The organism is Herbaspirillum camelliae (genome assembly GCF_001929405.1).
Lineage (GTDB): Bacteria > Pseudomonadota > Gammaproteobacteria > Burkholderiales > Burkholderiaceae_D > Herbaspirillum > Herbaspirillum seropedicae.
The window spans coordinates 1,910,308-1,967,750 of sequence record NZ_KV880769.1 but is presented as its reverse complement, the minus strand read 5'-3'; the positions used below and the strand labels follow the sequence as shown (position 1 = coordinate 1,967,750).

49 protein-coding genes and 1 pseudogene (1 of these 50 running past the window's edge) are annotated in these 57,443 nt (G+C 64.0%); 25 read left to right on the top strand and 25 right to left on the bottom strand.

The window, feature by feature from the left end; all coding sequences use genetic code 11:
- Positions 1–584 carry the end of an ATP-binding protein gene (locus BGK68_RS08730; protein WP_075256773.1) on the top strand. 1,954 nt of this gene lie to the left of the window's left edge, so only the last 584 of its 2,538 coding nucleotides appear in the window; the start codon falls outside the window, past its left edge; it ends in the stop codon at positions 582–584.
- Between the two features lie 30 nt (positions 585–614).
- On the opposite strand, the gene BGK68_RS08725 is transcribed toward BGK68_RS08730, so the two are convergent.
- Entirely contained in the window at positions 615–1,463 is an 849-nt protein-coding gene (locus tag BGK68_RS08725; protein WP_075256772.1) for an IclR family transcriptional regulator, read from the bottom strand.
- Positions 1,460–2,233 (bottom strand): IclR family transcriptional regulator, encoded by a 774-nt coding sequence (locus BGK68_RS08720; RefSeq protein WP_075256771.1) that lies wholly within the window; start codon positions 2,231–2,233, stop codon positions 1,460–1,462. The genes BGK68_RS08725 and BGK68_RS08720 overlap by 4 nt, the downstream gene beginning before the upstream one ends.
- 327 nt (positions 2,234–2,560) lie before the next feature.
- On the opposite strand from BGK68_RS08720, the gene BGK68_RS08715 reads away from it, so the two are divergent.
- The 4 genes from BGK68_RS08715 to BGK68_RS08700 all read left to right on the top strand — a co-directional run bounded on the left by BGK68_RS08715 (position 2,561) and on the right by BGK68_RS08700 (position 7,024).
- Positions 2,561–3,520 carry an MBL fold metallo-hydrolase gene (locus BGK68_RS08715; RefSeq protein WP_075256770.1) on the top strand — a complete coding sequence of 320 codons (960 nt, stop codon included), beginning with the start codon at positions 2,561–2,563 and terminating at the stop codon, positions 3,518–3,520.
- 28 nt (positions 3,521–3,548) lie between these two features.
- Positions 3,549–5,300, top strand: a complete 1,752-nt coding sequence (locus BGK68_RS08710) for an FAD-dependent oxidoreductase (RefSeq protein ID WP_075256769.1) — start codon at positions 3,549–3,551, stop codon at positions 5,298–5,300.
- A gap of 57 nt (positions 5,301–5,357) precedes the next feature.
- A complete protein-coding gene (locus BGK68_RS08705) occupies positions 5,358–5,573 on the top strand; it encodes a DUF2783 domain-containing protein (RefSeq protein WP_075256768.1) in 216 nt (71 codons plus the stop codon).
- 98 nt (positions 5,574–5,671) lie between these two features.
- Complete coding sequence (locus tag BGK68_RS08700; protein ID WP_075256767.1) at positions 5,672–7,024, top strand: MFS transporter; 1,353 nt, start codon at positions 5,672–5,674, stop codon at positions 7,022–7,024.
- Between the two features lie 69 nt (positions 7,025–7,093).
- Here BGK68_RS08700 and BGK68_RS08695 read toward each other — a convergent pair whose 3' ends face one another.
- A complete protein-coding gene (locus tag BGK68_RS08695; RefSeq protein WP_075256766.1) occupies positions 7,094–7,444 on the bottom strand; it encodes a type II toxin-antitoxin system ChpB family toxin in 351 nt (116 codons plus the stop codon).
- Positions 7,438–7,689, bottom strand: a complete 252-nt coding sequence (locus tag BGK68_RS08690; protein WP_075259744.1) for an AbrB/MazE/SpoVT family DNA-binding domain-containing protein — start codon at positions 7,687–7,689, stop codon at positions 7,438–7,440. Before BGK68_RS08690 ends, BGK68_RS08695 begins: the two co-directional genes overlap by 7 nt.
- A gap of 282 nt (positions 7,690–7,971) precedes the next feature.
- On the opposite strand from BGK68_RS08690, the gene BGK68_RS08685 reads away from it, so the two are divergent.
- Positions 7,972–9,717 (top strand): ABC transporter permease, encoded by a 1,746-nt coding sequence (locus BGK68_RS08685; protein WP_075256765.1) that lies wholly within the window; start codon positions 7,972–7,974, stop codon positions 9,715–9,717.
- A 14-nt stretch (positions 9,718–9,731) separates the two neighbouring features.
- Positions 9,732–11,075 carry an ABC transporter ATP-binding protein gene (locus BGK68_RS08680; protein WP_075256764.1) on the top strand — a complete coding sequence of 448 codons (1,344 nt, stop codon included), beginning with the start codon at positions 9,732–9,734 and terminating at the stop codon, positions 11,073–11,075.
- Positions 11,076–11,139: 64 nt separating this feature from the next.
- On the opposite strand, the gene BGK68_RS08675 is transcribed toward BGK68_RS08680, so the two are convergent.
- Positions 11,140–12,774: a methyl-accepting chemotaxis protein gene (locus BGK68_RS08675; protein ID WP_075256763.1), complete on the bottom strand. Its 1,635-nt coding sequence runs from the start codon at positions 12,772–12,774 to the stop codon at positions 11,140–11,142.
- Between the two features lie 323 nt (positions 12,775–13,097).
- Positions 13,098–14,552, bottom strand: coding sequence for an MFS transporter (locus BGK68_RS08670; protein ID WP_075256762.1), 1,455 nt, complete (start codon positions 14,550–14,552; stop codon positions 13,098–13,100).
- Positions 14,553–14,683: 131 nt separating this feature from the next.
- Between BGK68_RS08670 and BGK68_RS08665 the strand changes: the two genes are divergently transcribed.
- The gene (locus tag BGK68_RS08665; RefSeq protein ID WP_075256761.1) at positions 14,684–15,628 is read left to right on the top strand and encodes a LysR family transcriptional regulator; all 945 of its coding nucleotides are present in this window, start codon (positions 14,684–14,686) and stop codon (positions 15,626–15,628) included.
- Between the two features lie 21 nt (positions 15,629–15,649).
- Positions 15,650–16,045, top strand: a complete 396-nt coding sequence (gene gloA2 / locus BGK68_RS08660; RefSeq protein ID WP_075256760.1) for an SMU1112c/YaeR family gloxylase I-like metalloprotein — start codon at positions 15,650–15,652, stop codon at positions 16,043–16,045.
- 140 nt (positions 16,046–16,185) lie between these two features.
- Here the strand turns inward: gloA2 and BGK68_RS08655 are convergent, their stop codons facing one another.
- Positions 16,186–18,363, bottom strand: coding sequence for a TonB-dependent receptor (locus BGK68_RS08655; protein ID WP_075256759.1), 2,178 nt, complete (start codon positions 18,361–18,363; stop codon positions 16,186–16,188).
- 209 nt (positions 18,364–18,572) lie between these two features.
- Here BGK68_RS08655 and BGK68_RS08650 point away from each other — a divergent pair, with 209 nt between their 5' ends.
- A complete protein-coding gene (locus tag BGK68_RS08650; RefSeq protein WP_075256758.1) occupies positions 18,573–20,453 on the top strand; it encodes an AI-2E family transporter in 1,881 nt (626 codons plus the stop codon).
- Positions 20,454–20,564: 111 nt separating this feature from the next.
- On the opposite strand, the gene BGK68_RS08645 is transcribed toward BGK68_RS08650, so the two are convergent.
- From BGK68_RS08645 to BGK68_RS08615, 7 genes are all read right to left on the bottom strand, one after another.
- A complete protein-coding gene (locus BGK68_RS08645; protein ID WP_075256757.1) occupies positions 20,565–21,779 on the bottom strand; it encodes a VWA domain-containing protein in 1,215 nt (404 codons plus the stop codon).
- Between the two features lie 13 nt (positions 21,780–21,792).
- Positions 21,793–24,306: a DUF5682 family protein gene (locus tag BGK68_RS08640; RefSeq protein WP_324617598.1), complete on the bottom strand. Its 2,514-nt coding sequence runs from the start codon at positions 24,304–24,306 to the stop codon at positions 21,793–21,795.
- The gene (locus tag BGK68_RS08635) at positions 24,293–25,384 is read right to left on the bottom strand and encodes an ATP-binding protein (protein ID WP_075256756.1); all 1,092 of its coding nucleotides are present in this window, start codon (positions 25,382–25,384) and stop codon (positions 24,293–24,295) included. The genes BGK68_RS08640 and BGK68_RS08635 overlap by 14 nt, the downstream gene beginning before the upstream one ends.
- An 88-nt stretch (positions 25,385–25,472) precedes the next feature.
- Complete coding sequence (locus tag BGK68_RS08630; RefSeq protein WP_143432998.1) at positions 25,473–27,041, bottom strand: DUF5691 domain-containing protein; 1,569 nt, start codon at positions 27,039–27,041, stop codon at positions 25,473–25,475.
- 2 nt (positions 27,042–27,043) lie between these two features.
- The gene (locus tag BGK68_RS08625; protein WP_075259742.1) at positions 27,044–28,462 is read right to left on the bottom strand and encodes an SWIM zinc finger family protein; all 1,419 of its coding nucleotides are present in this window, start codon (positions 28,460–28,462) and stop codon (positions 27,044–27,046) included.
- Positions 28,463–28,802: 340 nt separating this feature from the next.
- Positions 28,803–30,665 (bottom strand): dihydroxy-acid dehydratase, encoded by a 1,863-nt coding sequence (gene ilvD, locus BGK68_RS08620; RefSeq protein ID WP_075256754.1) that lies wholly within the window; start codon positions 30,663–30,665, stop codon positions 28,803–28,805.
- 162 nt (positions 30,666–30,827) lie between these two features.
- Positions 30,828–32,273 (bottom strand): MFS transporter, encoded by a 1,446-nt coding sequence (locus tag BGK68_RS08615; protein WP_075256753.1) that lies wholly within the window; start codon positions 32,271–32,273, stop codon positions 30,828–30,830.
- A gap of 401 nt (positions 32,274–32,674) precedes the next feature.
- On the opposite strand from BGK68_RS08615, the gene BGK68_RS08610 reads away from it, so the two are divergent.
- Together BGK68_RS08610 and BGK68_RS08605 are read left to right on the top strand one after the other, a co-directional pair.
- Positions 32,675–33,628: a 2-hydroxyacid dehydrogenase gene (locus BGK68_RS08610; protein ID WP_075256752.1), complete on the top strand. Its 954-nt coding sequence runs from the start codon at positions 32,675–32,677 to the stop codon at positions 33,626–33,628.
- A gap of 70 nt (positions 33,629–33,698) precedes the next feature.
- Positions 33,699–34,619 carry a LysR family transcriptional regulator gene (locus BGK68_RS08605; protein ID WP_075256751.1) on the top strand — a complete coding sequence of 307 codons (921 nt, stop codon included), beginning with the start codon at positions 33,699–33,701 and terminating at the stop codon, positions 34,617–34,619.
- Positions 34,620–34,621: 2 nt separating this feature from the next.
- Here BGK68_RS08605 and mntP read toward each other — a convergent pair whose 3' ends face one another.
- Entirely contained in the window at positions 34,622–35,203 is a 582-nt protein-coding gene (mntP, locus tag BGK68_RS08600) for a manganese efflux pump MntP (protein ID WP_075259741.1), read from the bottom strand.
- Positions 35,204–35,468: 265 nt separating this feature from the next.
- The gene (locus BGK68_RS08595) at positions 35,469–36,392 is read right to left on the bottom strand and encodes a cation diffusion facilitator family transporter (protein ID WP_075256750.1); all 924 of its coding nucleotides are present in this window, start codon (positions 36,390–36,392) and stop codon (positions 35,469–35,471) included.
- A 251-nt stretch (positions 36,393–36,643) separates the two neighbouring features.
- On the opposite strand from BGK68_RS08595, the gene BGK68_RS08590 reads away from it, so the two are divergent.
- Both BGK68_RS08590 and BGK68_RS08585 read left to right on the top strand, forming a co-directional pair.
- On the top strand, positions 36,644–38,281 hold the full coding sequence (locus tag BGK68_RS08590; RefSeq protein ID WP_075256749.1) for a DUF342 domain-containing protein: 1,638 nt from the start codon (positions 36,644–36,646) through the stop codon (positions 38,279–38,281).
- A gap of 76 nt (positions 38,282–38,357) precedes the next feature.
- Positions 38,358–38,756, top strand: a complete 399-nt coding sequence (locus BGK68_RS08585) for a hypothetical protein (protein WP_075256748.1) — start codon at positions 38,358–38,360, stop codon at positions 38,754–38,756.
- 6 nt (positions 38,757–38,762) lie between these two features.
- On the opposite strand, the gene BGK68_RS08580 is transcribed toward BGK68_RS08585, so the two are convergent.
- A complete protein-coding gene (locus tag BGK68_RS08580) occupies positions 38,763–39,611 on the bottom strand; it encodes a LysR family transcriptional regulator (protein ID WP_075259740.1) in 849 nt (282 codons plus the stop codon).
- A 111-nt stretch (positions 39,612–39,722) separates the two neighbouring features.
- Here BGK68_RS08580 and BGK68_RS08575 point away from each other — a divergent pair, with 111 nt between their 5' ends.
- The 5 genes from BGK68_RS08575 (at position 39,723) to BGK68_RS08555 (ending at position 43,220) form a co-directional block, all read left to right on the top strand.
- On the top strand, positions 39,723–40,736 hold the full coding sequence (locus BGK68_RS08575; RefSeq protein ID WP_075256747.1) for a bile acid:sodium symporter family protein: 1,014 nt from the start codon (positions 39,723–39,725) through the stop codon (positions 40,734–40,736).
- 137 nt (positions 40,737–40,873) lie between these two features.
- On the top strand, positions 40,874–41,245 hold the full coding sequence (locus BGK68_RS08570) for a VOC family protein (protein ID WP_075256746.1): 372 nt from the start codon (positions 40,874–40,876) through the stop codon (positions 41,243–41,245).
- A 111-nt stretch (positions 41,246–41,356) separates the two neighbouring features.
- Positions 41,357–42,064 (top strand): helix-turn-helix transcriptional regulator, encoded by a 708-nt coding sequence (locus tag BGK68_RS08565; protein ID WP_075259739.1) that lies wholly within the window; start codon positions 41,357–41,359, stop codon positions 42,062–42,064.
- 79 nt (positions 42,065–42,143) lie between these two features.
- A complete protein-coding gene (locus BGK68_RS08560; protein ID WP_075256745.1) occupies positions 42,144–42,578 on the top strand; it encodes a DUF2325 domain-containing protein in 435 nt (144 codons plus the stop codon).
- Between the two features lie 132 nt (positions 42,579–42,710).
- A complete protein-coding gene (locus BGK68_RS08555) occupies positions 42,711–43,220 on the top strand; it encodes a hypothetical protein (protein ID WP_075256744.1) in 510 nt (169 codons plus the stop codon).
- 516 nt (positions 43,221–43,736) lie between these two features.
- On the opposite strand, the gene BGK68_RS08550 is transcribed toward BGK68_RS08555, so the two are convergent.
- Genes BGK68_RS08550 through parA form a run of 6 tightly spaced genes read right to left on the bottom strand, consistent with a single transcriptional unit; the run spans position 43,737 to position 47,242 of the window.
- Complete coding sequence (locus tag BGK68_RS08550) at positions 43,737–44,834, bottom strand: IS110 family RNA-guided transposase (RefSeq protein ID WP_075255857.1); 1,098 nt, start codon at positions 44,832–44,834, stop codon at positions 43,737–43,739.
- Between the two features lie 39 nt (positions 44,835–44,873).
- Entirely contained in the window at positions 44,874–45,212 is a 339-nt protein-coding gene (locus BGK68_RS08545; protein ID WP_233149266.1) for a hypothetical protein, read from the bottom strand.
- Positions 45,209–45,808 (bottom strand): S26 family signal peptidase, encoded by a 600-nt coding sequence (locus BGK68_RS08540; RefSeq protein ID WP_075256743.1) that lies wholly within the window; start codon positions 45,806–45,808, stop codon positions 45,209–45,211. Before BGK68_RS08540 ends, BGK68_RS08545 begins: the two co-directional genes overlap by 4 nt.
- Positions 45,805–46,338, bottom strand: a complete 534-nt coding sequence (locus BGK68_RS08535; protein ID WP_075256742.1) for a DUF2840 domain-containing protein — start codon at positions 46,336–46,338, stop codon at positions 45,805–45,807. Before BGK68_RS08535 ends, BGK68_RS08540 begins: the two co-directional genes overlap by 4 nt.
- Positions 46,335–46,607, bottom strand: coding sequence for a chromosome partitioning protein ParB (locus tag BGK68_RS08530; RefSeq protein WP_075259738.1), 273 nt, complete (start codon positions 46,605–46,607; stop codon positions 46,335–46,337). The genes BGK68_RS08535 and BGK68_RS08530 overlap by 4 nt, the downstream gene beginning before the upstream one ends.
- The gene (parA, locus tag BGK68_RS08525) at positions 46,604–47,242 is read right to left on the bottom strand and encodes a ParA family partition ATPase (RefSeq protein WP_075256741.1); all 639 of its coding nucleotides are present in this window, start codon (positions 47,240–47,242) and stop codon (positions 46,604–46,606) included. The genes BGK68_RS08530 and parA overlap by 4 nt, the downstream gene beginning before the upstream one ends.
- Before the next feature lie 215 nt (positions 47,243–47,457).
- Here parA and BGK68_RS08520 point away from each other — a divergent pair, with 215 nt between their 5' ends.
- The 3 genes and pseudogenes from BGK68_RS08520 to BGK68_RS08505 all read left to right on the top strand — a co-directional run bounded on the left by BGK68_RS08520 (position 47,458) and on the right by BGK68_RS08505 (position 50,994).
- A complete protein-coding gene (locus tag BGK68_RS08520) occupies positions 47,458–49,014 on the top strand; it encodes an IS1182 family transposase (RefSeq protein ID WP_075256740.1) in 1,557 nt (518 codons plus the stop codon).
- 264 nt (positions 49,015–49,278) lie between these two features.
- Entirely contained in the window at positions 49,279–49,839 is a 561-nt protein-coding gene (locus BGK68_RS08515; RefSeq protein ID WP_075256739.1) for a transposase, read from the top strand.
- A gap of 45 nt (positions 49,840–49,884) precedes the next feature.
- Positions 49,885–50,994, top strand: a pseudogene (locus BGK68_RS08505) (IS3 family transposase).
- A gap of 321 nt (positions 50,995–51,315) precedes the next feature.
- Here the strand turns inward: BGK68_RS08505 and rhaI are convergent.
- Together rhaI and BGK68_RS08495 are read right to left on the bottom strand one after the other, a co-directional pair.
- Entirely contained in the window at positions 51,316–52,611 is a 1,296-nt protein-coding gene (rhaI, locus tag BGK68_RS08500; RefSeq protein ID WP_075256737.1) for an L-rhamnose catabolism isomerase, read from the bottom strand.
- A gap of 83 nt (positions 52,612–52,694) precedes the next feature.
- Complete coding sequence (locus BGK68_RS08495; protein ID WP_075256736.1) at positions 52,695–54,821, bottom strand: bifunctional rhamnulose-1-phosphate aldolase/short-chain dehydrogenase; 2,127 nt, start codon at positions 54,819–54,821, stop codon at positions 52,695–52,697.
- A 301-nt stretch (positions 54,822–55,122) separates the two neighbouring features.
- Here BGK68_RS08495 and BGK68_RS08490 point away from each other — a divergent pair, with 301 nt between their 5' ends.
- The 3 genes from BGK68_RS08490 to BGK68_RS28245 form a co-directional block, all read left to right on the top strand.
- Positions 55,123–55,929, top strand: coding sequence for a DeoR/GlpR family DNA-binding transcription regulator (locus tag BGK68_RS08490; protein ID WP_075256735.1), 807 nt, complete (start codon positions 55,123–55,125; stop codon positions 55,927–55,929).
- Between the two features lie 57 nt (positions 55,930–55,986).
- On the top strand, positions 55,987–57,009 hold the full coding sequence (gene rhaS, locus BGK68_RS08485) for a rhamnose ABC transporter substrate-binding protein (protein ID WP_198937182.1): 1,023 nt from the start codon (positions 55,987–55,989) through the stop codon (positions 57,007–57,009).
- A 10-nt stretch (positions 57,010–57,019) separates the two neighbouring features.
- Positions 57,020–57,443, top strand: a 424-nt coding sequence (locus BGK68_RS28245) for an ATP-binding cassette domain-containing protein (protein WP_233149265.1), incomplete at its 3' end; no start/stop codon positions are given.

The following is a 57,443-nucleotide window of genomic DNA, read 5'->3' as shown; positions in this document are numbered from 1 at the left end:
CCACCAAGCCCATCGGCGCCGGCACCGGACTGGGGCTGTCGATGGTGTATGGTTTTGCGCGGCAGTCGGGCGGACAGGTGCGGCTGTATTCGGAAGTGGGACAAGGCACCACGGTATCGATCTACCTGCCGCGCCACCACCACGATGAGGCCGAACAGGACGAGGCCGACGCCTTCGATGAAACGGCTGCGGGCGACGGCAACGGCGAGGTCGTGCTGGTGGTCGATGACGAGGCCTCCATCCGCATGCTGGTGGCGGAGATCCTCAGTGACGCTGGCTATGACGTGCTGCAGGCCGAGGATGGGCCGGGCGCGCTGCGCATCCTGCAATCGAAGCAGCGTATCGATCTGCTCATCACCGACGTGGGCCTGCCGGGCGGCCTCAATGGCCGTCAGGTGGCCGACGCCGGACGCGCCGCGCGGCCCGATCTGCACGTACTCTTCATTACCGGTTACGCGGAAAACGCCGCCTTCGGCAACGGCCATCTGGAGCCGGGCATGCAACTGATGACCAAGCCCTTCAAGATGGAAGCGCTGGCGCGCCGGGTGCAGAGCATTCTGGAAAGCCGGGTCACGCCGCACTGAGCGGCGCAGGGGCAGATACCGCGCCGCTGCTCAGGCCAAGGGCGCCTGACCGTCCAGGGCTGCGCCCAGCCGCCATGACACCGCCTGCGCCGCGCTGCGCAGACGTTGCGCCACCGCGCCCTCCAGCGCGGTATCGTAGCTGCCGCTACTACCCATGACCGCCATCACCAGCGCCAGCTGTCCGGCGTGATTGAACACCGGCGCGGCCAGGGTATTGATGCCTGGCACCGGATGCCCCAGCGCCTGGTCCATGCCCTGCGCCCGGATCTTCGCCAACTGCGCGGCATAACGGACATGCAGGCTGCCATCGGCATGGCAGACCGATTCCAGCGCGGCCCCTTCCATCCTGATCCCGTCCAGCGCCAGCGCCCCGGCCAACCCATCTGCCGGCGTACAGGCCGCGCACACGCGGCCAATGGCGGTATGCACCATCGACAGCACGGTGCCGATACGCAGACTCACGTGCTGCGGCCGCGAGGATTCCTCCAGCCGTACCACGGTCGGCCCCAGGGGACCTGCCACCGCCAGCGCCACCGACAAACCCGTCTCCTGCGCCAATGCGGCCACCTCGGCCTCGGCTTCGCGCAGCGGCGACAGCCGTTGCAAGGCGGCCAGCCCCAGTTCCAGGCCGAGCGCCCCGGGCAGGAAATTGCCCTGCGCATCCCGCATGAGCAGGCCGATCTTCTGCAAGCTCACCAGGTGGGGAAAGGCCTTGGCCGCCGGCATGCCTGCCAGCCGCGCGAGGTCGCCCAGCGGCAGCGGACGGCCCGCCGCCAGCAGGGCGTCGAGCAACTGGCCGGTGTTGTCCAGCGACTGGATGCCGCGCTGGCCGCGGGCATCGCTGCCGGCTGGGGCATCGTCAGGGGGCAGGTATTTCATGCGGCTTCCTCGTTCAACTGACTGCTGATGCTGGCGATGCAGGCGCGCAACTCGCGTGCGACCGCGCCGCGCCAGCCGGTGTCGATGCTGCCGCTAGGACCGATGACGGTGAGCAGCAGCGACAAAACCTGGTCCTGCTCCAGCAAGGGCATGCACAGGCTGGAGACGCCCGGACTGGGCGCATCGATGGCGCGCTCCAGGCCACGCTGGCGGATCGCCTCCAGCTCTGCCTGGAACTGCCGGATGCGCGCGCGGCTGGCCTCCGGGTGCTGGCGCTCCCACGTTGGGAGCCACTGCTGGGGCGGCTGGAAGGCGCAGCAGGTACGGCCGGTGGCGGTATCGGCCAGCGCCATGACGCTGCCCACGTGCAGGTTCAGGTGCAAGGGCTTGCCGGCGTGGGCGTAGTGGACGATGGTCGGCCCTTCCGGCGTGGGCAGCGAGACCGCCACGCTGCAACCCGTGGCCGCGCTCAGGTGCTGCGCCTGCGCAATGGCCAGGCGATAGGCAGGCTGTTGCGACAGCCGCGCCACGCCCAGGCGCAGCGCCAGCGGACCGGCCTCATAGTGGCCCTCGGCCGGCGTGCGCTTGATCAGCCCCAGCCGCAACAGGCTCACCAGATAGGTATGGGCTTGCGCCGAGGTCAGGCCGGCAGCGGCGGCCAGCGCCACCAGCGGCATGGGCTGGCGCGCCGCCGCCAGCGCCTGGAGCAGGCGGCCGGCCACTTCCACGCTCTGGATTCCTCGTTGTGTCTTGGCAGGCGGCTGGGGCATCGGCAATTTCCGGTCGTGATCGAAAGGGATAGAAGCGAAAGTCGAAGGCTGGATTCTAATCCACCGCGCAGCTCCCTGATTCCCTCTCTGCCGGCTCGGACGATGCTTCGAGGATTCTCATCGCCCGGAATACAATTAACCAACAGCAAGCGCATTTGATATTGACTAATGCAAATCCGCTCACTAAGATGTGTTCACCCCGGCCACACCGGGCCACCCAAAAACACACCAGAACCACCACGACGTGGACGGAGACCAGCCCCCAAGGCGCCAGCCATTGCCTGCGCTCGTCCCCGCTCCAGCCCGCAACCCGATAGAGAGGTAGCCATGGCCAAGGCCTTTGCATCCCAGGCAGATCTCGAAGCCAAGAAGATCAGCTTCGTCCAACTTTCCGACAACGCCTACGCCTACACGGCAGAGGGCGACCCCAATTCCGGCGTCATCATCGGCGACGACAGCGTGATGGTGATCGACACCACCGCCACGCCGGCCATGGCCCAGGACCTCATCGCGCGCATCCGCGCCATCACCGACAAACCCATCAAGTACGTGGTGCTGTCGCACTATCACGCGGTGCGCGTGCTGGGCGCCTCGGCCTATCTGCAGGAAGGCGGCGAGCAGGTCATCGCCAGCCGCGGCACCTACGAAATGATCGTCGAGCGCGGCGAAGCCGACATGAAGTCCGAGATCGAGCGCTTCCCGCGCCTGTTCGCCGGCGTCGAGACCGTGCCCGGCCTGACCTGGCCGACCATGGTGTTCGAGAAGGAGATGACGATCTTCATGGGCAAGCTGGAAGTGAAGATCGCCCATCTCGGCGCGGGCCACACCAAGGGCGACACGGTGGTGTGGATTCCCAGCCAGAAGGTGCTGTTCTCCGGCGACCTGGTCGAATACGACGCCGCCTGCTATTGCGGCGACGCCCAGCTCGAACAATGGCCGGCCACCCTGGATGCGCTCTCGGCCCTGCAGGCCGAAGCCCTGGTGCCGGGACGCGGCCCGGCCCTGGTGGGCCGCGAACAGGTCGAGCAAGGCATCGCCTACACCCGCGATTTCGTCTCCACGCTGCTGCGCGCCGGCAAGGACGCCGTGGCCGGCAAGATGAGCCTGAAGGAAGCCATGGCGCATACGCGCAGCCTGATGGACCCCAAGTTCGGCCAGGTCTTCATCTACGAGCATTGCCTGCCCTTCGACGTGACCCGCGCCTTTGACGAAGCCTCCGGCATCAGTCATCCGCGCATCTGGACCGCCGAGCGCGACAAGGAAATGTGGAAGGCGCTGCAAGCCTGATGGCGGCAGGAAAGCGAGGAGACCAAGAATGAACGAGAACCCAGCCATCGATTACCAGCAGCAACGCTTTGCCTGGACACCCTGCGCCGAACAGCATCTGCTGGGCCATGCGCCGGTGCATCCGGTGGTCATCATCGGCGCCGGCCCGGTCGGCCTGACCTGCGCCATCGACCTGGCCCGGCAAGGCATCGCGGTGGTGCTGGTGGATGACGACGACACCCTCTCGACCGGCTCACGGGCGATCTGCTTTGCCAAGCGCACCCTGGACATCTTCGACCGCCTCGGCTGCGGCCAGCGCATGGTGAACAAGGGCGTGGGCTGGAATCGCGGCAAGGTGTTCCTGCGCGACCAGGCGGTGTACGAATTCGACCTGCTGCCCGAGAGCGGCCATGCGCGTCCGGCCTTCATCAACCTGCAGCAATACTATGTCGAAGGCTATCTGCAGGAGCAGGCGCAGCAGTGGCCCAACATCGAGATCCGCTGGAAGAACAAGGTCAGCGCCATCGCCCACCATGAGGACCATGAAGCGCTCACCGTCGACACCCCGCAGGGCAGCTACACGCTCAAGGCGCAGTACGTGGTGGCCGCCGACGGTTCGCGCAGCCCGCTGCGCAAGATGATGGGACTGGAAAGCCAGGGCCATACCTTCCGCGACCGCTTCCTCATCGCCGACGTCAAGATGGATGCGCCCTTCCCGGCCGAGCGCTGGTTCTGGTTCGATCCGCCTTTCCATCCGCAACAATCGGTGCTGCTGCACCGCCAACCCGACGACGTCTGGCGCATCGACTTCCAGCTGGGCTGGGACGCCGATCCGGTGCTGGAAAAGACGCCCGAGCGTGTCATCCCGCGGGTGCGCGCATTGCTGGGCGAGCAGGTGTCCTTCTCGCTGGAATGGGTCAGCGTCTATACCTTCTCGTGCGTACGCATGGAGCGCTTCCGCCACGGCCGGGTGCTGTTCGTGGGTGACGCCGCGCATTGCGTCTCGCCCTTTGGCGCCCGCGGGGCCAACAGCGGCATCCAGGACGCCGAGAACCTGGCCTGGAAACTGGCCCATGTGCTGCAAGGCAAGGCGCCCGACAGCCTGCTGGACAGCTATGCCAGCGAGCGCGAATATGCCGCCGACGAGAACCTGCTCAACTCCACCCGCTCCACCGATTTCATCACCCCCAAGAGCGCGGTCAGCCGCGCCTTCCGCGACGCCGTCCTGGGCCTGGCGCGCGAGCATGCCTTCGCCCGCCGATTGGTCAACAGCGGCCGCCTGTCGCTGCCGGCCACGCTGGACGACTCGCCGCTGAACACGCCGGACCAGGCCGTCGCGCCAGAGGCTGTGGCCTTCACCGGCCCGATGCGGCCCGGCGCGCCCTGCTGCGATGCGCCCCTGCTGCAGGCAGGCCAGCCGGCCTGGCTGTTGCCGCAACTGGGTGACCGCTTCGTGCTGATGATCTTTGCCGCACCGGCCCAGTTGCCCGCCGCCACGCGGCAAGCACTGACGGCGCTGGCCCAGCCTGGCGCACTGAGGCTGCTCTTTCTCAGTGCGCAGGCCGCCACGCAAGAGGATGAACGGGTGCTGCAGACGCTCGCTGGCCAAGCCCTCCAGGTGCAGGACATCGACACCCTGGCGGCCCAGCGCTATGACGCCCGCCCCGGCAGTTGCTACCTGATCCGCCCCGACCAGCACGTCAGCGCACGCTGGCGCAGCACCGACGCGGCCGATGTCGCACAGGCGCTGCTGCGCGCCACCGGACATGCCACCGGCGCGACCCAGGCGCTGGCGGCGTAAGGACAAGGTAAGCCCAGGGCAAGACCGACCAACAACATCAACACACCGGAGACCTGCATGACCCTCAACACCGAACCCAACCTGAGCCGCCCGGACGACTTCTACGAAGCCCTCATCGACATGCATCGCGGACTGGACGATGAGGCCAGCCAGGCCGTCAATGCACGTCTGATCCTGCTGCTGTGCAATCACATCGGCGGCCACGACGTGCTGCTCGACGCCATGCGCAGCGCCCGCGCCGGGGTCGCCCCGGCGCTGGCTGAAGCGGCCTGAACGGTGCGCACGGCCATGCATCAGGCCGTGCCACCAGCGAATTTCACCTCAACGATATCCACAAGAGCGCCCCAGGCGCCGACCCAACGGAGACAACCATGATGACCCCATCCCCGGGCGGCGCGACGCTGTCCGCCGCCCCCAGCCTTGCCAGCCAGGCCGAAGACGCGATCTACCACAAGGTCTGGCTGCGCATCATTCCCTTCCTCTTCATCTGCTACGTGGTCTCCTTCCTGGACCGCATCAACATCGGCTTTGCGCAACTGCAGATGAAGCAGGACCTGGGCTTCAGCGACGCCATGTATGGCCTGGGCGCAGCCGTGTTCTACGTCGGCTACGTGCTCTTCGAAGTGCCCAGCAACATGGCGCTGGCGCGTTTCGGTGCGCGCCGCACCTTCTCGCGCATCATGGTGCTGTGGGGACTGGCTTCAGTAGGCATGATGGCCGTGAGCGATGCGACGCACTTCTATGTGCTGCGCTTCCTGCTGGGCGTATTCGAGGCGGGATTCTTCCCCGGCATCGTGCTCTATCTCAGTTACTGGTTCCCGGCCCGCCGCCGTGCGGCGGTGATGGCCATCTTCTTTGCCGGCGTGGCCGTGGCGGGGGTGCTGGGGGGACTGGTCTCGGGCTGGATCATGCGTGACATGGCCGGCGTGATGGGGCTGTATGGCTGGCAATGGATGTTTGCCATCGAGGGCGCACCGGCGGTGGTGCTGGGCCTGCTGGCGATCTTCCTGCTGGCCGACGGGCCGGCCCAGGCCAAGTGGCTCAGCCCCGAAGAACGCAGCTTCCTGCAAGCCCGCCATAGCCAGGAAGCGCTGCGCACCCACCATGTCAGCGCCCATTCGCTGGCCGCGCTCAGGCAGGCGCTGTCGCATCGCACCACCTACCTGTTCGCCTTCATCTACTTCGCCCTGACCTGCGGCTCGCTGACGCTGAACTTCTGGATGCCGCTGATGATCCGCGACTTCGGCATCAAGGACGTGGTCGAGGTTTCGCTCTATAGCGTCATTCCCAACGCCATCGGTGCGGTCGGCCTGATCCTGATCGCGCGCCGTTCCGACCGCCGCAATGAGCGTCACGGCCACTTCGCGGTCTGCACCACCGGCGGCGCGCTGGCGCTGGCGGCGCTGACGCTGCATCCCTCCAGCTTTGCGGTCTCGCTGGCCCTGCTGTCGGTGGCGGCGGTGCTGATCTTCGCGGCCCTGCCCATCTTCTGGTCGCTGCCGCCGGGCCTGTTGCCCGCACAGACCATCGCCCCGGGCATCGCCTTCATTTCCAGCGTGGGCATTACCAGCGGCATCGTCAGCCCCTGGCTGATCGGGCTGGTCAAGACACGGACCGGCAACATGGATATCGCGCTCTATATCCTGGCGGGCTTGTTGTTGCTCAGTGGATTGGCGATGTGGAGCCTGATTCCGAGGAAGGCGTCTCTTCCCTCAACACAATGAAGCAAGCGCTTTGAAATAAGTGATCAGTATGAAGCGGTTTCTTGCCTGAGCATGAACCGCTTTTTTCTTCTAATCAAGGATAGCCTGTAGTCGCGCCAGAGCATCATCGATGACAAAGTCTGGAGCCGTTTCCACTCTTTTAGCACCGCGTGCCTCCAGATCCAGCATGCGAATCTGGTTGACCAGGGCTGCACCTTGAGTCTTGGTCGCAGCACCACTCAATGTGACCGCAAAGCCAGCGTGGCGGGCGAAGTCACCACCCTGGGTGATCGGCGCAACCAGCACCGTTCCCATCACATTGAAGACCGACGTTGACAGCACTAGCGCCGGTCGATGTGATCCTCTTTGTTCGCGCCCTTCGGTCGGCTCCAGATTGACCATCACGATATCGCCACGGTCGAACTTGACCCGCCTCACCATTTTTCCCGCCCGACCGGTTTCAACTCGCGCCAAGCAGCCATGTCTTCCGGCTCGGAGGCCTCAAGATCACATTGACTCACCAGGTCTTGCAGCACATAGGCGTGCCGTTTAGGCTTCAGCAGCGCGCCCTCCGGGCGGATGTCGACGGTAAGCTTGTCACCCAGCTTGACGTTGAGCAGGCTCAGAAATTCGGTGGATAGCCGAACAGCTGCACTGTTGCCCCATTTCTGGATGGATAGTTCCATGTTGACTCTCCCAAGATGTAGATACATTGTATAAACCTCCTTTTTAAAATTCAATCACCACGTATCTACAAAGTATCTACTTTGCAACGACCGATCGCGGCTCATGAGACAAATTGATCGGGCTACGGCATGCTGGTCAACAAACTGTCAGAATTTGTTGTTACAGTTGCGCCGCCAGTCCTCGGGGGACGCCTGGTCCGACCGATCAGGCCAGACCGGCCCGCAACCACCTGAACACTCCTTGCCCAGCCACCACCGCCATCCCGCCTCGCCGCCATGAAAATGAAGACCACCTCGCCGCAACTGACGGCCTATGAAGAAGTCAAGCCTGGCTTCGGCTGGATCGATGCGCTGGTGCTGGCGGTGCTGTTCGGCCTGCTGTGGAGCGCGCTGCACTTCGGCAAGGGTATGCTGGTCCACTTCGATCCATCCGACCAGTTGGAGGTGGACAGCTCGCCGGCCATGATCCCCTATTACGCCGGACGCACGCTCTTGCGCATGTGGATCGCCTTCGCGTTTTCGTTATTCTTCGCCATCGGCACCGGCTACCTGGCCGCCAAGAACCGCCGCGCGCGCGCCCTGATCCTGCCGGCCCTCGATATCCTGCAATCGGTGCCGGTGCTGGGTTTCCTCTCGGCCACCGTGGCCGGCTTCATGGCGCTGTTCCCGGGTAGCCTGATGGGCGTGGAATGCGCGGCCATCTTCGCCATCTTCACCGGCCAGGTGTGGAACATGGCCTTCGGCTTCTATCACTCCATGGTCACCATCCCGACCGACATGCAGGAAGCCGCCACCACCTATCGCCTCACCGCCTGGCAGCGCTTCCGTACGGTGGAACTGCCGGCCTCGGCGCACAGCCTGATCTGGAACTCGATGATGTCCTTCGGCGGCGGCTGGTTCTTCGTGGCGCAGAGCGAGGCCATCAGCGTCATGAACAAGGACCTGAAGCTGCCCGGCCTGGGTTCCTACATGGCCCAGGCCATCGACCAGGGCGACCATACGGCGGCGCTGTGGGCAGTCATCGCCATGCTGGCGCTGATCCTGGTGAGCGACCAGCTGGTCTGGCGGCCGCTGTTGGCCTGGGCCGACAAGTTCAAGATCGAACTGACCGAATCGACTTCGCCGCCCACTTCCTGGGTCTATGACCTGCTGCGCGGTTCCTACGTCTTCACCTGGCTCGATGAGAAATGCTGGCAGCCGCTGGGCGACTGGCTGGCGCGCCATCGTCCGAGCACCTCGGCCGCACCGACACCGGCCCGCATCACCCGCGAACGCTGGACCAAGCGCGTGATTACCGGCCTGATCTGCGGCCTGCTGATCTTCGAAGCGCTGCGCGGCCTGGTGGCGGCCATCGATGCGCTGCATGGCGCGATGAGCTGGAGCCTGTTCGGCCACATCGTCTGGCTGGGCTTCCTGACCATGCTCCGGGTGCTGGCCATGACGGTGGTGGCCACCCTGATCTGGACCCCGGTGGGCGTGTGGATCGGCTCCAAGCCGAACATCGCCCGCTTCGCCCAGCCGCTGGCGCAGATCGGCGCATCCTTCCCGGTCAACATGACCTTCCCGCTGGTGGTGGGCTGGTTCGTGGCCGGCAACGTGAGCATGAACTGGGGCAGCATCCTGTTGATCGCCATGGGCACGCAGTGGTACATCCTCTTCAACGTGATTGCCGGGGCCATGGCCATTCCCAATGACCTCAAGGAAGCCGCCCGCATGTACGGCCTGTCGCGCTGGAACCTGTGGAAGACGCTGATCCTGCCGGCCATCTTCCCGTTCTGGGTGACCGGTGCGTGTACCGCCGCTGGCGGCGCCTGGAATGCCTCCATCGTGGCCGAACTGGCCAGTTGGGGCGATGTCTCGCTCAAGGCCGATGGCCTGGGCGCCTATATCTCGGCGGTCACCAAGTCCGGTGATACGCCTCTCATCATCGCCAGTATCGGCGTGATGTCCATGTTCGTCGTGCTGATGAACAAGTTTGTCTGGCGTCGCCTGTATGCCTTCGCCGAACGCCGTTTCCGTCTCGATTGACCTTGAGCCACGCCATGACCATGACTTCTCCGCAACAACGCCCCGCCGTCGCTGAACTGTGCGCCGTCAGCAAATCCTATAACACTGCCGGCGGCCACGAGCTCAAGGTGCTGGACAACATCGACCTGGCCGTCCACGAAGGTGAACTGCTGGCCCTCTTGGGCCAGTCCGGCTCGGGCAAGTCCACCATCCTGCGCTGCCTGACCGGCCTGGTGGAACCGAGCTCGGGCCACACCATGGCTGCCGGCAAACCGCTCTATGGCGTCAATCGCGATGCCTCGGTGGTGTTCCAGACCTTCGCGCTCTACCCGTGGCTGACGGTGGAACAGAATGTGGCCGTGGGTCTGATGTCGCACAATCCGACCCGCGAAGAACGCGATGCGGCGGTGGACCGCGCCATCGAACTGATCGGCCTGGGCAACTACCACAGCGCCTATCCACGCGAGCTCTCGGGCGGCATGCGCCAGCGCGTGGGCATTGCGCGTGCGCTGGTGTCCAAGCCCAAGCTCCTGTGCCTGGACGAAGCCTTCAGCGCCCTGGACGTGCTGACCGCGGAAAACCTGCGCCAGGAACTGATCAGCCTGTGGCGCGCGCCGGACAGCGGCCTGACCTCGATCTTCATGGTTACCCACAACATCGAAGAGGCGGTGGAAATGGCCACGCGCATCGTCGTGGTGTTCCCGCGTCCGGGCCGCCTGGGCCTGGTGCTGGACAATCCGCTGCCCTATCCGCGCGATACCAAGAGCCCGGAATTCCAGCGCCTGGTCAACATCATCCACGAAGCCATCACCACCCTCACGCTGCCCGACCTGCCGCCGGAAGTGCATGTGCCGGGCGAACCTATCTCGCGCGGACGCAAGCGCATGGAGTCGATCCCGCTGATCCCGGTGGGCCAGATCCTGGGCCTGATGAGCCTGTTGCACGACGAACCGGAACTCAACAACATCTACGACATTTCCGACGAGATCGGCAAGGAATTCGGCGAGACCATCGCTACCGTGAAGGCGGCGGAAATCCTGGAACTGGTGGATACGCCCAAGCAGGAGGTCTACCTGACCGACCTGGGCCGCCGCTTCGTGGCGGCCGACCGCCAGGGCCAGCGCGCCATCTTTGCCGAGCAGGTCTACAAGCTGCGCATCTTCCACATCATCCTGGCCTTGCTGGGCGAGGCCGAGGAAATCGAGGCCGAGCGCGTGTTGAAGGACATCGGCAGCGCCCTGCCCTACGACAATCCCGAAAAGACCTTCGAGACCATGATCGCCTGGGGCCGCTATGCCGGTCTGATGGACTACAACGCCAAGACCGGCATGGTCTTCGTGCCCAAGGATGAGGATGACGAAGACGGCGCTTCCAGCTGATCCGAACTGAGCTGATCTGTGCGGATCCGGCCTGAGCGGATCTGCACAGCGAAGAATGTTCTCTTCAACGCAGCGCCGGCATCCCCGGCGTGCGCGCCAGCGGCGCCTGTTCCAGCGGCGCGGCCAACGATCGGTCCTGGCGGATCTTGAACACCGAGACCACCTTCAGCAAACTGCTGGCCTGCTGCGACAGTGATTGCGCGGCGGCGCTGGCCTCTTCCACCAGGGCGGCGTTCTGCTGGGTCACCTGGTCCATCTGCACCATGGCCGTATTGATCTGCTCGATGCCGCTGCCCTGTTCCTGGGTGGCGGTGGCGATGTTGTTCATGATCTCGCCGAACCGTTGCACCGAGGCCACGATCTGGGCCATCTGCTGGCCAGCATCGCTGACCAGCTGCGAGCCGGCCCCGACGTGCGACATCGATTCGCCGATCAGCTCCTTGATTTCCTTGGCCGCCACCGCGCTGCGCTGCGCCAGCGAGCGCACTTCCGACGCCACCACCGCAAAGCCGCGTCCCTGCTCACCTGCACGGGCGGCTTCCACCGCCGCATTCAACGCCAGGATATTGGTCTGGAAGGCAATGCCTTCGATGACGCTGATGATGTCGGACATCTTGCTGCTGCTGGCGGTGATCCGGTCCATGGTCTGCACCACGCGGTCGAAGGCCTGGTTGCCCGCAGCGGCAGTCTCGGAAGCGCCGCCCGACAGGCGTAGCGCCTCGCCGGCATGCTGGGTGTTCTGGCGCACGGTGGTGGTCAGCTCTTCCATGCTGGCGGCGGTCTCTTCGAGAGACGCAGCCTGCTCTTCGGTGCGCTGCGACAGGTCGAAGTTGCCCTGGGCGATCTGGCCGCTGGCCACCGAGATGGTCTCGGCGGCGGACTTGATGCCGTGCGCGATCACGTTCAACTGGTAACGCATCTGTTCGATCGAGGCCATGAGGCTAGAGCTGTCGCCCTCGCGCACGCGCACCGTGGCGGTCAGGTCGCCGCTGGCGATGTCACGCGCGACGGCTTGCGCCTCGGAGGGTTCAGCGCCGAGCTGGCGCAGGATGCTGCGGGCGATCAGCGCCGAGGCCGCCACACCGACCAGCAGCGCGGCCAGCGCCGCCGCCAGCGTCACCATGCGCAGCCATGCATAGGTGCTGCGCGCGCTGGCGGCAGCTTCATCGTTGAGCTGGTCCTCGAACTCCGCCAGCTCAGTGAGCGACTTGATCCAGGCCTGCTGCTTGGGGCGCACCTGGGTGATGAGCACCTTGCCCGCCTCGGCCGCCTTGTTGTCCAGGCCCAGCTGCACGGCCTTGGCCATCAGCGGCAAGGTCGCGGCCTCATCGTTCTTGATCTGCACCAGCAACTGCCGCTCGCGCTCAGTGGTGGCGGCTTCGGTGGTGAACATCTTGTCCAATGCGGCATACGCATCGGCATACAATTTTTCCTGGCGCGCCAGGGTCTGCGCTTCCACCTGCATGTCGGCCTGCTCATCGAGCAAGGCAATGTTGCGGATAGCCAATGCGCGCTGACTCAGCGCATTGCGCAAGGCAGTGACCAGCTTGATCTCGGCATTGTTGACGTTGGTGATGTCGGTGAGCGCATCATTGACGCGCGCCATGCCATATAGACCCAGTGCGGAAATGCTCAGCAGAAATATCAGGATGAGGCCAAAGCCCAATGCCAGCCTGGTGACGACTTTCAAATTGCCCATAATGTGCCCCCTGTAGGATATCCTCCGGCCGATCCCATGATGAGGCCGGAGAGAGTTTGACGGAGCTTGTCGGGAGACGGACTGCAAAACCTGCCTGCTTGAGACTGGCGTCGGGGAGGTTTGCGTTGTGATGGTTATTGTTGCAAATGTGGCAGAAAGAACGCCGACAAGCAGGAGCCAGTCTATGCCCCTGCCGGTTACGCCAAAGCGATGATTAGCGAGGCTTTACGGGTTCTCTAAAATCTAGATTTTACGTACATTTCAGTTTTGTCCATACATTCGGCGGCGCTGACGTTTTCTGCACCATCGCCCGAAAAAGCTCATCAGGCGGGCGATTCAGCCTTGCGACGCAGACGGCTGGCGCTCACTGCCGTGGCCAGCGCCGTGGCCGCTGCGGCGAGCCATAATGCGATACGGATCGCCTCGCCATCTTGGATGGGATTCATCTGCAACTCGCCCTGCGCCACGGCTGCCGCAGTATGCACGGCCAGGATCACGCCCAGCAGCGCCGCCCCCAGGCATTGCCCGAAGGTACGCATGATGCCCAGCACGCCGGAGGCATTGCCGCTGCGCTCGCGCGACACATTGCCGAGCATCTCGCGGTTGTTGGGGCTCTGGAAGAATCCGAAGCCCATGCCGCAGACCAGCGCGCGCCAGCCGATATCCCAAGGCTGGGCCTGATCGGGCAGCAAGGCCAGCAGCACCAGCCCCAGCGCAAAGAGCGCCAGCCCCAGGCTCGACAGCAGCGCCGGCGAATGGCGGTCGGCCAGGCGGCCGGCATGGGGCGCGACCAGCACGATGCCCAGCGGCCAGGGCGTGAACAAGGCGGCCGACTCGAAGGCCGTGTAGCCATAGGCGTTCTGGAACAGGAAAGGCAGGGCCACGAAGGCAATGCCCTGTCCCACGAAGGAAGCCAGCGAGGTCAGCGCGGCCAGCGAGAAACGCGGGTTGGCAAAGATGTCCAGCGGCAACAATGGATCAGCGGCACGACGCTGGCCGCGCACGAAGGCCAGGCCAGCCAGCAACGCCGTGATCGCATAGGCCGCAGCGGTGAAGGCGGCCTCGCTGCCCTGGCCGGGTTCGGCGAAACGCGCGCAGGTGTCGGCGGCCATGATCAGCGCCCCCATCGCCAGCGCCGACCAGAGTGCGCCGGCCAGGTCGAAGGCGGCCTGGGCCGGCTTGCGCGTATCCGGCACGGCGTTCCAGGCCAGCCACACCGCCAGCACGCCCAGCGGCACATTGATGGCGAAGATCCATTCCCAGCCCAGCGTGGCCAGCAAGGTGCCGCCCAGCACCGGCCCCACTGCCGTGCTGGCAGCGACCAGCACGGCATTGAGACCGAGAATGCGGCCCAGCAAACGATTGGGGAAGATGGTGCGATGGATCGCCGGCGCAATGCTGAGCATGGCCGCGCCGCCCAGTCCCTGCAGGATGCGCATGAGGATCAGCAAGGTCACCGAGCCCGACAGCGCACAGCCCAGCGAGGCCAGCGTGAACACTGCCAGCCCGGCGCGGAACTGGACGCGAAAGCCGATGCGCGAGGACAGCGCCGCGAACGCCGCCAGCGTCATGGCCGTGGCCAGCAGATAGGCATTGGCCACCCAGATCGACACGGCTGCCGAGGTCTGCAGGGCCTGGCTGATCTGGGGCAGCGCGACGTTGATGATGGTGCCGTCGAAGACCGCCATGGTGGTGGCGGTCATGACGGCCAGCATGGCGCGGCGGCGTTGCTTGCCGGGCAAGCCTTCATCGTTGGGGTGGTCGGAGAACAGTTCCATGGCGGGGATCGGCAAAAAGCGGGACAGGCCTTCACTATAGCCATGTGGCAGACCAGGCGGAAGACGCATGGCTTGCAATGGATCATTGCATGCGACGCCATGTCTGGCGTGATCGTGCTAGCATCCCCGTCATGACCGGAACCGACCTGAACCTGCTCATCGCCCTCGATGCCCTCATCGCCGAAGCCAGCGTGGCCGGCGCAGCGCGTCGGCTCGGCCTGAGCGCCTCGGCCATGAGCCGCACCCTCACGCGGCTGCGCGAAGCCACCGGCGACCACCTGCTGGTGCGTGCCGGACGCCAGATGGTGCTCACCCCCTGCGCCGAAGCGCTGCGCGAACGCGTGCGCAATGTGGTCCACGAGGCGCGTTCGGTGCTGCGGCCTTCGGTGCCGGAGCTGGACCTGAGCCGGCTGGAGCGCGACTTCAGCATCCGCGCCAACGATGGTTTCATCGAAGCCCTGGGCGCCCAGCTGATCGAGTCCGTGACCGCAGAGGCGCCGCTGGTACGGCTGCGCTTCGTGCCCAAGGTGGAGCGCGGGCCGGTGCCGCTGCGTGAAGGCAGCGCCGACCTGGAGATTGGCGTGGCCAGCGAGATGGGACCGGAGGTGCGCCTGCAGACGCTGTTCCGTGATCGCTACGTGGGAGCGGTGCGCGCCGGCCATCCGCTGGCGGCGCTGCGCCGGGTGAGCGCCGAACGCTATTGCGCCTTCGAACACGTCAGCGCTTCGCCGCGCGGCATCGCCACCGGCCCGTTGGACGAGGCCCTGGCCGAGCAAGGATGGGCAAGAAAGATCGTGGCGGTGGTGCCGAGCTTTCCCGGTGCGCTGGCCGTGGCGCGCACCTCGGACCTGGTGACGATGGTGCCGGGAACGTTCATCACCAATGGTGGCGCAGCCCGCAAGGATGGCAGCGCCGCCGGCATCCATGTATTCGAACTGCCACTGCCGCTGCCGCCCATTGTCATTTCGCTGATGTGGCATCCACGGGTGGAGCTGGACCCGGCGCATCGCTGGCTGCGCGACAAAGTACGCGCCATCTGCGCACCGCTGGCGCAACGCCGGCCCGGCAAACCCTAAATTTTGTATCAGGAAACGCCCATGCAACTGCAAGCCATCCATCACGTCGCCCTGATCTGTTCCGACTACGCCGCTTCGCGCGCCTTCTACGTCGACCTGCTGGGCCTGCGGGTCGTGGCCGAGCATTACCGCGAGGCGCGCCAATCCTGGAAGCTGGACCTGGCCCTGCCCGCCGGCGGGCAACTGGAACTGTTCTCCTTTCCCGCGCCACCGGCGCGGCCTTCGCGGCCCGAGGCCTGCGGCCTGCGCCATCTCTGCTTTGCCGTGCAAGACGTGGCCGCCGCCAAGGCCTGGCTGGAATCACAGGGCGTGGCGGTGGAAGAGATACGCGTCGATGAATACACGCACAAGCGCTTCACCTTCTTCGCCGATCCCAATGGCTTGCCGCTGGAGCTGTATGAGCAGCCGGTAGCGTGATGGTGCAGAAAACGCCAACATAAATAACGCCGCGTGAGAAGCTCACGCGGCGTCGTTTTTTCTCTCCAGCACGGACCGCCGCGCCAGCAATGGGGAAGAGGCCTCAAACCATCCTCCCGCGCCAGCGCGGCGCGATCACATCAGAAGTCCACCTGTGCCGATAACACCAGCGTACGACCTGCGCCGTAGCCGGCATAGCTGTTCTGCATGATCCAGTAATGCTTGTCGAACAGGTTTTCCAGGTTGGCGCGATAGGTGATGGTCTGGCCGCCCAGCCGGCTGGTGTAGCGCGCGCCCAGGTCCATGCGGGTCCAGCCTGGCACCTTGACGGTGTTGGCGTCGCTGTACCAGCTCGCGCCGGTGTTGATGATGCGCGTATTGAGCGCCAGGCCCTGCAGCCACGGGGTATCCCAGTCTGCCCCGAGGTTGAAGTTGTGCTTGGGCACGGCGCCGATCTCCTTGCCGTCATTGGTTCCACCCACGGTATGCGACTGGCGCGTCTCGAAGAAGGTCCCGCTGGCCAGGAGACGCAAGCCGCGCTGCACTTCGCCATAGGCTGACAGCTCCAGCCCGCGCACGCGCGCGCGGCCATCCTGGGTGGCGAAGGTCTGCGAACCGAGCACGGCCGTGGAGCTGTTGGCGCGTTCGATCTGGAACACCGCTGCGGTAGTGGTGACACGCCCCCAGTCGAGCTTCACGCCGCTCTCGTACTGCTTGGTCTTGTAGGGCGCAAAGGCCTGGCCGGCATTGGCGTACTGCGCGCCGGCAAAGCCGCCCGCCGACAGGCCGGCGGTGTAGTTGGCATACAGCGAGAGGTTGTCCAGCGGCTTGACCACCACGCCCAGCACCGGCGAATAGCCGATCTTGTTGCTGCTGGAGCTGGTACTGAAGCTGTTGCTGTAGACCTGCTGGCGGCGCAGGCCACCGGTGAGCAGCAGGCGACCATCGGCGATGGACACGGTGTCGGTCAAGGCCAGGCCGCTCAGGCGCGTCTGGCTCTGCGGCAGAGGTTCGCCACGGGCGGCGGTGACCGGGGCCAGCGGCGCGGGGTGATAGAGATTGGAGGCCACGCCGGTGGCGTTGACGAAGTAGAAGTAGCTGGTCTGCTGGTCCAGCGTATTGGCCGCCACGCTCAAGGTATGCTGCACCGGCCCGGTGGCAAAGCGCGCGCGCAGACCGACATCGGCCGAGGTGCTGACGACCTTCTGGTCGTAGTAGCCATTGCGCACCGAGGTCGCGCCATCCAGGCCGGTGATGGTGGCGCTGGGGAAGCTCTGCGCCGTCGCGCCTTCGTGATAGCCGATTGCCCCATAGGCAGTCAGTTGCTCGGTGAGATCGTATTCCAGCCGCGTGGCCACGACCTTGTCGTCGATCTGCAGGGTGTTGCCGGGATAGAGGTTGCTGTCGCCCGCCGGGGCCGACGGCATGCTGCTGGTGCCGATGCTGAACTGCGGACGGAAGTTGCGGGTGTCTTCGTGCTGGGTGTAGGCGTCCAGGGTCCAGCGCAGCTTGCGCCCGGTGTAGTCCAGCGCCAGCGAGCCCATGCTCTGCTGCTGGCGGTTGTCGGCCACGCTGGTGCGCCCATCGGCATAGAGCGCATTGACGCGGATGCCCCACTCCTTGTCCTGGCCGAAACGCCGGCCGATGTCGCCCTGCAGGCCCAGCTGGGCGCTGCCCACATAGGTCGCGGTGAGGCTGGAGACCGGCTCCTCGCCAGCGCGCTTGCTGACCAGGTTGATCGCGCCACCCACGCCGCCGGCCGGCCCCATGCCATACATCAGGGTGCCGGGTCCCTTGAGCACTTCCACCCGCTCCAGCATGGCAGTGAACATGCGGCTCAACGAGACCAGTCCATAGAGGCCATTGAAGCCGGTGTCATTGACCGACACCGGCAGGCCACGGATCTGGTAGCTGTCGCCGAAGCCGCCATCGCCGTTGGTATTGCGCACCGAGGCTTCGCTGGTGATGACATCGCCCACGGTACGGGCTTGCAGGTTCTTGATGCCTTCGGCGGTGTAGTTCAGGGTCGAGAAAGGGGTATCGAGCACATCCTGCGTACCCAGCACGCCCAGGCCGCCGCCGCGCGCCACCTGGCCGCCGGCATAGGCTGCGGGCAGGCCGTTGTCACTGCTGCCGGTGACGGTCACGGTGGGCAGGCTGGCGTCCTGGGGCGCGCCGCTATCCTGGGCGAATGCGGCCGGCGCGGCCAGCAATGTCCCCACGACCAGCAGGCGCGCGGCTTGCGCGACGGCGGTGGGACGGGTGCAAAGAGGGGAAGAAAACTCGCTGGACTGCCAGTGGCGCTGTGCCTGCCGCATGGTGCTTACCTTTCGGATCGATGAATGATGGACAAGATGGGGATACACTTCCGGATGCAAAAAAGAAGCGTTCTCATCTACCTTGACCCTCGACTTCCGAAAACGGATCAGCCCGTTGCAAAAAATCTTCTGTCGGCGCCGCCACGCCAGCCCCGCGGGCATTGCTATACTCGCGCTGCCCCTGCCCCTCAGGCCAAGCTCATCACTCCATGACCATCCAGACCAAAGCTTCCGCGCTCTCCCGCTTCAATTCCACCACCCTGCTGGGCGCTGCTGTCGCGCTGGGCATGCTCTATTTCGGCCGCGAGATCCTGGCGCCGCTGGCGGTGGCCGGCATTGCCAGCCTGATCATCCTGCCACTGGTGCGCAAGCTCGATGCGCTCGGCCTGAACCGCGCGGGGGCGGCCATCGTCTCGGTGCTGCTGGTGGGCTCCTGCCTGGTGGCGCTGGCGGTGGTGCTGGCCTTCCAGCTGGTCAGCGTCACCAGTGACCTGCCGCAGTACCGCGAAGCCATCCAGGACAAGGTGGAAAGCGTGCGCGCCATGACCGAGCGCCCCTTCGCGCGGCTGGAAGCCGAACTGAGCGCGGTGATTCCGCAGCCGGTGCCGGAAACCACGCGCAGCGGCAAGAAGGCCAGCCACGCCGCCGCCGTTGCGCTGGCGCCTGTGGCCGAAGCCGATACCCGCATGTCGGTGCGAGGGGCGATCAAGCGCCTCTTTGCGCTGGCCTGGGGACCGATTGGCCAGGCCGGTATCGTGCTGGTGCTGCTGGTGTTCATCCTGCTGGAGCAGGAATCGCTGCGCGAGCGCTTGATCCGCCTGGCCGGCCTCACCGAAATGAGCCGCACCATGCAGGCGCTGGGCGATGCGGCCGAGGGGGTGTCGCGCTTCTTCTTCTCGCAGTTCCTGGTCAACCTGGGATTCGGCCTGATCATGGGCGCGGTGCTGGCTGCGGGCGGCGTGCCGCATGCGGTGCTGTGGGGCACGCTGGCCGGCGTGCTGCGCTTCGTGCCTTACCTGGGCGCGCTGGCCTCGGGGGTAATGATCGCCATCTTCATTGCGGCCATCGATCCGGGCTGGTGGCTGGCCTTGTCCTTCCTGGCCTTCTATGGCTGCCTGGAAGTGATCGTGGCCAACTTCATCGAGCCGCGCATCTATGGCCATAGTTCGGGACTGTCGCCATTGGCGGTGATCGTCTCGGCGCTGTTCTGGGGCACGCTGTGGGGACCCATTGGCCTGCTGCTCTCCACCCCGTTGACGCTGTGCCTGGTGGTGGCGGGACGCCACGTCGCCGCGCTGGAACCCATCAGCATCCTCCTGGGCGAAGCGCCCGACATGAGCCATGCCGAACGCTTCTACCAGCGCGCCCTGGCCGGCGAATCCGACGCCATCATCCGCGATGCGCGCGGCCATCTGCAAAAGCAGAGCTTCGCCAAGTATTGCGACCAGATCCTGCTGCCGGGCCTGGCCTTGGCTGCACTGGACCTGCGCCATGGCCGTATCGAAGGCACGCAGCAAGAACGGCTGCTGCGCTCGGTCTCGCAGCTCACCGAAGTGCTCACGCAAAGCCCAGGCGCGCCACGCAGCCTGCGTCGCCGGCGCGAAGTGCCTTTGCTCAACAGCGGCGTGGGCGCGCATCTGCGCGAACTGCGCCAGGCGCGCCTGGGCCGCTGGCAGGGTTCGCTGGATGTACCGCAGGGGTCGGTGGTGCTGTGCGGCGGCTTGCGCGGTGAGCGCGATGACCTGCTTTCCGAACTGCTGGTGCATGCGCTGCGCGTGACCGGCATCGATGCCCGCAGCATCACGCTGGACCAGCCGGAGCAAGAACAGCCGGATACCAGCAAGGCGGAACTGGTGTCCATCGTGTTCCTGGTCTATCCGGTGCGCGAGAAGCTGGAGGCGTGGATGGCGGTGGTGCATGACCTGAGGGAGAACCTGCCGCATGCGCTGCTGGTCACCATACGCCCCTCATTCTTCAACGAAGAGGTAGAGGCCACGACCGTGAAAGAACAGGTGGACATGGTGCTGTCGTCCTTCGAAGAGGGGCTTGCGTTTGCGTCTACGCATATGCGGCCCGCCATCAAGGCCTGATGCGCTTGTCGCTGCGACCTGACGGCACCGGGACAGCAAGGAGAGAGCCGGTACGCAGCCGCTGGTGGTCAGTTGCGCAGCATCAGCTGACCGCCAGCATGCAGTAAGTCCTCAAGCTGCACGGCTGGTTTTGATGCCTTGCCCTGCAGCCCAGGCGTTCACATCGTCGCGCCGGATCGCCGCAGCCATCAAGCCAGGAAAAGCATCGGGAGTGCACGCAAAACTGGGCACACCCAGGCTGGCCAGTTTGGAGGCCAGCTCCTTGTCGTAGGCAGGAGCGCCTTCATCACTGAGGGCCAGCAGCGCGATGAACTGCACCCCTGACTCGACCAACTCCTGCGCACGGCGGAGCAAGCCGGCTTCCACCCCGCCCTCGTACAGATCGGAAATCAACACGAGGATGGTGTTGCGTGGCTCCTTGATGAGAGTCTGACAGTAGCCAACGGCACCGTTGATGTCGGTACCGCCGCCCAACTGCACGCCAAAGAGAAGATCAACCGGATCCTGCAATTGCTCGGTCATGTCGACCACCTGGGTATCGAACACGACCAGTTTGGTGGCTACCGAGGGCAGGCTGGCCATGACCGCGCCGAAGATGCTGGAATACACCACGGACGCCGCCATGGAGCCGCTCTGGTCTATGCACAGGACCACCTCGCGCTGCGGGCGACGCGCCTTGCGACCGTATCCGATGAGTGTCTGGGGCACGATGGTCCGGTAGTCCGGTTGCCAATGGCGCAGATTGGCGCGCAGGGTGCGGTTCCAGTCGATCTCGGCATGGCGCGGGCGGCGATTGCGCTGGCTCCTGTCCAATGCGCCGGTGATGGCACTGCGCATGGGCTCGTCCAGCAACTTCAGGAGCGCATCCACCACACGTCGCACTACCATGCGCGCTGTCTCGCGCGTCTCGGCAGGAATGACGCTGTTGAGCGAGACCAGGCTCGCCACCAGGTGGACATCCGGTTGTGCCGATTCCAGCATTTCCGGCTGCAGCAGCATCTCGCGCATGTTCAATCTGTCGAGTGCGTCGCGCTGCATGACTTGCACGATAGAACTGGGAAAGTAGTTGCGTATGTCGCCCAACCAACGGGCCACGCTGGGAGCCGAACTACCCCGACCGCCCTTGCGTTGCAGCCCCTGGCCGCCCTGGGGGTCGTACAAGGCATTGAGTGCCTGGTCGATACCGCTCAGGCTATCCGACAGGCAGCCGCAGCTTTTCTCGGCTTGCGTACCAAGTACCAGACGCCAGCGTTGCAGGCGGTCGGTGGGCGGTGCCTCGGGGGAGGCTACGGAGGCCGTAGCGGGATTGGGAACGTGGCTTGTCATGGGAATTCCTCAGTCATTCACTCTTGCCTGGACGGTCAGCCGGCTCGGCCGTCAGGCCCAGTAACAGACGCAGTGTGGGGAGGGCCATAGCGGCACGCTCTGCACTCCAGCTCCCGGCACTGACTTGTGGGGCTGCGGCACCGGCGGCACCGTGGGAAGCGCGTACGCCCAGGTCATGCCGTTCACTTTGGGAAAAGCGGGCAAAGCTGCGTCGCACCAGTGGAACGATCTGCACGAAATGCTCGTCGCTCAGGTTGGCCAGCCAGTGATCGACCAGGCTCCATACCTGCACATCATGCAGCAAGACCATGGCGTTCTGGTTGAGGAATCCCTCCAGCCAATACGCCGAGTCCAGCGGTTCCATGCCGGACGAGAGGTGACGGGCCAATTGCGTGGCCACTTCTTCCTGTGACAGATGATGTGCATCGAGCATCAGGCGACAGCACAGGCCACGCAGCAAGGCGTGCGCAGATTCACCCAATGCGATCTGCTTCAAGGCTCCCTGCCAGGCGACGACCTGCTCTGCGCCTTCATGCAAGGCCACCGCTTCGTGTGTGGCGAGAATGGACTGGCGCAATGACAGTGCTGCCGACTCATCCACTCCCTGGCACGCCAAGGGCAGGCCAATGGCACCACGTACGATCAAGCCATCCAGGAGCTGCGCGAGCAATGCGCTGTCGGTCTGGCGCACGCTGCCATAGCGGAACACGCGCACCAGGGGAGGTACCGCTCCGATGAGCTGTATCGCATCCCCGGTAAGCGCAGCGCGTGCCTGCAATGCAGCGCTCACCACCTCCACGGCACCCGCCAATTCGGCCATGAGCACCTGGTCGATCAGCTCGGCCAGGTCTTCCAGGAGAGTGAGCCGGACACATTGCTCGGCAACGCGAGCGCATGCGGCTTGCTCCAGCGTCGCGCCGTAGCGGCTGGCCTCGATCACACGGATGGCAAACCCGGGTTGCCACTCCAACGCCCAACTCTCGCGGAAAGTGCCGCGGTTGCCGCGTGTTGCGCGCGCGGGCTCTCCCCAGTTCACGCCGATCAGGCGCAGGCGATGCAGGAAGTGACTGCGGGCGAGTTCCATCTCCTGGCGCAGATCCAGGTCCAGCAGGCGATGCGCGGCCTCGACCTTGAGACGCAGCTTTTTCTGCGCTTGTTCGATGTCACGCTGCAAGGGAACCGCGGGCACATCGACCGGCACCTGCCCCATGACATCACCGACCGTGAGCGCAAGATGGATGAGCCGCAAAGGCGCTGATTCCCCCATGCACATGACGGTACGCACGGCCTCGTCCAGTTCATCCAGCCCCGGATGGGCACGGCCTCGCATGACGGCCAGGGTATTGGCCAGTCGCGTGGCCTCGATGACGTGGGCACTGGAGCAATCCACCTGGTGCTCGCGCAACACCCTTGCCACGCGGGCGAGCCAGCGGGTGGCACGGTCAGGCTGGTGGCCGGCGTGTTGCAACCCCTGCCCATGCGCAGGAGATGCATGCCACAAGTGGTGGTACCAGCCCGGCGCGGCCACTCCCGCGCCATAGCCGCTGTCCAGCGTAAGGTGATGATAGGTCCATGGCACCCAGGTTGCCTCGGTCTTGACCTTCGGCAAACCTTTCAGGATCGCCGCATCCGCCTTGGCGGTATGTGCCGCCATCAACGCCGGGGTATGCCAGGCACCACACACGACGGCGATACGTTGATGCCCCTCCTTGATCGCCTCGCGCACGCATTGACGCATGTGGGCTTCACGCTGGGCCTCGCGCTGCTCATCCTCGGCAGAGCGTTCATGCGGCCAGGTTTCACGCAGGCTCGTCATCGCTTCGGCGATGCCACTGAACAAGTCCTCGCCATCGCCGCGCTCTTCAATGAGTTGATTCCACCAGCTTTCCCCGTCGGCAAAACCTGCCGCGTGAGCCAGCGCATCCAGCGGATCATGTCGCCACGGCTGGAAGCTCTTCTGCGCCCCATCTGCCGGCTGCGCGTCGGTTGGAAGCCGGGCAACTTCCTCTTCAGGCGAGGCGGATGGTCCAGGGGATTCCGGGGACGGCGGGACTGACAAGGGCGTCTCCAATGCAGGTGCCGCACTCGCTTCAGCAGACAAGGAAGAGCGCCGCGCCTGCTCCTGCGCCAAACGGACTGCCTGGGGCAAATCGATGAAACGCGTGGGTATGCCCTCGCGTACTCCGAATTGCAACGCCTGCCACTCGGGCGAGAACTCCGCGAACGGGTAGAAGACGGCGTCTTCGCTGCTGCCGGGGGCATACACCAGCAGCGCAACAGGCGGTTTGATTTCCTGGTGCAAGACGTAGGGAATGAGCGCATTGGCGTCCGGCGGACCTTCGATCAAGATACAGTCAGGCTGCAGGCTGAGCAGCGCATGCCGCAGGCTGCGGGCGCAGCCGGGTCCGTGGTGGCGGATGCCGAAGTAGTGCACCGGACCCGGCGTTGATGCAGGGCCGGATGCGGCTTTGGTGGTCGAAGACAGGTCTGCCATGGCCGATTCGGCGGCGGGATCAGAGTTGCTCACGGCAGGCGCGGTAGAGTTCCATCCAGTCGGGGCGTTCCTTGACCACGGTCTCCAGATATTCCTTCCACACCACCTGGTCTTGCACGGGGTCTTTCACGATGGCACCGATGAGGCCCGATGCAATGTCGGCGGCATGCAGGGAGCCGTCCCCAAAATGCCCAGCCAGGGCCATGCCGCTGTTGATCACGGAGATAGCCTCTGCCGTGGAGAGCGTGGAGGATGGCGACTTGATGCGCGTCTTGCCATCTTCCGTCTGGCCATTGCGCAACTCACGGAAGATCTGCACCACGCGGCGAATTTCGCTAAGTCCCGGCGGCTCGGCAGGCAACTCCAGGGCACGGCCGAGTTCGGCCACGCGCTTGGCGACGATCTGCACTTCCTCCTGTTCACTGGAGGGAACGGGCAACACCACCGTGTTGAAGCGGCGCTTCAAGGCACTGGAGAGTTCATTGACACCCTTGTCGCGGTTGTTGGCCGTCGCAATGACGGAAAAGCCGCGTATGGCCTGCACTTCACTGCCCAATTCAGGAATGGGCAAGGTCTTTTCCGAGAGTACCGTGATGAGGGTGTCTTGGACATCTGCGGGGATGCGGGTCAACTCCTCCACGCGGGCGATCTTTCCCAACTTCATGGCCTGCACCAGAGGACTGGGAACCAGGGCGTTTTCGGAAGGGCCATGCGCCAGCAACTGCGCATAATTCCAACCGTAACGCAATTGCTCCTCACTGGTCCCTGCAGTCCCCTGGATCAGCATGGTGGAGTCGCCACTGATGGCGGCCGCCAGATGTTCTGACACCCAGGATTTGGCGGTGCCCGGCACGCCGTAGAGCAAGAGCGCACGGTCGGTCGCCAGGGTAGACACGGCGATCTCCATCAGGCGTGGCGATCCGATGTATTTGGCACTGACTTCAAAACCGTTGTCGAGCTTGCCGCCCATCAGGTAGGTGACCACCGCCCAGGGCGAAAGCTTCCAATTCGCGGGGCGCTGGCGTTTGTCTACCTTTTGCAGGTTCTCCAGCTCCTCTGCGAACTGGTGCTCGGCGTGCTGACGTAAGACTTGCTGTGTATTGGCATTCATGGATAGGGCTCTGGTCTCGATTGAAGGGGAGCAGTGATTGATACCTGCGGTCTGGGAGGTCGGTTCTCGATAGGGATCCGTGAGGGACTCAGTTGCCCTCAAGCGGAGGCAACACCAACTGTGCGAGGCGTTCGCGGCAATCCCGCACCTGGATGCACTGCATCAGGCAGGTCGCCAACGCATCGATTTCGTGGAGGCTGCGCTCAAGGTCGATGAGACGCAGGCTGTCGGGGTGCAAGACGCACATCAATTCCGGCAAATGCTCACGCAGGGCATATTGGTCATGCTGATTCCCCTTGGCCAGGCTGGTCCGCAAGATGGGGAGCAATTTCATCGAAAAAACGGATGACAACTGCTGGCCCACCGGACAACCCTCCAGAATCAGCCCGAGCAAGGAGTACAGGTGCTTTTTGTCGGCCAGGCGTCGCTCATAAAATTGCTCGCGCTGCGCCGGCGCAAGTAACGCCAGCATGGCTTGCGGGGAGCCCAAGTCTTCCTGGTCGACAAGTTCGATCAATGCCTCGCACCACGCCGCATTGCGCTGACGAACGGCTGCCTGCGACCATGCGCGCAGCAGTGCGGCCTTCCAATCGCTCTGCATGCTCCAGACAAGGATTTGCGCGGGGCTTCTTCCCGTGTGTTGTTCCCACCAGGACAAGGGCGTACGCCGCACCAACTGGAACAACCACCACGCATGTTCCCCCAGTTTTTCATAGGCGGGGCGTTTGATTTCCAGTTGATCGGCCTGCCAGTCCTCACCCACCTGCATCGGCGCATCCATCGTTTCGCCGACCAGCGGGCGCAGGCGTTCCACCATGCGCAGCGCATAGGCGCTGCCGGGAAGATCCGACAACAACTCTGCGGCAATCCGGCGCACATCCTGGGAGCGATCCTTGCCGAGTTGGGTTTGCAGGAAGGATTCATCAGCGGAATTCAAGCCGGTCGCCAGGCATTCGATCAGCGCGGCGCGCTCCTTGGCGGGCAAGCTTCCCCACTCCTGGCTCAAACGTTCACGTGCGGCATCGGGGTCCGTGGCACGCTGGCCAAGCAAGACCTGGCGGCGCTGCTCCAGGCTGCCTTCACGCCACAGGGTTTGCGTATCCGCCTGCTCATGTACACCCGCTGCATAGGCCCATTGGGGATTGCACTTCGCCAGCCAGCGCCCGCGCTCACCGATGACTGCGCCGATCTCCCCGCGCAGCGCCGTGTTGCCGGCTCCCATTTGCAGCAAGAGGGGCAGCTTGACCGAAGGCACATGCAAACCCGCCCGGTCCATCTCCCGCAACACTTGCACCTGCAGACGCAGCAAACCGATGGACATCACCCGCTCAAGCAAAGGCAGCCATGCTGGCGGAGCCCGCCTGCGCGATTCTGGTGCCGCCACCTCGACTGGCACGGAGACGTCGGAGGCAGGCAGCCATGCCACCCGGCGCGCCAGCGCCAATGCACCGGCCACGCGCAACAACTGTCCGGGCGCGGCAGAGGGCTCTGTGGACAGGCGTTCATGGAGCGCCGATGCGATCGGGTCTCGCGCTGTGGCAGGCGGCAGCGTCCAATGTCTGTCCGCCCCGACCAAGGCCACCTTGACCAACTCATCCCAATGGTCAAGGCTCCCGATATCCAGCGCCCCGGTTGTTGAAGTTGTTGAAGTTGTCACCGTCATTGCTCCTGTGGCGCGTGTGTGGCCGCCCAATACTCCGCGGCGTTCCACGCCAGCAGCGGGGTGAGTCGCTCACCATTCCATTCGCCAAAGACATTGAAGGCCTGTCCGCCGGACAGCGCCATCATTTGCCATGCGTGTGTATCCACTATGCGCAGGTCCACGCTGGGTCGGACCTGGCTGCCTGGGTCGGCGCTGAGATGCAAAGTCCATTCCGGCACTGCATCGGATCCGAGGCCAGCCTCCGTCTTTTGGGGTTCATGGTGCATCAGGTGCACATCCCTAAAACATACCGGGCTTTGCATCAGCCACGGATTGGCCAGGCATTGCTTCGCCATCGCCATCCATTCCTGGCCTTCGTCACGCCAACATGTGGCGGCGAATGCTTGCGCAAGTGCCACGTCAGCGGCTCCCTCTGCCGCATCGTCCGTACCTGCCGGGGTAGCAGCGCCTACGGCCAGCGCCCGCAAGGCCTGATCGCCCGGATAGAAAGCCAGCTCGGCTCCATACAGCTGGCCCACGGCCCAACCCATCTCCACAGGTCTGGTCGCATGCGCATAGTCCAGCAGCAAGGCACGTCGCTGCGTGTGCGTACCTTGCAACCACACCCGGTGTTCGGTCAAGCGGTTCTCCAGCTCGGTCACCACATTGGCCAATACCCGCCATTGATCGGTGACCCGTTCACCCACCACAAGCACCTCATCGCGGTCATACGACCAGCCTAGCGCCTGGCGCACATGCGACTGCATGCTCGCTGGCAGCTGCTCATAGCGTTGCAGCGCATCCAGCAGCAATTGCAGGCTGCCCAGCCGCTGCAGCAGGCGAGCAGGCCAATCGCGGCCCTGGCCCACCAGCGTCATCGCATTGGTCAGCAGCTGCCCCAGCCTGGCTGCCTGTGCGTCCACCATGCGTGCAGCCATGGCTTGCCAGTTCTGCTCTTGCTCAGTGCTCAGCGTGGCCAGCCCCTGGCGCATCAGGTCATCCAACCACAATGCCAACTCGCGCGCCCCTGCGCACATGCGTTGCAGGCGCTGTGCCTGACGCTTGAGCACAAGTGCCGGATCCGGCGGCGCTGCGCTGGCCGCCACGGCGGCCTTGATCTCTTTCTTTTCTGCGCGATCCCTGCGCGAACTGAGCCACTCGGTGACCCAACCAGGCTCGACTGCCGTGAACGCACTGCTGTCGCGCGCCAAGAAAAGGAGCAAAGCCAAACCATGTTTGCAGGGGAATTTACGACTGGGGCAACTGCATTTGAAACTCGGGACGCCAGCCACGAAATGGACTTGCGTTTGATAAGGCTTGCTTCCGCTACCTTGGCATTCGCCCCATACGGCTTCATCGCTTGCCCCCAGCGCAGGCCACTTGGCCGGGACAACCAGGCCCTGTGCGGCCTTGGTCGAAGACGCGTCTGGCGACATGGCCAGCACTTGATCAGTGCTCAGCGTAGGACGACTCAATGCACTCACCCCTTGACAGATTAATGTTGGAACCGCAACCGGCTCATTGGAAAACCGTCAGCAGGTCTTCCCGACTCCGTTGCGGGCTGGAAATTCTACCAAAGTGGGGCGAGCGCTTGTGCCCATTCAAACCGCCGGCACGATTCAACGTACATATGCAGTAACCATTCGGTCATCAAGGTCCGTTCCCGTGATGATCTCCGCGAAGGGTTGCTCGCTTCGCAACCGTCCGCCCAAAACAAAGCCGCCCGGCTTGCACCGGGCGGCTTTGTCACATCAGGCTGATGAGACTGGTGACGGATCAGCGCTTCAGTTGCGACAGATCACGCACGGCACCGCGATCAGCCGACGTGGTCAGCGCCGCATACGCCTGCAGTGCCTGCGAGACCACCCGCTGGCGGTTACCCGGCTGCCATGCGGCGTCGCCACGGGCTTCCATGGCGGCGCGGCGCTTGGCCAGGTCGTCGCTGGAGATGCGCAGGTTGATGCTGCGGTTGGGGATGTCGATGTCGATCATGTCGCCCTCTTCCACCAGACCGATGGCGCCGCCTTCAGCCGCTTCCGGGGAGGCGTGGCCGATCACCAGGCCGGAGGAACCGCCGGAGAAGCGGCCATCGGTAAACAACGCGCACGCCTTGCCCAGGCCCTTGGACTTGATGTACGAGGTCGGGTACAGCATTTCCTGCATGCCGGGGCCGCCCTTGGGGCCTTCGTAGCGCACGATGACGACATCGCCGGCCTTGACCTTGTCGCCCAGGATGCCTTCCACAGCGGCGTCCTGGCTTTCGAAGACACGTGCGGTGCCGGAGAACTTCAGGATGCTTTCATCCACGCCCGCAGTCTTGACGATGCAACCCTTCTCGGCGATGTTGCCGTAGAGGACGGCCAGGCCGCCATCCTGCGAGTAGGCGTGTTCGCGATCACGGATGCAGCCGTTGGCGCGGTCCAGGTCGTTGTCCTCGAAGCGTTCTTCCTGCGAGAAGGCCACCTGCGTGGGCACGCCGCCGGGCGCAGCGCGGAACAGCTTGTGCACGGCTGGATCGCTGGAAACGCGGATGTCGAACTTCTCGATGGCTTCGCCCAGGGTCTTGCTGTGCACGGTGGGACGCGAGGTATCCAGCAGGCCGGCGCGGGCCAGTTCGCCCAGGATGGAGATGATGCCGCCGGCGCGGTGCACGTCTTCGATGTGGTACTTGTTGGTCATCGGCGCGACCTTGCACAGGCAGGGCACGCGGCGCGAGATGCGGTCAATGTCGGCCATGGTGAATTCCACCTTGGCTTCGTGCGCGGCAGCCAGCAGGTGCAGCACGGTGTTGGTGGAGCCGCCCATGGAGACGTCCAGGGTCATGGCGTTTTCCCAGGTTTCCTTGGTGCAGATGTTGCGCGGCAGGATGCTGTAGTCATCCTGTTCGTAGTGGCGCTTGGCCAGTTCGACGATCAGGCGGCCAGCGCGCAGGAACAGTTCCTTGCGGTCGGCGTGGGTGGCGACGATGGTGCCATTGCCCGGCAGCGACAGGCCCAGCACTTCGGTCAGGCAGTTCATCGAGTTGGCGGTGAACATGCCCGAGCAGGAACCGCAGGTGGGACAGGCCGAGCGTTCCACTTCGGCCACGTCGGCGTCCGAGATGTTCTTGTCGCCAGCCTGGATCATGGCGTCCACCAGGTCCAGCTTGATGACCTTCTTGTCGGTATTGACGGTCTTGATGACCTTGCCGGCTTCCATCGGGCCGCCGGAGACGAAGACCACGGGGATGTTCAGGCGCATGGCGGCCATGAGCATGCCCGGGGTGATCTTGTCGCAGTTGGAGATGCAGACCATGGCGTCGGCACAGTGGGCGTTGACCATGTATTCCACCGAGTCGGCGATGAGGTCACGCGAGGGCAGCGAGTACAGCATGCCGTCGTGGCCCATGGCGATGCCGTCATCCACGGCGATGGTATTGAATTCCTTGGCCACGCCACCGGCCGCCTCGATCTCGCGCGCCACCAGCTGGCCCAGGTCCTTCAGGTGGACGTGGCCGGGCACGAACTGGGTAAAGGAGTTGACCACCGCGATGATGGGCTTGGTGAAATCGCCATCCTTCATGCCAGTGGCGCGCCACAGCGCGCGCGCGCCGGCCATGTTGCGGCCCTGGGTGGTGGTATAGGAACGGTAGGTTGGCATGATGGGTGTCTCCTCAGAGGCGGCTTAGGGAAAATGGGACCGTAAGGGTGCCTCGGGCGCTTCCATTTGTCCAATATATAATTCGATTCCTATTAATATCGATCAGATATTATTCATCCGCAACATTATTCGCCCATCCTGATGATCCAGGGCCGATGGCGCTCAGGCTTCCTCCCCGGCCTTCCTCACCGTGATCGGCTCGACCACGCTCAACAGCAGCACCAGGCACAGCAGCGATGTCCCCACCATGTAGAGGAAGACGCTGCTCCAGTCATAGCGGTCCAGCAACATGCCCACGGCCAGGGGCGCACAGGCGCCGCCGATCTGGCCCAGCGAATTGACGATGCCGAAGGCTGCCGGATAGGTGGCCTTGGTCGCCAGGCCCATGGGATAGGCCGAGTAGCCGGCAAAGCCGATGCCCAGCATCAGGCCCGACAGCATCAGCATGGCGCCGAGGTAGAGCACGCTGTCGGGCGCTTGCACCAGCAGCAGGGTCATCAGGGCCGTGCCCAGCGCGCCCAGCAGCATCATGGGCTTGCGGCGGCCACCCAGCAGGCGGTCCGAGATCACGCCGCCGAGCATGTTGCCGGCGACCGCACCGATGAAGGGGGCTGAGGCGAGGAAGCCCATCTTCACCGAGGCAAAGCCCTTGACCGTGACCAGGTAGGTCGGAATCCACGACATGAAGATATTGCTGATGCCGATCATGCAGCCATAGCCGATGGCCACGCCGATCACGTTCCAGGACGTGAACACCTGGCGCAGCGTTTCCAGGCGCGGCACGCGGCGGGTGCGGTTGATGCCGTCCAGCCAGGGCATCGGCGTCACTTGCGCGCCCACATGGGCGCGGCTGCTGGCGGTGGCGGTGGCGGGGCCGGCCGCAACATCCTGGGTGATGTAGCGGCGTTCGGCCTCATTGCAGAAACGGTTCTCGGAGGGCGAATTGGTCACCAGGAAGAACCACAGGATGGCCAGGAAGATGCCGGGCACGGCAAATACGTAAAAGATTTCGCGCCAGCCCCAGAGCTGGATGACGATGATGCAGACCGTGGGCACGATCAGGGGACCCAGCTTGGAGGCGGCAATCCAGAGGCCGGTGGCGGTGCCCTTTTCCTCGGGCGGGAACCAGCGGTTGATCACGTTGGTACAGCCGATGCCCAACGGTCCCTCGGACAAGCCCAGACCCACACGGTAGAGCTGCAACAGCAAGACCGAAGAGGTGGTGCCCATGAGCCCGGTGAAGAGCGAGGTCAGCAACATGAAGACGGAAAAGAGAATGCCGGTGGTCTTTTCGCTCAGGCGCTTGTACATCAGCCCGACCGGAATCTGCACCAGGCCATAGGCAAACGAAAACAGGCTCACGATCAATCCGGCTTCAGTGTTGGTGATGCCGTATTCCTTCTTCATGTAGGGCAAGGCGATACCGAAATTGGCGCGGTCGGCGCAGGCGATGGCCCAGATCAGGAAGATCAGGCCCATCACCACCCAGCGGTAACGGGTCGGCTTCTGCCCGGCCAGGGCGGCGGCGGGAGTAACAGATGCAGCGGGTGCAGCGGGTGCGGCGGAACTGCCGCGGCCGACCGGGTCGGCGGCGTCGACATGATGCATTGTCGGGCTCCTTGATGGCGTGTCTCGTGGTTATCGTTATGGCGGCGGCAAGGCGCGCTCAGGACGGCAGCGGGTGGCGGCTCGGGGGTGATCCCAGGTTCATGCTTGTCTCCAGTGCGGGTGGCGGGCCTTGTTATGCGTCCCGTGCGGGATCTGTTGGCGCCCGGCGTTCATCGCGGCTCTCTTGGGGGCCGATGCCGGGAATCATGGCCGCGCCCTTGCATGGCGTCCAATCTTTTCTGGCTATCAGGTGATGTGCAGATTGAATCGATAGGGAGGGATATTGATACCTGATCTGCCACCATTTCCTGAATCAATTGATAGCCTTTTCGGATTGGACGTGCCGCCGGAATGCCCGCATCATCCGCCGGCATTGCCATCGAACGAGAAGGAGTCCCCTCATGAAACGCCACGTGCTGCAGCTCAACCCCATCCTGGTCCCGGCCATCAATGACAAGCTCGAGAGCCTCTACCACATGCACCGCCTGTTCGAACAGGATGACAAGGAAGCCTACATCGCGCGCCACGGCGCCGTCATCGAAGGGGTCATCACCGGTGGCCACACCGGCATCAGCAATGCGCTCATGGATAGCCTGCCGGCCCTGAAGGTGGTGGCCGTCAATGGCGTAGGCACCGATGCGGTCGACCTGAACCACGCCCGCAGCAAGGGGCTGCCGGTCACCGGCACCTTCGGCGCGCTCACCGAGGATGTGGCCGACCTGGCGCTGGGCCTGATGCTGGCGGTGAGCCGGCAGATCTGTCCGGGCCATGCCTTCATGCAGCGCGGCGACTGGGTGCGCCATCCGTCGCCTACGGCCATCCCGCTGTCGCGGCGCCTGAGCGGCAAGCGCGTGGGCATCGTCGGCATGGGCAAGGTCGGTCGCGCCATCGCCCAGCGCGCTGCCGCTTTCGGCTGCCCGATCGCCTATACCGACCTGCGCGCCATGGACGACCTGCCCTACGCGTTCCAGCCGGAACTGCTGCAACTGGCGCGTGAGAGCGATGTGCTGGTACTGGCCGCCGCCGCCGACAAGGCGCAGGGCATCATCAATGCGACCGTGCTCGATGCCTTGGGACGCGAAGGCATCCTCATCAACATCGCCCGCGGCAAGCTGGTGGTGGAGGAGGATCTGGTGGATGCGCTGCAGCGCGGCGTGATCGCCGGGGCGGGGCTGGATGTGTTCGTGGACGAACCGAACGTGCCGGCCGCCTTGCTGCAGATGGACCAGGTGGTGCTGCAGGCGCACCGCGCCAGCGCCACCGTGGAATCGCGCACCGCCATGGGCGAGATGGTGCTGGCCAGCCTGGCGCAAGGCCTGGCGGGACAACGCCCCGAGGGCAGTCTCACCACCTGAACCTGATCATGGCCGCGCCCGGGAGCGGCCATGCCTATAATGCAGGCGCTCCCCTTACCGGCGAATCCTCATGCTCGATCTGGCTCAAGTCCGTTGTTTCGTGGTCGCTGCGACCGAACTCAATTTCCGCCGGGCGGCGGCGCTGCTGAACATGACCCAGCCACCCCTGTCGCGGCAGATCCATCTGCTGGAGCACAGGCTGGGCGTGCAATTGTTCGAGCGGGTCGGCCGCGCGGTGCGGCTGACCACCGAAGGCCGCGTCTTCCTGGCCGATGCGTCGCGCCTGCTGCAATTGTCCGAACAGGCCGAGAGCACGGTGCGCCGCGCCAGCCAAGGCAAGACCGGGCGCGTGCGGGTAGGCTTCACCGGCGCGGCTGGTTATGAGCTGATTCCGGAGTTGCTGATGCAGGCGCGCACAAGCCTGCCCGAGATCGATGTGGTGCTCTTCGAACTGATTTCGGTCGCGCAACTGGAAGCCTTCACCGCCAACACCATCGACATCGGCTTCCTGCGGCCTGTATCGTCACGCCAGCCGCTGGAACTGCAACTGGTGGACGAGGAAGCGCTGGTGCTGGCCATGCCCCAGGGTCATGCGCTGGCCGCCTACGACCGCATCGCCACGACCCAGCTCGATGGCCAGCCCTTCATCATGCATTCGCCCACGCATGGCAAGTATTTCTACGAACGCATCATGGCCATGCTGGGCGCGGCGGATGTCAAACCCGATTTCACCCAGTACATCGATCAGAGCCACACCATCCTCTCGCTGGTACGCGCCGGGCTGGGCGTTGGCATCCTGCCGGCCTCTGCGCAGCGCTTCCATTACGACCGGGTGGAGTTCCGCCCGCTGGCCGGCGAAGCGCCGCGCGCCGAGATGAGCATGGCCTGGCGGCCCGACCAGGACAATCCGGCGGTCACGGCCTTCCGCCTGATGGCCGCCGATTACTGCGCCGCGCGCGCAGCAAACCTGCGCCAGGCCACTGCGCGCTGAGATCAACCGCCCGCGCGGCTCAAGTGCTCATACAGGATCACCGCACCCACACCAATCAGCACCACGCCGCCGATGATCTCGGCGCGCTTGCCGATGAGGTGGCCCAGCACGCGGCCCACCATCACGCCGATGGTGACCATGGTGGTGGTGGCCAGGCCGATCAACAGGGCTGCTTCGAGGATGTTGACGTCGATGAAGGCCAGCCCCACGCCCACGGCCATGGCGTCGATGCTGGTGGCTACCGCTGTGAGGGCCAGCATTACCACCGACTGCTTTTGCGGGGCGGCGCTGGCGTCCTCGTCTTCATCATCGTCGCTCATGCCTTCGCGGATCATGCGCACACCCAGCACCAGCAAGAGCGTAAAGGCGATCCAGTGATCCCATTGGGAGACCCACTTGGTGGCCACCGAACCGGCGAACCAGCCGATGAGGGGCGTGATGGCTTCGATCACACCGAACAGCAGGCCGATACGCAAGGCCTGCAGGAAACGCGGTTTCTGCATGGCGGCGCCCTTGCCGATGGCTGCCGCAAAGGCGTCAGTGGACATCGCAAGCGCGAGGAGAACGAGAGCGGGGAAATTCATGAGCGGGGATTCCTTGGCCGGGCGAAAGTCCATGGACGCGCCTGCGCGCCCAGCCTGGCCGCAGGAAACGTCTATGGTCTCGCCTACCGATTGGCTATCCGCGCCACGGCAGCTGCTGCTGCCGAGAATGTTGACACGGGCTCTTCCGGATGATCCGGAAGCTGGCTACTCCCCAAAGAGAAGGCCGCATTCTAGCGCATGGCGGCGGGCTTGTACAAGGCTGTGCTGGCACTGTTGCAGTCACGCACGGATGCGTGCAAGGTCATCATTCTGTCAGCGCCGGATGCGTGGGCTCCACCGGATCCACGTGGGTCATCACATCGAGCACATGATGCGCATCGAGCACGTTGCGGCGCGCCGCCGTGGCGATGGCGTGGCCGGCCGTGACGGTGAGCGCGCCCTCGATTTCCAGATGCACATCCACCAGCGTGAGGTCGCCCATGCGCCGGGTGCGCAGGTCATGCACGCCCTGTACGCCAGGCGTGGCCAGCAGGGTGGCGCGGATGGCCTGGGCTTCTTCTGCCGAGACGGCGCGATCCATCAGGTCATGCAGCGCGCTCCAGAAGAAGCCCCAGCCAGTGCGCACCACCATCAGGCCGACCACGGCGGCGGCGACGGGGTCCAGCAGCGTGAAGCCGGCCAGGCTGCCGACGATGCCCAGCGCCACCACCAGCGAAGAGGCGGCGTCCGAGCGCGCATGCCAGGCATTGGCCACCAGCATGCTGGAACGCACCCGCTCGGCGATGCGCAACATGTAGCGAAACAGCAGTTCCTTGGCCAGCAAGGCCGTCAGAGCCACCCACAGGGCCGCCACATGCACCGGTGGCGTATGGCCATAGGTCTGGATCTTCTGCGCCGCTGAAAACAGCATGCCCACGCCGACCGCCAGCAGCAGCGCGCCCAGCGCCAGCGAGGCGGCGTTTTCGTAACGCTGGTGACCATACTGGTGATCGTCGTCAGGCTGCTTGCGGCTGTGATGGCCGGCCAGCAAGACGACAAAATCCGACACCAGGTCGGACAGGGAATGGATGCCATCGGCAATGAGCGCCTGCGAGCCCGAGAACACGCCCGCCGTGACCTGCAGGATCACCAGGGCGATATTGACCAGGATGCTCACCAGCGTACTGGTACGGCCGGCGCGATGGCGGGCATCGTCGGCCTTGAAGTCTTCTATTTGGGTACTTAACATAAAACCAACGATAAGAGCCTAATCTAGAGCGAATGTCGTCAAAACTTGTGCTTATAGTCAAATTACTAGATCATCTTGCCACATTACAATGACGGTCGTAGCGCACCGTGGGGGGCGACAGGCCGGCAATCGGCCAGAGCTAGTGCAACAGCAGGAGGCATGCCAGCGCCAACGCTTGCCCGCCGTCCTGTGCCGATCACAGTGCGCATGATACCCGGCCAACCCGGTGCAGCCATTCATCGAGGACCAGCATGAACCAAGCAAACCCGCAACCACTGTCGTTTTCGTTCGACAGGGCCAGCGGCGAACTGAGCGCCACGTTTACGCCTATGGAGGGCTTTCCGCCACTCACGCTGGCCTTCCTGAAACAGGCCATGACGGACCACGGCCTCACCAAACTGTTCTTCCAGGATTCGGTCTTGAACGCCTTCGTGCGCAAGGCCGAAGGGGCCAAGGAGGCGGTCAGCCAGGTCATCGCCGAACGGCGCGATGGCGAATTCGCGCTGGAGGTGGCCGATGACCTGATGACGGCGTCGCTGACCCTGGTGCCGCCCTATGGCGGCCGCGCCAAGAGCGTGGAAGTGGTCAACGCCATCCGCGCCGCCGGCATCAGCTACGGCATCCTGCACGAGACGCTGCGCCACGCCCTTTCGGCGGGCCAGTGCAACAAGGTGGTGATCGCCCAGGGCCTCATGCCGACCCCAGCCGAACCGGCGCGCTTCGAGAGCCTGCTGGAAGAAAAGGAAGAAGAGCTGGCCGACATCGACGAGGACGCCGTGGTCTCCTATGCCGACATGGGCCACATCCTGCAGGTCTCGGTAGGTGATCCGCTGATGCGGCGCATCCCGCCGGTGCCGGGCCAGGATGGCATCGACATCCGCGGCGGCAAGGTGCCGGCCCGTCCGATTGCCGACATCGGCTTTGCCAAGGACTGCGTGGGCGCCGAACCGAGTCCGGACGACCCTGACCTGCTCATCGCGATGGTGCCGGGCCAGCCTTCACTGATCAAGAATGGCGTGAAGGTCAACCCGGTCATCGATGTGGAAAACGTCGACCTCTCCACCGGCAACCTCACCTTCGAGGGCACGGTACGGGTCTCGGGCGACGTCATGACGGGCATGAAGCTGCACGTGGGCGGCGATGTGGTGGTCAATGGCACCGTGGAAGCGGCCGAGATCGTGGCCGGCGGCAGCGTCACGGTCAAGGGTGGCGTGATCGGCCATAGCGAGGGCGTGGCGGCCAGTGCTGGCACCACCGCCATCGCCTCGCGCATCAGCTCGCAGAAATCGGTGCAGGTGATGTTTGCCGAGAGCGCCCACATCGAAGCCGCCGACGACATCCTGGTGCTGGGCAACGCGCGCCACTGCGAACTGCTGGCCGGCAACGAGATCACGGTGGGCAAGGGCAATCCGCGCACCGGCCACATCATCGGCGGGCGCGTGGAAGCCACCAACATCATCCGCGCCAATGTCATCGGTGCGCCCACCGCTGCGCACACGCGCATACAGGTCGGCCTGGACCCCTACCTGGAAGAAAAGATCGCCATCAAGGAACAGGAATACAGCCGCAAGGTAGCCGAGCTGGACCGCACCATCAAGCAGCAGAGCTACTACAAGCTCAATCCCGACAAGGCCACCCCCGAACTGCTGCACGAGACGAGCGACAAGCGCAAGGCGCTGGCCTATGAGGTCAAGGTCTTGCTGGAAGAAGTGAGCCAGATGAAGGAAGGCATGGTCGCCGCTGAAGATGCGCGCATCATCGTGGCCAAGGCCGTCCATGAAGGCACGGAATTGCGCATCGGCCATGAAGTGTGGCCGGTGCAGTCGGATCTGGGCGGCGGCACGGCCCAACTGTTCGAAGGCGATATCCGCTACAACCCGAAGAAGTAAACTCTTCATCCAGGCCTGTGGATAAATCATTTATATCATTCCACCTGATCTTATCCACAGGCTGACATCGACGCTCATGCAAGATCAGCTTCCCCTCGCCGACCTGGCGTATCTACGTGAACTGGCGGCCCGCAGCGCAGCCGTCGCGCAGGACTGCAACTGCCGCGCCAGCGACAGCAGCGGCTGGATCAGCCTGCCGCTGTCGTTGCCGGAGACGCAGCTGGACGATATCGCCACCCTCATCGTCGATCCCTACGACGAACCCACCTTCACCGAATACCATCCCGACGGGACCCGCTATGCCTCGCCCGAGGCGCCCATCGCACCCCGCTGGTATCCCTACAACCGCTGCAATATCGCCCGCTGCACCCGATGCGGCCGCCACTACCTGCGCTACATGGAGGCCGGCGGTTACTTCGTGGACCGGCGCATCCGTGCGCTGGATGCGCCGCAACGGGTGGTCGAAGCGCCGTAGCCCTCCTCAGCTGCGGCTGAGGCGGCTGGCCATCAGGATCTGGTACAGCGTATCGGCCGGACGCGACAGCCGGCGCGCCGTCAGCGCCACATATTCCACATCGGGCAAGGCCGGCAAGGCTGCGTGATTGAGCGGCGGCACCAGGTCGCGCGAGGCCAGGTGCTGTGGCAAGGCCGCCAGTCCCAGCCCGCCCCGGGCCGCGGCCATGCAACCGGCATGGCTGCCGCTGGTGCAGACGATGCGCCAGTGATGCCCCGACTTGCCCAGCGCCTGCAGGGTGGCGGCGCGGGTGATGCTGGGCTCGGGCAAGAGGATCAGCGGCAGCGGCTCGGACAGGTCCACCAGGGTGTCAGGACGGGTCAGCCATTGCATGGGGGTGGAAAACATGCTGTGGCCGCGCGACTCGCCGCTGCGGCGCTTGCCCACCAGCAGATCGAGCTTGCCCTGGTCCAGCGAGGCATACAGCTCGCTGGTGAGACCGATGGTGATTTCCAGTTCGACCTCGGGATGCTGGCTGCGGAAGGCCGCCAGCATGTCCGGCAGCGGCCCCATGGCAAGGTCATCAGAGGTGCCGAAACGCACCCGGCCGCGCAGGCGCGGCGCGCTGAACTGCGCCTCGGCGCGGGCGTGCGCCTGCAGGATCAGGCGTGCATGCACCAGCAGGCTCTCGCCATCGGCGGTCAGGGCCAGCGAATGGGTATCGCGCACGAACAGCCGCCGTCCCAGGCTTTCTTCGAGCCGGCGGATGTGGTCGCTGACGGTGGACTGGGTCAGGCCCAGCTGGCGGCCCGCTTCGGTAAAGCTGGCCGAGCTGGCGGCAGTGCTGAAGGTCTGTAGCCATACGGGATTGAGCATGCCGTCATTATCATCGGCATTTCCGATGACAGTCAACGTTATCAGAGGGGTTCCCGATTGCCGTGGCTTTTCCTATGATGAGGACAAACCCATCCTTCCATCGAGTCCGCCATGAACCGCTTTCTCCCCGACCGTTTCACCCAGTTGCTTATCGGCACCGTGCTGCTGGCGACGCTCTTCCCAGCCACGGGCAGCTTCGAGCAATTCATGCATGTGGCCAGCAATGTGGCCATCTCGCTGCTGTTCTTCCTGCACGGCGCCAAGCTCTCGCGCGAAGCCGCGCTGGCGGGCTTGAAGCAGCCACGGCTGCACCTGCTCACGCTGGGCTCCACGTTCCTCCTGTTCCCGCTGCTGGGCCTGGGGCTCAAGGCCGTGGCGCCGGACCTGCTTACGCCGCAACTGTGGATGGGCGTGCTGTTCGTCTGCACGCTCTCCTCGACGGTGCAGTCCTCGATCGGCTTCACCTCGATTGCGCGCGGCAATGTGCCGGCGGCGATCTGCGGCGCCACCGCTTCCAACCTGCTGGGCATCCTGGTCACGCCGCTGCTGGTGACGCTGCTGTTGCACCGTCACCATGAAGCCAATGGCCTGTCGCAGGTGCTGAGCATCCTGCTGCAGCTGCTGCTGCCCTTCGTGCTGGGCAATCTGCTGCGCCCGTGGATAGGCGACTGGATCAACCGCCACAAGGTGATCGTCAACGTGGTCGATCGTGGCGGCATCCTGCTCTCGGTCTACGCCGCCTTCAGCGCTGCGGTGGCGCAGGGCATCTGGCACCTGTTCCCGCCCGGCCAGCTGGCGCTGCTGGTGCTGGTCAATGCGGTGCTGCTGGGTGCGGTCCTGCTGATCACCACCTATGGCGCACGCGCAATGAAGATGCCGCGCGGCGACGAGATCGTGCTGGTCTTCTGTGGGTCCAAGAAGTCGCTGGCCTCGGGCATCCCCATCGCCTCGGTGCTCTTTGCCGGCAGCGGCGCGGCGGTGGTGCTGCTGCCCATCATGCTGTTCCACCAGATGCAGCTGATGCTGTGCGCAGTGCTGGCGCGGCGCTATGCGGCCCAGCAAGACCGTCTCGATGCGGATGAGGCATCCTCGCAGCGCGCCGCTCCCCTGGCCGCCTCGCGCTGACGGCCAGCGGGTAGCGAGCACCACATTGTTCTTCCTTGGCGAGGGCTACTGACAGGATGGTGTCAGTAGCCCTCGCGCATGATGCGTCGCATGCCAACCGGCATGTTACGCATCCCTCAACAAAACAAGGAAGAATCATGCAAACCCAAGTCAACTGGTTCGAGATCGCCACCAAGGATCTGCAGCGCGCCACCCGCTTCTACGAAACCGTCTTCGCCACCCAGCTGCGCCAGGAACAGATGTCCGAAGAAGGACCGATGGCCATCTTCGTGCGGGATGACGGCCAGTCCATCGGTTGCCTGACCGGCCCCGGCTGGCTGGAGCCCAGCCGCCAGGGCACGCTGATCTACCTCGATGCCGGCCCCTCGATCCAGGCCGTGCTGGACCGGGTGCGCGAGGCCGGCGGTGAGATCGTCATGGAACGCTTCCAGCTGCCCAATGACATCGGCTACATCGCCCAGTTCATCGATAGCGAAGGCAACCGCCTGGCGCTGCATGCGATGAACTAAAGGGGCGCAGGAGAGCAGGATGCGCGCACCTTGCACAGCAGCATCGAAGCCGGTGGTCATTGCTCCGGCGGCATGCCAGAATGGCGCGCATCCTGTTTCCCTGCCCCTGCCATGCGTCGAGCCGACCGCCTCTTCCAGATCACCCAATACCTGCGCGGACGCCGCCTCACCACTGCCCGCCAGCTGGCGACCTGGCTGTCGGTGTCCGAGCGCACCATCTATCGCGACATCCGTGACCTCTCGCTCTCGGGCGTGCCGGTGGATGGCGAGGCAGGTGTCGGCTATCGCATCAAGCCCGGCTATGACCTGCCGCCGCTGATGTTCAATGCCGACGAAATCGACGCCCTGGTCATCGGCATGCGCATGGTGCAGGCCTGGGGCGGCCCGCAACTGGGCGCATCGGCGGCGTCGGCGCTGGCCAAGGTAGTGCTGGCCCTGCCCAAGGAAAAACGCGATTTCGTCGAAGCCACGCCCTTGTTTGCGCCGGCCGTGCCGGATGCATGCGGACAGGGCGAACGGCTGGAGGCGATCCGCCAGGCCATCGGCAGCCGCCACAAGCTGCTGCTGGATTACAGCGATGCCCAGCAGCGCGCCAGCCAGCGCGTGGTGTGGCCGCTGGCGCTGGCCTTCTTCGGCGGTACCTGGCTGCTGGCGGCCTGGTGCGAGGCGCGCGAAGATTTCCGCTCCTTCCGTCTGGACCGGGTGCAGCAGATGAGCGAGCAAGGCCATTATCCTGACCGCAATGGCCGCCGCCTGCCCGACTTCGTGCGCGCCATGCAACGTCAGGTGCGCCAGGCGCGTGCGCAGGGACCGGCCTGACCCGGGCGCAAACACGCAAAGCGCATATGCTGCTGCGAATTGATTCGTTCGCACGCGGCCTGGCAGGACGTAGGCTGACATGTCTCTCACTGCCACGGAGCCTGTCGCCATGCACGCCGCCCCGCTTTCCCCTGCCCTTGCCAACGTCTCGCTGGAGGACCGCTGCGTGCTGTGCGTGGGCGGTCTCACCGGGGCGCGCAACCACTACCGCACCCAGATCGAAACCCGCGCCGGTCGCTTCCTGCATCACGATGGCGGGCGCGAGGACAACCTGCACCGCCTCACCCCCATGCTGGCCGCCGCCGATATCGTCATCTGCGCCTCGGGCAACATCAGTCACAACGCCTATCACCTGGTCAAGAGCACCTGCAAGAAGCTGGGCAAGCCCTGCGTGCTGGTCAAAGGGACCGGCATCGCATCCTTTCTGGATGGCCTGGGCCACCTGGCGCAAGCCCAGGCCACGCATGACGGTCCATCGGCGCGCGGCGACCGCGTGATCCGGCGGCGCAGCTGAGGTGGCAGCAAGCTGACATCATGCCGATTGGAATATCGGCAAAAGCCCCCTACAATCGACTCCCTGGCCGTCATCGACGGCATTATCGACCCATCCGACCCATGCCAAACGGGCAATTTTTTGGGAGTCCGCTTGAAAATCGTACGTCGTCTGGCCGCCGCTGCGCCGGCGCTGATGCTGGCCTGCTCGGCCGCGCTGGCTCCCGCTGCGCAGGCCGCCCCGCAACCCAGCTTCGGCATCGAGGTCGGCAATGCCTTGCTGTGCCTGAACCAGCTCAACAGCAAGTATTTCTATGATTACCTGTTCGCCGCCTTCGGGCCGCCCTACAAGACCGAGGGCGGGGCCTACTGGTTCAAGGCCACCAATGTCACGCTGTGGGGCATGCAGGCCACCGATTTCCTGGTCAATGACGGCAACAGCCAGGCCGACTTCATCGGCGCCTATTTCAGCACCACCCCGGTCAAGCTGAGCGACGCCATCAAGGCCGCGCTGGGCATCCGCTTCACGCCGGAAGATGACTCGGCCTATCCGATGCGGCAGTCGCAGGCCGGCAGCAAGATCGTCTACAACGATATCAACGCCAAGATGTATTGCGCCAAGTCCAAGTTCCTGGTGCCGGGACCGGAGCAGCCGGCGCCCTGATGCTGATGCCGAGGTCAGTGCCGAGCTGACAAAAGAAAAAAGACAAAACGCCGCCCGTCGTCTGACGGGCGGCGTTTTGTCTTGCTTTCCTAATCGGCGTCAAGGGTTCCGTGCGGGGTTGCATGGCGGATCTCTTGGGTGACGACCATCTGCACATCGGTTCCGTCTCTGTCGGCATGCTCGCGCACGGAGACGGAACATCACATCAGTCCACACCACGAGGGCGTCGTGTCCTTGGCAAACCGAGCGGGGATGCGCCGTGCATTCCTCCGCGCTCACCGACGGGCGAATGGGGCCGCGGCCGTAGAAGACCACGGCAGGCGAATCGTCGGGGCGCATTACGCGATCGGTCTGACGGCGCCACATCACAGGCATTCGAGCGTGGTCGGCGTACGCCGCCACAGGCAAGACATCGTGCGTGCCGTCGGTCCAGGTCTGCATCATCGCTACGGTGTTCACAAGGAACGCGTTGACCTCATCAAGGTGTTCAGTGGCTGGGCTTAAGTCCAGCCAGGCTCACGCCAAGGCGGCGCCCAGCAACCGCCTTGCCTTGTCGTGGTGGTGCCGGGCACGCGCCTCATCGCTAAGCGTCGCGTCGCCGATATAGACCGTGCCGTCCCGCCACATGGCGTGCATGAGGACGGCCAGCTTGCGGGCCACCGCCACGGCCGCCTTGTGATGACAGCTTTTGCGCGCCAGTTGCAGGCCCCACTCGCGGATCTTGTCCTGGCCGCGATAGCGTTTGAGCATCACGGTCGCGGCTTCGTAGAGCGCACGGCGCACGTCCGGGTCGCCCGCCTTGCTGATGCGCCCCTGGATGTCGATCGAACTGCCCGACTGCCAGCGTTTGGAGGTCAACCCGAAGTACGCGCCGACGTTGCGGCTGCGCCGGAACCGGGACGGATCCTCGACGGCGGTCAGGAAACTCAACGCGGTCACCGGACCGACACCGGGGATGGCGAGAAACTGGCGACAGACGGGATGCTGGGCGACGTATCGCACCACCAGCTTGTGCAGGCGCAGGTACTCCTTCCAGAGCGCCGCGCGCGCCGTGAGCATGCTGTCCATCAGCTCGCGGGTCAGCGCGTCTTCGGCCACCGCCTCGCGCACGGCCGGCTCGAAACCGGCCCGCCCGACCTTGTGCAGGCGGATGCCAAACGCCTTGAGCGAGTGGCGAATGGTGTTCTCCAGGTCGAGGAACTTGCGCTTGAGGTTGCGCCGCTGCGTGAGCAGCAGGCGCAATCGATAGGTACTCTCCTGCTTGATGTGCGCCGTGCCGTACCAGCCGGTGCGCACGATGTGCGCAATGCCCAGCGCATCGGCCGCGTCGGTCTTGTTACGCTGCGCCGACAGCGCGGCACGCACGCGTCGTGCTTCCAGGCACACCGCCGGTAGTCCCTGGGCCAGCAGCGCCGGATGCAGCCACGGCGACAGCGCGCCGGCTTCGTGGCCGACCCGGCCCAGGCGCTTGCGGTACGGCGCCAGCGCCGTCGCGATCGCGGTGGGTTGCGTTGCGACGGTCGTTTGCATCAGCACGTGTCCGGCGTCGTCGATGACGCACACCGCGGTCTCCTGGATGGAGACGTCCAAACCGGCAAAGAGAGGGTGATCCATGTTCGTGCTCCTTGGTGTCAGTGGTGCGTTAAGAGGCTTTCATGGTAGTCGCGTCACGAACGCACCGCCGCGCGCTACCGCCTTGACGACGATTACAGCGGCATTCCGCCTTTGCCCTTCGCTTTCACTCCGGGCCTCGGCGTCCCGGCGGTGCTGCGCTGCCCGCAGCCAGCCGCCGGCGAACGCAGCCACGGCCACAGGCCGAGCGCGTTCGAGGCAAGACGCCTGCACACGGGAAGGTGGCATCGGATGTTGCGCGAAGTGCAGTGCGAATGCGCTCGCACTGCACGCGCGACGACACGGCGATGACCAGCGAAACGACATGCCCGATGACACGATGAGATGCACAGCAACGTGCTGCGAATCGATGGCCATCATGGACGTGTCTCCAACCAGACCGGATGCGCGACACCGATCACGGTGGATGCGCTGACCGGGCCGAAATAGCGACTATCGAAGGACGCCGGGTTCGTGACACTCAACAGGAACAGCTCACCGGATTCAAGACGGCGGCACCGCTGCCACGACGGCAGCGGACGACCCAGCCGGTCGGCGCGCAGCAAGGCGGCCAAAGGCACACCGTCGACGCGAACAATGCCACCCGCGATGCACACTACCTGCGGTGCAACCGCACCCACGCGCTTGAGCAATGGAACGCGCGTCGGCAGGTAGCCGCGCTGCGCTGCCAACGCGGCGGCCTCGGACGGTAGCGGGACTAGCACAATGCTGTTCACAGACAACGGACTTGGCAGCGAACCGGCCCGGTGGTCGAGCGGATCGACTCGATACCAGCCGACCGCCACGCTGTCGGACGGGTTGTAGGTCAGGCGCGGCAGTGGTGACACGAAAGACGCCCAGCCCAGCGCAGCGAAGCCGATGGCGGTAAGTGCGGCCACGACGACGCGAGCACGCCCGAGCGAGCGAGAATGCGGCGCTGTTCCCGTGGTGTTGGCGGATGTAGAAAGCATCGTCATGACTTCGCCCTCCCGGCCAACCAGGCGGTGTGCCGCTCGGCTGTGTAGGCTGGCAACGGCAGGCGCGCAGCGAGACGATTGCCGAGCGTGCGCCAGTACGCGGGCGACACATCGGCGGGCGCGATGCCTTGCGCCTCGATGGCGTCGATCTGCGCCAGGACGGCGCGCACGGCGGGCTCACCCTCGGCGTTAAGCAACAGGCATGCGCCGGGCAGCACGCCGGGGATGCGCTGCGCCGCGTCCAGCGGCGTGCAAGACTGCATCACCATGAGCTGCCAGCGCACGGTGCCGTAGTCGTTAGCGTGCCAGCGAATGCGACAGAATACGGCGCCCGGCAGGAACATCGCGACGCGCCGCCAGCGGTCGAGCCGGATGGTGCGCGCCGGTTCGCCGAAGCGCAGATAGATGTCGATGCGCTGCTCAATGAAAGCCAGCGAAACGCGGGGCAGTGGTGCGGGGTTGGCTCGGCCAATGAGTTCAGCGAGTGACGTCGGTGGTGCAGCCGTGCCTGGCAAGGCGTGAGCGTTCATGGTGTTCTCTCCGTGGATGCGTCAGGGAATTCGCGCTCCAGCAATGCGCGCAGCAGTTCGGCCACCGTCACGCCCTGCGTGAAGGCCGACACCTTGATGCGCGCACGCATCGCGGGCGTGATATCGAGGGTAAGGCGCGCGGTGTAGAGATCGCCTTTCTTTAAGGCGTCGGCTTCGCCCTGGCGAACCCACGCCTCTGCGTGCGGGTTCGCTGGTGGCCGAACACCGATGCCGACGCGTTTGCCACGCGTAGATCGTTCCGTGGTCATGTCGGCCACCACAGCAGTTCATCGACCAGCGCGGCGATCTCGCGCGCGGCGGCGCTGTCAGGTGCCGTCTCGCAGGCGAGCCGACCGGCAGCCACGCTGTCGGCAAAAACGATGCGTTGGTGCACCTCCGAACGCAGCGCGGGCAGCGGCTGGTCGGCCAACGCCTGGCGCGCTTCGCGGCCAATGATGGTCGTGCTGACGCGCCTATTGATGGCGAAGGCTGCGCGCAGCGCTGGCCGGAACATCTGCGCTTCGCGGATCAGCGCCACCATTTCGGCGGACGCCCACAAGTCGTAGGGACTGGGCTGCACCGGGATCAGCACGCGCTCGGCCGCCAGCAGCGCGGAGCGCGCCAGAGCGGCGATGCGTGGCGGGCCGTCGATGACGACGTGATCGGCTCGGCGTGCCAGCTCGGGGGCTTCCTGGTGCAGCGTCTCGCGTGCGAGGCCCACGGCGCTGAACAAGCGCGGCAAGCCCTGTTGCGCGCGCCGCTGCGTCCAATCCAGCGCCGAGCCTTGCGGGTCGGCGTCGAGCAGAACGACTTGCTGGCCGCGCATGGCCAGCTCGCCGGCGATGTGCGTGGCAAGCGTGGTCTTGCCCACACCGCCTTTCTGGTTGAGCAACGCGACGATCATGGCGCGGCCCTCCGATGGGGAAAGCCAGCCTGCTTTTGCTTTGCAAAACGAGTTTTGTTTTGCCTTCGGGGTGGCTGTGTTTTTTGCCTTTCGGCAGTTGTCCACCGAAACGACGCGCTTCTACTAAAAGTTGAGGCTGTAAAAAAACTTTTGCAGGTGTCGGCCTGTGTGTGCCGTAGACCGTTGTAGTTGGAGTCAACTTCATCCAGCACACCATGGCCCGCTACAAAAACCAAGATCGCAATGGTCTGTTCCTGCCAGTCATCCTTTCGGAGCAGATCGTTCCCGGCAGCTTTGCCTTTGCACTGGACTACTTGGTCGATCATGAACTCGATCTTTCCGGGCTCGATGCACGCTTCCGCAATGACGAGGTTGGCGCCAGCGCCTACGATCCTCGCGTCATGCTCAAGATCGTGCTGTTCGCCTACAGCCAAGGCATGCTGTCCAGTCGCGCTATTGCCCGCACCTGCATCCATAATGTGCAGTTCGTCGCCCTGTGTGGCAACAGCCAGCCTAGCCACGCACACATCGCCAAGTTCGTCAGTGGCATGGGAGAACAGATCAAGACCCTGTTTGCCCAGGTTCTGATGACCTGCGATGCGCAAGGGCTGATTGGCGGAGATCTCTTCGCCATCGACGGTGTGAAGCTCCCCAGCAATGCCAGCAAGGAACGCAGTGGCACGTTCGAAGAACTGTTGCAACGTGCGCGGCGCCTGGAACGTGCGGCCGACAAGATTGTCGAGCTGCATCAGGGTCTGGACTACTGCGCGCAAGAAGAACCAATGGATAGTCGCCGTCAGGCGCGCATAGACGCCCTGCGCCGGGAAGCCGCTCGCACACGCGAATTCATTTCGGTGTCGTCTGAAACGACCGGCCGCAAAGGCATCGAGATCAAGACCAACGTCACCGATCCAGACAGCGGCAAGATGGCCACGGGTAAAGGCGTCATCCAAGGCTATGCCGCACAGGCAGCTGTCGATACAGGGCATCAGGTGATTGTCGCCACCGATGTCGTGGGCTCGGTTTCCGAACACGGGATGCTGATTCCCATGATCGAGCAGTCGCGCCCGTATCTGAGAGCCGACACCGTGATCGTTGCCGACGCGGGTTACCACAGCAAGGACAACGTTCAGCAACTGGCCGACCTGGATATCGCTGCACTGATCGCCGACAAACACATGCGCAAACGCGATGAACGACTTGCCGGCCAGGGACGCTTCAAGCCCGCTGCGCCGACGCTCCACAATAAGGCCACTGTCGAGCTGGCATCTGTGCCCAAGCACTTTGGGCTGAGTGACTTCCAGTTCAAAAGCCCACGCCTGTGCATCTGTCCCGCAGGCAAGAAGCTGGTGGGCACGGGGCGTGTCTACCCCCTTGCCAATGGTCAAGGTCAACGGATATTCAGAGCCGATGCAACGGACTGTGCATCTTGCGAATTCCGCTCGCTGTGCTTGCGAAATCCCGAGCAAGGCACACCGCGCAGTATCAAGATCAGCCGAAAAACATCCCGTCGCATCGCTGCAAAGAACGAGACGGTTAACCAACAGCGTGCCATCGACCTGATGCGCCAAGCAATCGACACCCCCAGTGGTCGAGCCCTGTACAGCCGACGTATCGGAACGGTAGAGCCCGTATTTGCCAATCTGCGACACAACAAGGGTTTCTCGCGCTTCAACCTTCGAGGTCGTGACAAGGTCAACACGCAGTGGCACCTGTATTGCATGGTCCACAACATCGAGAAACTGGCTGCAAGCGGATGGCAGAAGGCCTGAAGAGTGTTCTTTCTCGATCTCTGGCGTGCCACAGCATCTCGCTGACGCCACAATTCGTTTCAAACCATTTTTTCTACAAATGTAGAAATTCAACTGCGCTACAACTCTCGGACGTTCACTGGTACGCTGATTGCTCTCTCTTCGATCAACAACGGGATTTTTTAACAACCTCGTTAGAGAATTTAAGTTGAGGCTGTAAAAAAACCTCACTTTCAATCCATCACCTGCGTTAGATTTGGAAGATCGATACAGTCGGGATTGCTTATGCCTCGCTACAAGCCTCAAGAACGCAATGGTCTGTTTCTGCCGGTGATTCTCTCCGAGCAGATCGCGCCTGGTAGCTTCGCCTTTGCACTGGACTACCTGGTCGATCACGAGCTGGACCTCAGCGAGTTGGATGCGCGGTTTCGTAATGGCGAAGTCGGTGCTAGCGCCTACGACCCGCGGGTGATGCTCAAGATCGTGTTGTTCGCTTACAGCCAAGGGATGCTCTCCAGCCGCGCCATCGAGCGTGCCTGCTTGCACAACGTGCAGTTCATTGCCCTGAGCGGGAACAGCCAGCCTAGCCACACGCACATCGCCAAGTTCGTCAGCCATTTGGGCGAGCAGGTCAAGCCGCTGTGCGCCCAAGTGCTGGTCACGTGTGACGCGCAGGGTTTGATCGGTGGCGAGCTGTTCGCCATCGACGGGGTGAAGCTGCCGAGCAACGCTAGCAAAGAGCGCAGTGGCACACACGCGGAACTGCGCCAGCGTGCAGTAAGGTTGGAACGCGCCGCTGAGCGCATCGTGACCTGCCCCCGGAATATCAGTACAGGTCAAAACTAGAGTTAAGGTTGCTTCTCAGCGCCCCGAAACGGGCAAGGAGTAGCCATGAAACGTTCGAGATTTACCGAAGAGCAAATCGCCTATGCGTTGCGATTGGCCGAAGGCGGCACGCCGGTGGTCGACGTCTGTCGGCAGCTTGGCGTGTCGGAAGCAACCTTCTATACATGGAAGAAGAAGTACGCCGATTTCGGCGTAAGCGAGCTGCGCAAGCTCAAGCAGCTGGAAGACGAGAATGCGCGCCTGCGACGTATCGTCGCCGACCTGACGCTGGATAAGCAAATCCTGCAAGAGGTGGTGCGAAAAAAGTCTGAAGGCTGCCAAACGGCGCGAGCTGGCGGCCTGGATGCAAGAGCGTTTCCAGATAAGTGTGCGGCGTTCCTGTGCGCTGGCGTTGCTGCAGCGTTCGACGTGGTACGAGAAGAGTCACGCACGAGATCAAAGCGCGCTACGCCAGCGCATCCGAGATATTGCCATGAGCCGTCCGCGATTTGGCTACCGACGAGTGCTGCTGATGCTGCGCCGCGAGGGCTGGGAAGTGGGTAAAAAACGCGTCTATCGACTCTATAGCCTGGAGGGACTGCAACTACGGTGAAGGTCAAACGCCGCAAGCGCATCGCCCTGCTGCGCGGCAAGCCGCCGGTGCCCACTGGGCCGAATCAGCACTGGAGCATGGATTTCGTTCATGATCAGATGCTTGACGGCCGCCGCTTTCGCATCCTGACCGTCATCGATCAATGGAGTCGCGAGAGTGTATGCCTGGAGGCCAACTTCCGGCAGACCGGCCGTGCGGTTGGCCAGGCATTGGATCGTTCTGCGGCCGTTCGCGGATGGCCCAAATCCATCACCGTGGATAATGGAACCGAGTTCACCTCCCGCGCCTTGGACGAATGGGCATACCACCATGGCGTGAAACTCGACTACACGCGACCTGGCAAGCCGACCGATAATGGTCTCATCGAGTCATTCAATGGCCGGCTGCGTGATGAATTCCTTAACGTGCATGAATTCATCACACTCTATGACCTTCGAGAAAAGATGCAGGCTTGGCAGAACGACTACAACCATCATCGTCCCCACGGCTCGCTTGGCCATCTGACCCCAAGCGAGTTCGTCCAAAAGTGGTCAGTAAAACCCAAAGAGGTAACCCCTCTCTAGTTCTAAACTGTCCAATTCCCGGGGGCAGGTCATTGCACTGACGACAACCAGCAACACAATGATTAGGGCGAAGACGGCGGCAATGCGCTTGCCCACCGCCAGGTTCTTGAAATATGCAGACATGGTTTACCTTGGTTGTTCATATTGGTAGCTGTCTCCTCTTCTCACACGAAGACGATGCTTTTTTTATAGAACAACAGTGGCGGGCCAACTGGTGCAATTTTGTTCAGCGGCCCGATGATGCAATAAAAGATGACTGTGCGCAATACTCAGTACGACCAATATTTTGGCATCACAGGGCTTGGACGCCAACGTTTCCTTTCAGACAATTCCGCTACTGCTGGCGCCTGCCACAGGCGGACGCTCGGCGCGTTTATGGTCGCGATAGGCGCTGGCGCGATAGAACGCCACCGGGTCGATGGCGCCACCGCTTCGCAGTCGCGCCATCTCCAGGATCGCCCCGACGTCGGTACGAAACGCCTGCTTGAGCGTTTGCGCCGCCATCAATGCGTCATTGTTCTTCTGGTGATGCTGCAGTGCCTGCTGGTCGACCAGCGCGGCCTGGATGTAGGCGCGCTGCACTTCGATGGCGCTGGTCATCAGGCTTTCGATGGGGTCGGTGACATTGTGCGACTGGTCCAGCATGTAGGCCGGACTGAACGTCTCGCCACCACGGATGGCGGCATCGCGCAATTCATTGAAGATCAGGAACAGCTGGAACGGATTGATGCTGCCCGAGTCGAGATCGTCGTCGCCGTACTTGCTGTCGTTGAAGTGGAATCCGCCCAGCTTGCCGAACTGCGCCAGGCGCGCCACGATCATCTCGATGTTGGTGTTGGGCGCGTGGTGGCCGAGGTCGACCAGGCACTTGGCCTTGGGTCCCAGTTCGGTGGCGCAGGCGAAGCTGGTGCCCCAGTCGGCGATGGTGGTGGCGTAGAACGCCGGTTCGAACAGCTTGTGTTCGATGAACACGGTCCAGTCGGCCGGCAACGCGGCGTAGATGCCGCGCATGCTGTCCAGATAACGCTCCAGTGCGCCGCGCAGGTTGTGCTGGCCGGGGAAGTTGGCGCCGTCGCCGACCCACACGGTCAAGCCCTTCGAGCCCAGCGCATGGCCCAGCTCCACGCAATCGATGTTGTGCGCCACGGCCTGCGCGCGCACTGCCGGGTCCTGCGCCGTCAGGCTGCCGAATTTATAACTCTGCTCCTGGCCGGCAGCATCCTGGAAAGTGTTGGAATTGACCGCGTCGAAATAGAGACCATGCTCTTGCGCCGCTTCGCGCAACGCGCGCGGGTCGCTGGTGCGATCCCACGGAAAGTGCAGCGACACCCCGGGCGTGGCGCGGGTGAGCTGGTGGATGGTGCCGCAGTCGTCGATCTTCTCGAACACATTGCGCGGTTCGCCCTTGCCGGCAAAACGTGCAAAGCGCGTGCCGCCGGTGCCCACGCCCCAACTGGGCAGGGCCACGGCAAAGCCGGCCGCCAGCCCGGTGAGGACTTCGATATCCTGCCCGCGCCGTTGCAGCGTACCGGCCAGGGCGTCATAGTCGGCCTGCAGGCGGGCCTGTTCGCGCGCATTCTGTTGCGCGACGAAATCTGGTGAAATGCGAAATGTCATGTTGTCTCCGTGATGGATTGCGCGTTGCCTTACATTACGTGCCGCGCTTATTTACCTGCTTTTACGATCGGCGCTTTACCCGCTCAACGGGTAAACGCTGCGGCGTTGCCGGCATCGACATTGAGGATGTTGCCGGTGCTCTTGGCAGACTTCTCGCTGGCGAAGAAATAGACCGCTTCGGCAATATCCTCGGGCAGCACGCTACGCTTGAGCAGGCTGCGCTGACGGTAGAACTCTTCGATATTGTCGGCTTCGATCTTGTTGGAGGCGGCGCGCTCTTCTTTCCATTTGCCGTCCCAGATGCGCGAGCCGCGAATCACGGCGTCGGGATTGACCACATTGACGCGGATTCCATACGGCGCGCCTTCGAGCGCGATGCAGCGTGCCAGGTGGATCTCGGCCGCCTTGGCGGTGCAATAGGCCGATGCGCCCGCCGAAGCCACCAGCCCATTCTTGCTGGCGACATAGATGATGCTGCCGCCCAGGCCTTGCGCCAGCATGCTGCTGTAAGCGGTGCGGCTGACCAGGAAGTAGCCGGTGGCCAGCACCGAAAGATTGTGTTGCCAGACGGCGAGACTGGTGTCCTGCAACGGCGAAGCCGAAGCGATACCCGCATTCGAGACTAACAGATCGACGCCACCGAAACGCAAGGCGACACTATCGAGCACCCGCTTGACGTCGGCCTCGCTGGTGATGTCGGCGCGCACGGTGGCGATCGCATCCGCTCCGCCGTGCCTGACCAGGCCGCCGTAGGCGCTGTCGATGGCCGCCTGGTCGATATCGGTCAGCATCACGCAGGCGCCTTCGGCCAGCAATTGCCGTGCCACCGCCTGGCCGATGCCGCCGCCGCCGCCGGTGACCAGCGCCACCCGGCCGGCGAGGCTCTTGGGCTTGGGCATGCGCTGCAACTTGGCCTCTTCGAGCAACCAGTATTCGATGTCGAAGGCTTCCTGTTCGGGCAGCCCGACATAGGTGTCGACGCTGTTGGCGCCGCGCATGACGTTGACGGCATTGATATAGAACTCACCTGCAATGCGCGCAGTAGCCTTGTCCTTGGCGAACGACAACATGCCCACACCGGGAATCAGGTAGATCACCGGATTGGGGTCGCGCATGGCTGGGCTGTCGGGCCGGGCGCAACGCTGGTAGTAAGCCGCGTAGTCCTGGCGATAAGCCTCCAGCGCCGCGCCGAGGCTGGCGGCCAACGCGTCGAAGTCGGGTGCGTCGGGCGCGAAGTCGAGCACCAGCGGGCGGATCTTGGTACGCAGGAAATGATCGGGACACGAAGTGCCGAGCGCGGCCAGTGCCTGCAACTCCTGGCTGCAGACGAATTCGAGCACCGCTGTACTGTCGTCGAAGTGACCCAGCTTGTATTCGCCCTTGCTGATCTTGCCGCGCAGTACCGGCATCAGCCGTGCAGCCAACGCCGCACGCTCCTGCTGCGGCAGCGCAGCATGGCGGGCGCCGCCAAAGGCTGGAGTGCTGCCATTGGCAGCCAGCCAGGCATCGGCCCGGCGGATGATGCTCAGTGTGTTCTCGTAGCAGGACTTGGCGGTATCGCCCCAGGTAAACAGGCCATGCCCTTCCAGCATGATGCCCTTGAGCCCAGGTTGCTCGCTGACCATCGCCTCCAGCTTGAGGCCCAGGTCGTAACCCGGGCGCTGCCACGGCAGCCAACCCAGCTCGCCTTCGAAGATGCTGGCGGTAAGCGCACGGCTGTTCTTGCAGGCGGCGATGGCAATGACCGCATCGGGATGCATGTGATCGACGTGGCGATGCGCAATATAGGCATGCAGGGGCGTATCAATACTGGCGGCACGGGCATTGAGGTTGAAGGTGCAATGCGGCAGGTAGCCGACCATCTCGTCTTCATTGTCGAGCCCGCGGTAGCGACCGCGCAAGGCATTGAGCTTGTCCATGTAAAGCGTCGCAAAGCCGTCCAGCTTGATACTGCCCAGGTCGCCGCCCGAACCCTTGACCCATAGCACCTCCGTTTGCGCGCCGGTCAGCGGATCGGGCATGACGATCTTGGCGGAGGTGTTGCCACCGCCGAAATTGGTGATTTCCTTGTCTGCCCCGAGCAGATTGGAGCGGTACAGCAGCAGTTGCGGCTCGTCGAGGGTGGCGGCATAGGCGTCGTCCCAGGCCGAAGCGATGCGCGCTGCGCCAGCTCTGGCCGAAGCCACGTCGGATGAAAAGGCTGTGGTCATTCAGGTCTCCGTTCTGATTATGCTTGCCCACCGCGACCTGCGACAGGCGGTAATGCTAAAACGCATTTCATCAATCGGCGCAAGGTGCGCTTTTTCTGGGATCTAGTAAAAAGCAGCCGGCAATCAGAGTCAATCGATCTTCAATCAACTTGGTGATCGTTTCGGAAGTAATCACCAAGTTGATTGATTGTTTGTTGACTTGCTTTTTGCCGATCGCTTAGTCTTGGGACATAACGAAAGATCGCAGGACAGGCACTGGCAACAGACCGGGCCGCCGGCGAACAACATCATGGAGACGAACATGATCAACCCCAATCGCCGCAAGCGGTTGCTGGGCCTGCTGTCGGAACATGCCGGCGCCAGCGTCGAGCAGCTCTGCGACTGGCTCAATGCATCGGCGGCCACGGTGCGGCGCGATATCGCCTGGCTGGCCGAGCGCAACATGCTCACCCGCACCCGGGGCGGCGCCGAGCGGCTCGAACCCAAGCGCAAACCCTTCGCGCTGTCGGGCGAGAGCTTCCAGGCCAACCTGGAACGCAACCGTCCCCAGAAGCAGGCGATTGCCCGCCATGCCGCCGACCTGTGCGACGACGGCGAGACCATCATCATCAACGGCGGCACCACCACCTTCATGATGGTCGAGTACCTGGCGCACAAGCGACTCAAGATCCTGACCAATTCGTTCCTGATGGCCGAGCGCCTGCTGACCACCAGCGAGAACCAGATCATCGTCCCGGGCGGCCAGGTGTATCGCGAGCAGAACGTCATCCTGAGCCCGTTCGACAACGACATCACGCAACACCACTATGCCGGCAAGATGTTCATGGGCGTGTACGGCCTGTCGATGCTGGGCCTGATGGAAGTCGACCCGCTGCTGATCCAGGCGGAAAAGCGCTTGCTGAGCCAGGCCGAGCAATTGATCGTGCTGGTCGACAGTTCAAAGTTCTCCCGCAAGGCAGGCTTGATCCTGTGCGGACTCAACCGTGTCAGCTGGCTCATCACCGACACCGGCGTAGCCGATGCTGCGGTGCAGATGATGGAGCAAGCCGGCGTCAAGGTAGTGACGGTGGCGCCGGTGCAAGAGCGCGAACCGGCGCTGCAGGACTGAACGGCCACGCGCAATCCGCGCGCCAGGCCGCACATACAATCAAACTGGAGCCAAGGCATGACCAAGAACAAGATGGGCGCGTCGGTACGCGCCATGCTGGCGATGGCACTGGCACTGGCCGCCATCGGATTTGCGCAACCCGCAGCGGCAGCCGAAAAGGTACGCATTGCCATGGTGGTCAAGAGCCTGGGCAACGGCTTTTTCGACGCCGCCCACGAAGGCGCCAGAGAAGCCGCCAAGGAGCTGGGTGATGTCGACATCATCTATACCGGCCCTACCACGCCCACCGCCGAAGGCCAGATCGAAATCATCAATTCACTGATCAGCCAGAAGGTCGATGCCATCGTGGTCTCGGCCAACGACGCCAATGCCCTGGTTCCGATCGCCAAGCGCGCCGCGCAACGCGGCATCAAGGTCATTTCGTTCGACAGCGGCATCGCCCGCGCCGGACGCCTGATGCAACTGAACCCGTCCAATGCCGAACTGATCGGCGTGAAGCAGATCCAGATGGCCTCGGATGCCATCGGCGGCGCCGGCGAAGTGGCGATCCTGTCGGCCACCGCGCAGGCCACCAACCAGAACATCTGGATCGGCGAGATGAAGAAGGCGCTGGCCAAGCCCGAATTCTCCAGAATCAAGCTGGTAACCACCGTCTATGGCGACGATCAGTCCGACAAGAGTTATCGCGAGGCGCTCGGCCTGCTGCGCAGCCATCCGAACCTCAAGGCCATCATCGCGCCGACCACCGTCGGCATCAATGCCGCCGCCAAAGCCGTGGTGGACGAAAAACTGGTTGGCAAGGTCTATGTGACCGGACTGGGCCTGCCCTCTGAGATGGCCGGCCACATCAAGAGCGGCGCGGTCAAGAGCTTTGCCATCTGGAATCCGATCGATCTCGGCTATGCCGCGACCTTTGCCGCCTATCAGTTCGTCAAGGGCAGGAACCAGGGCAAGGATGGCGAGACCGTGGCCGTGGGCCGGATGGGATCGATCAAGCTCGACGCCTCGGGTGAAGCAGCACTGGCGCCGCCGTTCACCTACGACGCCGGCAATGTCGACAAATTCGCCAAGATCTTCTGACGACACCGCCATGGTTACTTCCGTATTGCCTGTCCCAGGCACATTGTTCAACCCGCCACAGGCGCCGGGCGCAGTCGCCATGCGCGCCGCGCTCGACACCAGCAGCGCGCCGGTGCTGGCGCTGAGCGGCATCGGCAAGCGCTTCCAGGGCGTGCTGGCGTTACACGACGTCGGCTTCGAGGTGCGCGCCGGCGAAGTGATGGCGTTGCTGGGCGAGAACGGCGCCGGCAAGTCGACCCTGGTCAAGATCCTGACCGGCATCCACCAGCCGGACGAAGGCAATATCGTGCTGGGCGGACAGGCAGTGCACTTTGTCTGCGCCCAGGATGCCATGAAGGAAGGCATCACGGCGGTGCACCAGGAAACCGTCATGTTCGAAGAACTGACGGTGGCCGAAAATATCTGGGTCGGGCGCCAGCCGTTATGCGGCTGGC

What these genes read in the sequence shown, in the direction of transcription:
- BGK68_RS08535 (WP_075256742.1), bottom strand. Translation starts at nt 46,338, where the DNA reads ATGAACGCTCACGCCTTGCCAGGCACGGCTGCACCACCGACGTCACTC.
- BGK68_RS08575 (WP_075256747.1), top strand. Translation starts at nt 39,723, where the DNA reads ATGAACCGCTTTCTCCCCGACCGTTTCACCCAGTTGCTTATCGGCACC.
- BGK68_RS08635 (WP_075256756.1), bottom strand. Translation starts at nt 25,384, where the DNA reads ATGAATGCCAATACACAGCAAGTCTTACGTCAGCACGCCGAGCACCAG.
- rhaI (WP_075256737.1), bottom strand. Translation starts at nt 52,611, where the DNA reads ATGACATTTCGCATTTCACCAGATTTCGTCGCGCAACAGAATGCGCGC.
- BGK68_RS08580 (WP_075259740.1), bottom strand. Translation starts at nt 39,611, where the DNA reads ATGCTCAATCCCGTATGGCTACAGACCTTCAGCACTGCCGCCAGCTCG.
- parA (WP_075256741.1), bottom strand. Translation starts at nt 47,242, where the DNA reads ATGATCGTCGCGTTGCTCAACCAGAAAGGCGGTGTGGGCAAGACCACG.
- mntP (WP_075259741.1), bottom strand. Translation starts at nt 35,203, where the DNA reads ATGAATTTCCCCGCTCTCGTTCTCCTCGCGCTTGCGATGTCCACTGAC.
- BGK68_RS08695 (WP_075256766.1), bottom strand. Translation starts at nt 7,444, where the DNA reads ATGGTGAGGCGGGTCAAGTTCGACCGTGGCGATATCGTGATGGTCAAT.
- BGK68_RS08645 (WP_075256757.1), bottom strand. Translation starts at nt 21,779, where the DNA reads ATGACAAGCCACGTTCCCAATCCCGCTACGGCCTCCGTAGCCTCCCCC.
- BGK68_RS08565 (WP_075259739.1), top strand. Translation starts at nt 41,357, where the DNA reads ATGCGTCGAGCCGACCGCCTCTTCCAGATCACCCAATACCTGCGCGGA.
- BGK68_RS08625 (WP_075259742.1), bottom strand. Translation starts at nt 28,462, where the DNA reads ATGTCGCCAGACGCGTCTTCGACCAAGGCCGCACAGGGCCTGGTTGTC.
- BGK68_RS08610 (WP_075256752.1), top strand. Translation starts at nt 32,675, where the DNA reads ATGAAACGCCACGTGCTGCAGCTCAACCCCATCCTGGTCCCGGCCATC.
- BGK68_RS08530 (WP_075259738.1), bottom strand. Translation starts at nt 46,607, where the DNA reads ATGACCACGGAACGATCTACGCGTGGCAAACGCGTCGGCATCGGTGTT.
- BGK68_RS08495 (WP_075256736.1), bottom strand. Translation starts at nt 54,821, where the DNA reads ATGACCACAGCCTTTTCATCCGACGTGGCTTCGGCCAGAGCTGGCGCA.
- ilvD (WP_075256754.1), bottom strand. Translation starts at nt 30,665, where the DNA reads ATGCCAACCTACCGTTCCTATACCACCACCCAGGGCCGCAACATGGCC.
- BGK68_RS08605 (WP_075256751.1), top strand. Translation starts at nt 33,699, where the DNA reads ATGCTCGATCTGGCTCAAGTCCGTTGTTTCGTGGTCGCTGCGACCGAA.
- BGK68_RS08655 (WP_075256759.1), bottom strand. Translation starts at nt 18,363, where the DNA reads ATGCGGCAGGCACAGCGCCACTGGCAGTCCAGCGAGTTTTCTTCCCCT.
- BGK68_RS08540 (WP_075256743.1), bottom strand. Translation starts at nt 45,808, where the DNA reads ATGACGATGCTTTCTACATCCGCCAACACCACGGGAACAGCGCCGCAT.
- BGK68_RS08700 (WP_075256767.1), top strand. Translation starts at nt 5,672, where the DNA reads ATGATGACCCCATCCCCGGGCGGCGCGACGCTGTCCGCCGCCCCCAGC.
- rhaS (WP_198937182.1), top strand. Translation starts at nt 55,987, where the DNA reads ATGACCAAGAACAAGATGGGCGCGTCGGTACGCGCCATGCTGGCGATG.
- gloA2 (WP_075256760.1), top strand. Translation starts at nt 15,650, where the DNA reads ATGCAACTGCAAGCCATCCATCACGTCGCCCTGATCTGTTCCGACTAC.
- BGK68_RS08585 (WP_075256748.1), top strand. Translation starts at nt 38,358, where the DNA reads ATGCAAGATCAGCTTCCCCTCGCCGACCTGGCGTATCTACGTGAACTG.
- BGK68_RS08570 (WP_075256746.1), top strand. Translation starts at nt 40,874, where the DNA reads ATGCAAACCCAAGTCAACTGGTTCGAGATCGCCACCAAGGATCTGCAG.
- BGK68_RS08665 (WP_075256761.1), top strand. Translation starts at nt 14,684, where the DNA reads ATGACCGGAACCGACCTGAACCTGCTCATCGCCCTCGATGCCCTCATC.
- BGK68_RS08720 (WP_075256771.1), bottom strand. Translation starts at nt 2,233, where the DNA reads ATGCCCCAGCCGCCTGCCAAGACACAACGAGGAATCCAGAGCGTGGAA.
- BGK68_RS08560 (WP_075256745.1), top strand. Translation starts at nt 42,144, where the DNA reads ATGTCTCTCACTGCCACGGAGCCTGTCGCCATGCACGCCGCCCCGCTT.
- BGK68_RS08545 (WP_233149266.1), bottom strand. Translation starts at nt 45,212, where the DNA reads ATGATGGCCATCGATTCGCAGCACGTTGCTGTGCATCTCATCGTGTCA.
- BGK68_RS08675 (WP_075256763.1), bottom strand. Translation starts at nt 12,774, where the DNA reads ATGGGCAATTTGAAAGTCGTCACCAGGCTGGCATTGGGCTTTGGCCTC.
- BGK68_RS08650 (WP_075256758.1), top strand. Translation starts at nt 18,573, where the DNA reads ATGACCATCCAGACCAAAGCTTCCGCGCTCTCCCGCTTCAATTCCACC.
- BGK68_RS08490 (WP_075256735.1), top strand. Translation starts at nt 55,123, where the DNA reads ATGATCAACCCCAATCGCCGCAAGCGGTTGCTGGGCCTGCTGTCGGAA.
- BGK68_RS08515 (WP_075256739.1), top strand. Translation starts at nt 49,279, where the DNA reads ATGCCTCGCTACAAGCCTCAAGAACGCAATGGTCTGTTTCTGCCGGTG.
- BGK68_RS08680 (WP_075256764.1), top strand. Translation starts at nt 9,732, where the DNA reads ATGACCATGACTTCTCCGCAACAACGCCCCGCCGTCGCTGAACTGTGC.
- BGK68_RS08685 (WP_075256765.1), top strand. Translation starts at nt 7,972, where the DNA reads ATGAAGACCACCTCGCCGCAACTGACGGCCTATGAAGAAGTCAAGCCT.
- BGK68_RS08590 (WP_075256749.1), top strand. Translation starts at nt 36,644, where the DNA reads ATGAACCAAGCAAACCCGCAACCACTGTCGTTTTCGTTCGACAGGGCC.
- BGK68_RS08725 (WP_075256772.1), bottom strand. Translation starts at nt 1,463, where the DNA reads ATGAAATACCTGCCCCCTGACGATGCCCCAGCCGGCAGCGATGCCCGC.
- BGK68_RS08550 (WP_075255857.1), bottom strand. Translation starts at nt 44,834, where the DNA reads ATGGATCACCCTCTCTTTGCCGGTTTGGACGTCTCCATCCAGGAGACC.
- BGK68_RS08670 (WP_075256762.1), bottom strand. Translation starts at nt 14,552, where the DNA reads ATGGAACTGTTCTCCGACCACCCCAACGATGAAGGCTTGCCCGGCAAG.
- BGK68_RS08595 (WP_075256750.1), bottom strand. Translation starts at nt 36,392, where the DNA reads ATGTTAAGTACCCAAATAGAAGACTTCAAGGCCGACGATGCCCGCCAT.
- BGK68_RS08615 (WP_075256753.1), bottom strand. Translation starts at nt 32,273, where the DNA reads ATGCATCATGTCGACGCCGCCGACCCGGTCGGCCGCGGCAGTTCCGCC.
- BGK68_RS08520 (WP_075256740.1), top strand. Translation starts at nt 47,458, where the DNA reads ATGGCCCGCTACAAAAACCAAGATCGCAATGGTCTGTTCCTGCCAGTC.
- BGK68_RS08705 (WP_075256768.1), top strand. Translation starts at nt 5,358, where the DNA reads ATGACCCTCAACACCGAACCCAACCTGAGCCGCCCGGACGACTTCTAC.
- BGK68_RS08710 (WP_075256769.1), top strand. Translation starts at nt 3,549, where the DNA reads ATGAACGAGAACCCAGCCATCGATTACCAGCAGCAACGCTTTGCCTGG.
- BGK68_RS08690 (WP_075259744.1), bottom strand. Translation starts at nt 7,689, where the DNA reads ATGGAACTATCCATCCAGAAATGGGGCAACAGTGCAGCTGTTCGGCTA.
- BGK68_RS08715 (WP_075256770.1), top strand. Translation starts at nt 2,561, where the DNA reads ATGGCCAAGGCCTTTGCATCCCAGGCAGATCTCGAAGCCAAGAAGATC.